Source organism: Micromonospora reichwaldensis (assembly GCF_031845925.1).
GTDB classification, from domain to species: Bacteria; Actinomycetota; Actinomycetes; order Mycobacteriales; family Micromonosporaceae; genus Micromonospora; species Micromonospora reichwaldensis.
Genome location: NZ_JAVRFL010000010.1, coordinates 57,672 through 113,990, shown reverse-complemented (window position 1 = coordinate 113,990; position 56,319 = coordinate 57,672). Strand labels below are relative to the sequence as shown.

Below are 56,319 nucleotides of genomic sequence, written 5' to 3'. Positions count from 1 at the left end.
GACACGGTGCGCCCGACCTGCCCGGCCCGGCGCAGCCGGATGCCGACCTTCTCGGCGAGGGCGAGCAGCGCCCGGCGGATCTCCAGCGGGTCGGTGACGTCCACGTCGAAGGTCACCTCGGCGCCGATCGACTTCTCCGCCTGCTCGGGGGTGACCCGGCGCGGGTCACGCCCCCAGGCCAGCTCGTGCAGGTGGGCGGCGGACGCCTCGCCGAGCGCCTTGCGCAGCATGCCGACCGGGGCCTCGGCGAGATCGCCGATCGTGGCCAGGCCCAGCCGCCGCAGCGTCTCGGTGGACCGCTCCCCCACTCCCCACAACGCCGACACCGGCAGCGGGTGCAGGAAGTCGAGCACCCGGGTGGCCGGGACGACGAGCAGGCCGTCGGGCTTGGCGCGGGTCGAGCCGAGCTTGGCCACGAACTTGCTCGGCGCGACGCCGACGGAACAGCTCAGCCCCTGTTCCCCCGCGACCCGCTCGCGGATGCGCCGGGCGATGGCGGCCGGCGGGCCGAAGAGCCGCCGGGCGCCGGCCACGTCGAGGAACGCCTCGTCCAGGGAGAGCGGCTCGACCAGCGGGGTGACGTCCCGGAAGATCTGCATCACCGCGGCGGAGGCCGCCGAGTACTGCGTGAAGTCCGGCGGCAGGTAGACCGCGTGCGGGCAGAGCGCCCGGGCCCGGGCGGTGGGCATGGCGCTGCGTACGCCGTAGCGCCGGGCCTCGTAGCTGGCGGAGCTCACCACCCCGCGCGGACCGGTGCCGCCGACCACGACGGGCCGACCGCGCAGCTCCGGCCGGCGGCGGACCTCGACCGAGGCGAAGAAGGCGTCCATGTCGACGTGCAGGATCGGGCAGCCGGAATCGTCGGCGTCCGGCCCGAACCGGGGATCGCCACCCCGGGGCAACGACTGGCTGCGGCCCATCCCCGCAGGCTAGCCCGGGCCTGCGACATCCCCGGCCGGCGGGCCGGGCGCGTCAGCCGCGTACGACCAGCAGCGGGATCGCCATCTCGGCCGCCGTGTCCGCCCCGTGGTACGCCACCAGCCGGGAGACCGCCGGCGGCTCGGAGCGGGAGGCGGTCACCGCGTACGTGCCGTTGCAGATCACCACCACGTCGCCGATGCGCGCCAGGTGTTCCTCCGCCACCGGACCGAACCAGCCGGCGGCCACCACCTCGTCGCGGGTACGCACCCGGGCCGCGTCGCCGAGCACCGCCGACCAGGCGGCCACCACGTCGTCCACGGCGCCGGGGGCGACGTGCAGGTAGCGGACCCGGGGCTCCCCGGCGACCACCTCCAGCCCGGCGCGCAGCCGGGGGTCGGTGTCCAGGTCGAAGCGGTCTTCGGCCGGCACGTCGAGCTGGCCGTGGTCGGCCGTGACCAGCAGCGCCGCGTCGGGCGGCAGCCCGTCGACGAGCCGGGCCAGCAGCCGGTCCACCTCGGCCGCGGCGATCCGCCACGGCGCCGAGTCGACGCCCGTGAGGTGGCCGTGCCGGTCCAGGTCGGGGTGGTAGCCGGAGACCAGCGTGGGTCCCGCTCCGGCGGCGAGGGCGGCGAGCATCCGTTCGGCGAGCGCGTCGACGCCGGCCGCGCCGCGGTAGTCGCCGCCGCGGTTGGCGGCCAGCGTCAGCCCGCTGCCACCGAACTCCGGCCGGCTCACCACGGTCACCGCCACCCCGGCGGCGCGGGCCCGTTCCAGCTGGGTACGCACCGGCTGCCAGCGCAGCGGCGCCGGATCGGCCGCCCACTCGATGTGGTTGAGCACCCGGTCGGTCGCCGGCACCCGCACCGTGAACCCGAGCACGCCGTGCGCGCCGGGGGCGGCGCCGGTGCCCAGCGTCACCAGGCTGGTCGGCGTGGTCGACGGGAAGCCGGAGGTCAGCTGCCGCCCGACGGCGGCGGCGAGCCCCACCAGGGTCGGCGCGTACGGGGCGGCGGTCGGGATCTGGTGCCAGCCGAGGCCGTCGACGAGCAGCACCGCGATCCGGCGTACCCCGGGCAGCGCGGCCCGCAGCCCGAGCGGGTCGGTGGCGCCGGGCACGTCGAGCACGGCGAGCGCGGACGGCAGGACGTCGGCGAGGCTGGCGTCGCCGTAGCGCGGCCCGACGATCTCCAGCGTGGGCCCGGGCGGGTGCGGCGGGTCGGTCACGGGCGGCGGGCGAACAGGTGCAGCTGGGCGGCGAGGTCCCGCCAGGGCGCCCGCGCGGCGAGCGCCCGCTCCAACTCGACCAGGGCGGCGGGCTGGCCGTCGGCGACGGCGGCGGGGAGCAGGTCGGCGAGCACGCGTACGCCGTGGATCTGCTCGACCACGAGCCCGGCGGCGGTGAGCAGCGCGGCGGCGCCGTCGGCGTCGTAGCGCCGGCGCAGGGTGTCCCGGGTGCCGGCGGTGCCGGCCGGATCGGCGGCCAGCGCGGCGGCGACGTCCAGGTGCCCGTTCATGGCCCGGCCGAGCACGGCGGCGGCCCGGTTGGCGACGAGCACGCTCGCGGCGCCGCCCGGCCGCAGCGCGGCGGCCAACGCCGCCACCACGGCCGCCGGGTCGTCCACGACCTCCAGCACGGCGTGGCAGAGCACCAGGTCGGCGCTGCCCGGCTCGACCAGGCCGGCGAGCGCGTCGCCGTCACCCTGCACGGCGCGGACCCGCTCGGCCACGCCGGCCTCCGCGGCCCGGCGGGTCAGCGCGGCGAGCGCGTCGGGACTGGCGTCGACCACGGTGACCCGGTGCCCGGCCTGGGCCAGCGGCACGGCGAAGCCGCCCGTGCCGCCGCCGACGTCGAGCACGGTCAGCGCGGTGCCGGCGCGGCGCTCCAGCTCGGCGCGCAGCACCGACCAGATCACGGCGGTACGGGGGGTCAGCGGCGGCCCGGCGAGCCGGCCTGGGGTCTGCTCCACCCGGTCGAGCCTAGTCACCCGGTCCAGCCGCACCGAGCCGCACCTGTGGCGGCCCGGCCGGCTCCGGGTGGGAGGTCAGGACTCGCCGGCAGCGGCGTCGTCCTCGGCCCGCGACCGCAGGGCGTTGGCCACCGGGCCCTCGACGATCTCGTACTCGCGCGGCTCCGTGTGGTGGCTCGGGGTCCAACCGGCGCCGAGCCGGGTCCGCCGGGAGTTCGCCACCCCACCGTTACCGTCGTTGTTTCCCATGATCGTTCGTCCCCCTCGTGCTCGCGCGGGCCACTCTGCCCGCGCGAGCTGGAGTGTCCCTCCATCCAGCCCGGAAAACCGTAATGTGGATCACTGCCGTCAGCGGAAGTCGCGCGAGGGCGGACTGACCGGGGGCTCGATGGCGTCCAGCCGGTCGGCGGTGAGGTTGATCACTCCCTCGTGCCGTTGCAGCCGCCCCCGCACCACCAGCGCGGCGCTCGTGCGGGCCACCCGCCGGTAGCGCTGCCACAGGCCCGGGGAGCAGGTGACGTTGAGCATCCCCGTCTCGTCCTCCAGGTTGAGGAAGGTGACCCCGCCGGCGGTCGCGGGCCGCTGCCGGTGGGTGACGATCCCGCCGACCCGGATGCGTCGCCCCGGCTCCACCCCGCCGAGCCGGGCGATCGGCACCGCGCCGAGCGCGTCGAGCCGGGGGCGGATGAAGCTCGCCGGATGGCTCTCCGGCGACAACCCGGTCGCCCAGACGTCGGCGACCAGCCGCTCCATCGCCTCCATCCCGGGCAGGGTCGGCGCGGTCGCGCCGGTCACCGTGCCCGGCAGCCGGCCCGGCCGGTCCTGGGCGGCCGCGCCGGCGGCCCAGAGGGCCTGCCGCCGGGACAGCCCGAAACAGGCGAAGGCGTCCGCGGTGGCCAGCGCCTCCAGCTGCGCGGCGGTGAGACCCACGCGCCGGGCCAGGTCCGGCATGTCGCGGTACGGTCCGCGCGCCGCCCGCTCCGCCTCGATCCGCTCGGCCACCCCGTCGCCGAGGGTACGCACGCCGGAGAGCCCGAGCCGGACGGCGGGCCCGTTCAGCCCCCAGGTGTGCGGCGGCTCCCCCGGCGCGCTGCCCCACCGGGTCTGCGGGGTGGACTCCAGCACCGCCAGGGCGCCGCTGGCGTTGATGTCCGGCCGGCGCACCTCCACCCCGTGCCGGCGGGCGTCGTCGACAAGCGTCTGCGGCGAGTAGAAGCCCATCGGCTGGGCGTTGAGCAGCGCGGCCAGGAACGGCCCCGGGTGGTAGCGCTTGAGCCAGGAGCTGGCGTAGACCAGGTAGGCGAAGCTCATCGCGTGGCTCTCCGGGAAGCCGTAACTGGCGAACGCGGAGAGCTTGTGGAAGACGTCGTCGGCCAGCTCGCCGGTGATGCCCCGCCCGGCCATGCCCGCGTAGAGCCGGTCGGCGATGCGGGCCATCCGCTCCGCGGAACGCTTCGCGCCCATCGCCCGGCGCAGCTGGTCGGCGCCGGCGGCGTCGAAGCCCGCCAGGTCGATCGCGAGCTGCATGAGCTGCTCCTGGAACAGCGGCACGCCGAGGGTCTTCTCCAGCGCGTTGCGCATCAGCGGGTGCGGGTAGGTCACCGGCTCCTGGCCGTTCTTGCGCCGGATGTACGGGTGCACCGAGCCGCCCTGGATCGGGCCGGGCCGGATCAGCGCCACCTCGACCACCAGGTCGTAGAACTCGCGGGGCTTCAGCCGGGGCAGGGTGGCCATCTGGGCGCGGCTCTCCACCTGGAACACCCCGACCGAGTCGGCCCGGCAGAGCATGTCGTAGACCTCGGGATCGTCCAGCGTCATGTCCCCGAGGTCCAGGCTCATGCCGATCATGTCGTAGCCGTAGTGCAGCGCGGAGAGCATGCCGAGCCCGAGCAGGTCGAACTTGACCAGGCCGACGGCGGCGCAGTCGTCCTTGTCCCACTGGAGCACGCTGCGGCCCGGCATCCGCCCCCACTCCACCGGGCACACCTCGATCACCGGCCGGTCGCAGATCACCATGCCGCCCGAGTGGATGCCCAGGTGCCGGGGGAACGTCTGCAACTCGTTGGCGTACGCGACCACCTGCTCGGGGATGTCCGCCACGTCGACCGGGGCCACGGAGCCCCAGCGGTCGATCTGCTTGCTCCAGGCGTCCTGCTGGCCGGGCGAGAACCCGAACGCCTTGGCCACGTCCCGCACCGCCGAGCGGGGCCGGTAGGAGATGACGTTGGCGACCTGCGCGGTGTGCTCCCGGCCGTAGCGGGCGTAGACGTGCTGGATCACCTCCTCCCGGCGGTCGGACTCGATGTCGACGTCGATGTCGGGCGGGCCGTCGCGCTCCGGGGCGAGGAAGCGCTCGAAGAGCAGCCGGTGCCGGACGGCGTCCACGTTGGTGATCCGCAGCGCGTAGCAGACCGCCGAGTTGGCCGCCGAACCCCGCCCCTGGCAGTAGATGTCCTGCTCGCGGCAGAACGTGACGATGTCGTAGACCACCAGGAAGTAGCCGGGGAAGCCCAGCGCCTCGATCATGTTCAGCTCGTGGTCGAGCTGCGCGTACGCCCTCGGGTGCGCCTCGGGCGGGCCGTAGCGCTCGCGGGCGCCGGCGTGGGTCAGGTGGCGCAGCCAGCTCATCTCGGTGTGCCCCGACGGCACCGGGTACGCCGGCAGCCGCGGCGCGACGAGCTGGAGGTCGAAGGCGAGCTCGGCGCCGAACTCGGCGGCCCGGGCCACCGCGCCGGGGTAGGCGGTGAACCGGGCCGCCATCTCGGCGCCGCCGCGCAGGTGGGCGGTGCCGGCTGCGGGCAGCCAGCCGTCGATCTCGTCCAGGCTGCGCCGGGCCCGGACGGCCGCGACGGTGGTGGCCAGCCGCCGCCGGCCCGGGGTGGCGTAGTGCACGTTGTTGGTGGCCACCGTGGGCAGGCCGGCCGCCGCCGCCAGCTCGGCGAGCGCGTCGTTGCGGTCGGCGTCCACCGGGTGCCCGTGGTCGGTCAGCTCCACCGCCACCGTCTCCGCGCCGAACAGGGCGGTCAGCCGGTCCAGCTCGCGGGCCGCCGCGTCCACCCCCTCGGTGAGCAGCGCCGACGGCACGTGCCCCTTGCGGCAGCCGGTGAGCACCAGCACGTGGTCGCGCAGCTCGGCGGCGATCTCCTCCAGCTCGCCGTAGACCGGGCGGCCCTTCTCCCCACCGCGCAGCTGGGCGCGGGCGATGGTCGAGGCGAGCCGGGCGTATCCCTCATGGCCGTGGGCGAGCAGCAGCAGGTGCCGCCCGAGCGGATCGGGCTCGCCGTTCTGCGGGCCGAGCAGTTCCAGGGAGAGTTCGGCGCCGAAGATCGTCGGCAGATGCAGCGCGCGGGCCGCCTCGGCGAAGCGCACCACCCCGTAGAAGCCGTCGTGGTCGGTGACGGCGAGCGCGGTAAGGCCCAGCCGGGCCGCCTCCTCGGCCAGTTCCTCCGGGTGGCTGGCGCCGTCGAGGAAGCTGAAGTTGGTGTGCGCGTGCAACTCGGCGTACGGCACCGCGTCGTCGGGGCGGGCCACCTCGGGCGGCTGGTAGTGCTCCCGCCTGCGGCTCCAGGCGGGAGAGTCGCCGCCGTCGGCGTCCACGGCCAACGGGTCGACCACGTGCAGGTGCCGCTCGTCGCGTACCCGGCTGCCCTCCCCGGCCCGCCCCTCCCCCAACCTGCCCGCACCCGCTCGGCCCACACCCGCACCAAGTCGCTCCTCGCCCGACGCCCCCGCCTCCACGCCCGGCCGACCCACGCCCGTCCCGCCGCCCGCACCCGGCCGCCCCGCGCCCGATCCGCCGGTGCCGGAGTCCCGACCGGAGAGCACCCGCTCCAACTCCGACCAGGGCAGCTTCGGGTTGTGGAAGCTCATCAGAGCCCCTCCGGGCGGGCAGCCGGAGAGATCTTGGTGAGTTTGAGCCCCTGGAGGGGCCGAAACTCACCAAGATCCGAGAGCCTGCGTCCGACGGTCCCGTCAACGGGGCAACTCGACAGCGTCGGCGGGCCGGCTGGCGAAGCCTCACGCCAGCCGAGCCGACCCGCCGGCAGGGCGTCGGGCCGAGCGGGGCAGCGGGGGCGGGGCGGGGGCCGGTCCAGGACCGGGCGCTCAGTCATAGATCGCCTCCACCAGCCACCGCCCGGCCTCGACGGCGAGCAGCAGGGCCGTACCGTCGGCCAGGCAGACCTGGAACCGGGCCCGGCGGCGGGCCTCGGACGGCGCCCACCAGCGCTCGTCGACCGGCCAGGGGCCGGCCCAGCCGACGATCTCGACCGGCCGGGCGGCGCCCACGGTCAGCCGGGCCGGCTCGGCGCTGACCTGGAGCCGCGCGCTGACCTCGACCGGCGTGCCGGCGGCGTCGTGCACGACCGCGGCGAGCGGGTCGGGCAGCACCACGGCCGGCGCTGGTGGCGGCAGGCGTCCCGGCCACGGCGGCGGGACGGGCCGGGCCGGAAGGCGTTCGTCGCCCCACGGCACCAGGCGCACCTGGTCGGCCGGCGAGCGCCCGCCGCCGAGCACCGCGGTCACCACCGCCTCGGGGCCGAGGATGCCCTGCACCCGGCTCAACGCCCGGTGCGCCCGCTCCCGCTCCTCGCCGGTCTCCCCCCACAGGCCGGGTTGCAGGCCGGCCTGCGCGACCACCCCGTCCGGGACCAGCCGCAGCCGGATGATGCCCGCCGTCGGGCGGGTCGGGCGGGTGCCGGCCCGGCCGGTGCTGCCGGATAGCCAGCCGTCGAGCTGCCAGCGCACCCGGTCGGCGATGGCCGCGGCGGTGAGCAGCCCGTCGTGCCGCCAGACCCGGTGCAGTTCCTGGCCGTGCGCGGTGACCGCCTCGATGCCGAGACGGGTGCAGGCCAGCCCGTGCGCGGCGAGCCGGTCGTGCAGCCGTTCGGCCAGTGCCCGGGCGGCGAAGGCCGCCGCGTCGACCCGGTCGAGCGGCTCGTCGTGGTCGGCGGTGACCGCGAGGTCGGCCGGGGGTTGCCGGACCGCGAGCGGACGGTGGTCCCGCCCGGCCGCCAGCCGGTGGGCCAGCGCACCGTCGAAGCCGAACCGGGCCAGCACGTCGCCGGCGGGCAGCGCCGCGAAGTCGCCCAGGGTGCGTACGCCGAGCCGGCGCAGCAGGTCCGCCAGGGCCGGGCGGCCGAGCGCCTCGACCGGCAGGTCGGCGAGGAACCGTGGTGTCCCGCCGGGCGGAACGACCCGTCCGTCGCGGGCCGCCAGCCCGGCGGCGAAGACCCCGTCGGCGATGCCGACCTGGCTCTCCACCGCGCAGGCCTGGGCGACGTGCTCGACGATCCGCTCGGCGGCCGCCTCCTCACCCCCGAGGTAGCGGCTCGGCCCCCGGGCCGCCACCGCGCACGCGCCGGGGCGTACCACCTCGACGCCGGCGACCAGTTCCTCGACGGCGGCGACCACCGGTTCGAACGCCCGGGCGTCCCGTCCGGGGTCGTACTCGACGGCGGTGAGCTGTGGGCATCGGCCCTGGGCCTCACGTTTGCGCAGCCCTCGGCGCACCCCTTCGGCGCGGGCCCGCTCGGAGCAGGCGACCACCCGGTTGGCGTGCAGCACGGCGACCGCGTCGGTGGCCGGCACTCCGTCGACGATCTCCGCGGCGAGCACCGGCCAGTCCGGGCACCAGAGCAGCAGGGTCCGCACGGGCGCGGCGGTCACGTCGGGCCGACCAGGGTGAGCACGGCGGTCACGTCGGACCGACCAGGGTGAGCGCGGCGCGACGGGACGGGGCGGTGGGCGCGGAGGCGACGGCCGGGCCGACCTGGCGGAGCCGGCCGGCGGTCGACCGGCCGGTGGCGGAGACGGCGGCGGCGGGAGCGGAGCGGGGAATGACCCGGGTGAGCCCGTCCCCGGGCAGCCAGACCTTGATCTCCTTGGGACGGGCGGCGGCTCCGCGGCCCCGCGCGGAGACGGTGACCTCGCGGCGACGCAGCCGGCCCCGCCCCTGCCCGAGCCCCTCCCAGGCGCCCCGGACCACCTGGAGGGTCACGTCCGCGCCGTCCCACCGCCCGTACGGGACGAGGACGCTGCCGCGCTGCCGGGCCCGGGCGGCCAGCCGGTTGGCGACCGAGGCGGAGACCGTCGTCGGTACGGCGGCGACCACGACGTCCACCCCGTCGATCAGCGCGGCGATGACGGTGGCCCACTCCGGGCCCGGGTGGGGCACCAGGGCGAGCCGGTCCAGGGCGATGCCCAACTCGGCGGCGGCGCCCGCCCCGAACGTCGGGACCCCGACCACGGCGCACCACGAGCCGGCCCGGGACGCCTCGGCGAGCAACGCCAGGACCAGCGAGGTGCCGCCGCTGCGCCGGGGCTGGCCGGTGGCGACCGCGATCGTGCTGCCCCGTCGCAATCCCCGGTTGGGCAGCAGCCCGGTCAACTCGGGGGCCACCGGCAACAGCCGGTGACCGGTCGCCGGGTCCGGCGCGCTCGCCGGGCGCACCAGACCGGCCAGTGCGGCGGAACCGACCACCATCCGGCCCGCCATCGGACCTACCCCCCGTCGTGCTGTCGGATCAGACGTGCGCGTGCCGCGCCGGGGCCACCGGTCGCCGCCGGCTGGCCGGGTGCCCGGGTCAGGCCGCGAGGCCGTCGAGTGCCGGTTGGTGGGCCACGCCGAGCGCGGCCTCCACGACCGTGACGAACTGCTCGGCGGAGCGCAGCAGGTCGTCGGCCTCCCGGGCGGTCACGACCCGTGGGATGCCGGCCTCGGCGGCGGCCCGCTTGCTGGCGCCGAGGGCGAAGAACCGGGCCCACTCGTCAAGCTCGGGGGCGACACCGGAGAGCAGGATCCAGACGCTGGTCACCCGGTGGCGTCGGGTGGGGGCAGGACGCGCCCGGGCGGCGAGCACGGCCGCGGCCGCCCGGAGCGCGGCCAGGTGGGCGGCGGCGTAGCGGAGGCCGTCGGGACGGGTCTGGGCGGCCTCGGCCAGCCCGCGCCGGGCCACCGCGAGAAGCTGGGCGGGGGTGCGGTGCGGCAGCACGTGTGCCGGCACCGTCGGTGCCTGAGCCGGGTTGGTCGGCATGGGACTGTCTCCTCCACGTGGCCGAGGCGACGCCCCGGAGACGGCCCTGGGCCGCCGGCGGGACGCCGGGTCGAGTGGTGCGGAGGAAGACGCACCGGTGGGGTGGCCGGCCGGGTGTGGACGCTTCCCCACACCACACCCGGCCGGCGTTACCGGCGGGTTCGTCGCCCGCCGCCCGGGGGTCGTGGGCGGCGGGCGACGCTCCTGCCTGACGGGCCCGGACTCGCGACTGCCCGGGACCCAGGTGCGGCCCGCGGAGCCGCACCGCCCGGAGCCGCGCCGCGAAACACCGCCCCGGATGGTTGGAACGGGCGTTCGAGGCAATCGAACACTCGTTCTAACTGCTGCTGACAGTACACCCTCCCTCCGACGAAAATGCAACGTGTGGCGCGCGGACCTCGGACGATGTCCGCAGGTGCCGGCCCCGGGCGTACGCCACCGCGGTCGGCGGCGGAGAGGGTCGCGGCGGTAGCCTCCGCCCGTGACCACCCCTCGCCCCGTCCTCGGGGTCGCCATGGTGCTCGCCTCGGCCGGGCTCTTCGCCGTCAACGGCACCGTCTCCAAGCTGGTGCTCCGCGCCGGCCTGGACGCCCCGCAGCTCACCCTGCTGCGCGCCACCGGCGCCGTCATCGGGCTGCTGGTGCTGAGCGTGCTGCTGCGTCCGGGGGCCCGCCGGCTGCGGGCCACCCCCGGCCAGCTGCCACTGCTGATCGGGTACGGGCTGGCCGGGTTCTTCGCCGTACCGATGCTCTACTTCGTCGCCATCTCCCGCCTGCCGGTCGGGATCGGGCTGCTGTTCGAGTACACCGCCCCGCTGCTGGTCGCCCTCTGGGCACGGTTCGGTCAGCGCCACCGGGTACGCCCGCGGCTCTGGGCCGGCCTGGCGTTGAGCCTGGTCGGCCTCGGCTGCGTGGCCGAGGTGTGGGGCGAGCTGAAGCTGGACGGCCTCGGCGTGCTCGCCGGTCTCGGCGCCGCGGTCTTCCTCGCCGCCTACTACGTGCTCGGCGCACACGGAACGGCGCGCCGGGACACGTTGTCGCTGTGCACCTGGGCGTTCGGCGCCTCCGCCGTGGCGGGCCTGCTCACCCGCGCGGTCACCGTGGGCACCGGCGGCTGGGAGCCGCTGGCCGCCGACACCGAGGGGGGCGTGCCCGTGGCGCTGCTCTGCGCGTACACGGTGGTGCTCGGCTCGATCGCGCCGTACCTGCTGGTGGCCGGGGCGATGCGGCACCTTCCCGCGACCAGCGTCGGGATCATCGGCATGGCCGAGCCGGTGCTCGCCTCGGCGGTCGCCTGGGTCGTGATCGGCCCCGGTGAGGCGCTCAACACCGCCCAGCTCACCGGCGGGCTCCTGGTGCTGGTGGGCGTCGCGCTGGCCGAGACGGCCCGGGTCGCCCCGGCCCGGACCGCCGCGCCGCCCACCCAGGGCACCGCGCCGCCCGGCCAGGGCACCGCGCCGCCCGGCCAGGGCACCGCGCCGCCCGCCCCGGACGCCGCCACCGTCCCGCCCGGGGCCGACCGGGCGGCGTCCCGCCCCGCCCGGCCGGGGCCCGGCACGGCCGGCTGAGCCGCCGACCGGCGTACCGGGAAGAATGGCCGACATGCAGCCACACCCGAACGTGCGGGCGGTGCAGGACGTGCTCGACGCCGCGGGCGCCCGGGACGGGTCCGGCGCGCCGAGCCTCGTCCGCCTGCTGCCCGACGCGGTCCACACCGCCGCTGCCGCCGCCGAGTCGCTCGGCGTCGCGGTCGGGCAGATCGCCAACTCGCTCGTCTTCGAGGCGGACGGCGCGCCGCTGTTGGTGCTCACCTCCGGCGCGCACCGGGTGGACACCGCCGGCCTGGCCGCGTCCATCGGGGTCGGCCGGCTGCGCCGGGCCACCCCGGAGTTCGTCCGCGCGCACACCGGGCAGGTGATCGGCGGGGTCGCCCCGGTCGGCCACCCGCGCCCGCTGCGCACCCTGGTCGACACCGCCCTGGAGTCGTACGACGAGATCTGGGCGGCCGGCGGCGTGCCGCAGGCGGTCTTCCCCACCACGTACCCGGAGCTGCTGCGGGTCACCGGCGGCGTCCCGACCGGGGTGGCGTGAGCGAGCGGAGCGAGCGAACCATGGGGCTCAGCAGCGTGGCGCCTCGCGCCGCCGTGGAGCGGAGCGAGGCGGTGGCGTGAGCGAGCGGAGCGAGCGAACCATGGGGCTCAGCAGCGTGGCGCCTCGCGCCGCCGTGGAGCGGAGCGAGGCGGTGGCGTGAGCGAGCGAACGGTGAGGGCCGGCGTCCCGGAGCTGGTCACCCTGCACGTGTGGCGCACCTCCCCCGCCGCGCTGCCCCGGGCGTTGACCCGGATGGCGGTCGACCCCCGCCGGCTGCGGGCCGTGCCCGGCGTGCGGTTCGGCAAGCTGCTCGGCACCGGGACCGGCACCGGCTTCGGGCCGGGCGACGCCGACCTCACCCGGTGGGCGGCGCTGACCGTGTGGGACTCCCCCGCCGCCGCGGCGGGCTTCGACGACTCGCCGGTGGGGCGCGCCTGGGCGCGGATCGCCCGCGCGTCCGTCCGGGTCGACCTGCGCCCGCTGAGCAGCCGGGGCGAATGGTCGGGGCGCCGGCCGTTCGGGGAGCCGCCCGGCGGCCGGGTCACCGGCCCGGTGCTGGCGCTGACCCGGGCCCGGCTGCGGCCCCGTCGGGCGGCCACCTTCTGGCGGGCGATCCCACCGGTGGCCGCCGCGCTGCACGCCGCGCCCGGCCTGCTGGCCCGCTTCGGCGTCGGCGAGGCCCCGCTGGGCTGGCAGGGCACGGTGAGCGTGTGGCGCGACCCGGCGGACCTCGTGGCGTTCGCGTACCGTCACCCGGAGCACCGGGCGGCGATCATGCGGACCCCCACCGAGAGGTGGTACGCGGAGGAACTCTTCGCGCGGTTCGAGGTGCGCGACGTGGTGGGTGACCGGGCGGTGCTGGGGTGGGTCGCGGACGGCGACCCGGGAGCGGCGGAGGGTGTACGGGCATGAGGTTGGTGCGGTGGACGCCGGACGATCTCGTCCGACGGCTGGACGACGTGGTGGCCGTCTACGGCGAGGCGATGGGGTACCGCCCGGAGCTGCTGGAGTCCCGACGCGGCTACATCGCCACCCACGTACGCCGGCCCGGCTTCCGCGCCGTCGCCAGCCTGACCAGCGAGGGCCACCTGGCCGGCTTCGGCTACGGCTACCTGGGCGGCTCCGGGCAGTGGTGGCACGACCAGGTCTGGCGGGCACTGGACGCCCCGACCCGGCAGCGCTGGCTGACCCACTGCTTCGAGGTGGTGGAGTTGCACGTCCGCCCGCCCGCGCAGGGGCACGGCCTGGGCGCGCGGCAGCTGCGGGCCCTGCTCAGCCTGGCGGAGGGGACGACCACGCTGCTCTCCACCCCCGAGGCCGACGAACAACGGTCCCGGGCCTGGCGGCTGTACCGCCGGTTCGGCTTCGCCGACGTCCTGCGCGACTTCCACTTCCCCGGCGACGAGCGCCCCTTCGGCGTGCTCGGCCGGGACCTGCCGCTGGAGCCCCCGACACCCACCCCGCCCGGCCGGCCCGTGCCATGACCCGACGGCTGTCCTGGGCGCTGCTGGCCGTGCTGGTGCTGGCGCAGATCTGCTACCCGCTGACCACCGGGGAGACCCGGGCCCGGCTGACCGTCGCCACCGTCGTGCTCGGCTACCTGCTCTCGGTCGGCCACGCGCTGCTCAGCCGGGGTCCGCGTACGGCGGCGGCGCTGGTCGCGGTGGCCACGGTCGGCGGCTTCGCCATCGAGGCGCTCGGTGTGGCCACCGGCTTCCCGTTCGGCAGCTACGACTACTCCGGCGAGCTGGGGCCGAAGCTGGCCGGGGTGCCGCTGATCATCCCGCTGGCCTGGACCTGGATGGCCTGGCCGGCCTGGCTGGCCGCCACCCGGCTGACCGGCGGCGCCACCCCCGGCAGCGGGGCCGGGACCGGCAGTGGACCGGGCATCGGCGGCGACGCCGGTGGTCGGCCGGGAGGGCGGTTCCCCGTCCGGCGGATCGCGCTGGCCGCCGTCGGGCTGGCCGCCTGGGACCTCTTCCTCGACCCGCAGATGGTGGCCGAGGGCTACTGGGTCTGGCGGGACGCCACCCCCGCGCTGCCCGGCCTGCCCGGCATCCCGGTGAGCAACTACCTGGGCTGGCTGCTCTTCGCCGTGCTGATGATGAGCGCGCTACGCCCGCTGGCCGGGCCCGCCGTGGTCACCACCGACGGGCGGGACGACCCGATGTTCGCGCTCTGGCTGTGGACGTACTTCTCCAGCGTGCTGGCCCACGCGGTCTTCCTCGACCTGCCCGCCTCGGCGCTCTGGGGCGCGGCCGGCATGTCGGTGGCCGCCGTGCCGCTGGCGGTCACGCTGGTCCGCTCCCGCCGCGACGACCGGCACGGGCCCCGTCAGCCGCAGCGCCCCGGCGTCGACGCGACGGCATGACCGCCGTCCTCGCGCTGCTGCTCGGCGTGGCCGCGCTGACCGCGCACACCCTGGTCAACGCCGGCCGCTGGCTGCGCCGCCCGGCCGAACGGCCGGCGCCGGTCACCGAGCCGGTGGCGGTGCTGCTGCCGCTGCGCGACGAGGCCACGCGGGTCACCCCGTGCCTGCGCGCGCTGCTCGCCCAGCGGGGCGTGCCGCGGCTGCGCGTGGTGGTGCTCGACGACGGGTCGACCGACGGCACCGCGGACGTGGTCCGCGCGGTGGCGGGCGACGACCCCCGGGTCACCCTGCTCGACGGGGTCGCCCCGCCGCCGGGCTGGCTGGGCAAGCCGCACGCCTGTTGGCAGTTGGCCACCCGGGCCGACCCCGCGGCGACCGCGCTGGTCTTCGTCGACGCCGACGTGGTGCTCGCCCCGGACGCGGTCGCGGCGGCCGTCACCGAGCTGCGCGCCGCGCGGGTGACGCTGCTGTCGCCGTACCCCCGGATCCTGGTGGCGACGGTGGCCGACCGGCTGGTCCAGCCGCTGTTGCAGTGGCTGTGGCTCACCTTCCTGCCGCTGCGGGCGATGGAGCGCTCGCGGCGGCCGTCGCTGGCCGCCGCCGGCGGACAGTTCCTGGTGGTCGACCGGGCCGGCTACGAGGCCGCCGGCGGGCACGCCGTGGTGGCCGGGCAGATCCTGGAGGACGTCGAACTGGCCCGCGCGGTCAAGCGGGCCGGCGGCCGGATCGCCCTCGCCGACGGCTCGCGGCTGGCCGCCTGCCGGATGTACGAGGACTGGCCGCAGCTGCGCGACGGCTACTCGAAGTCGCTCTGGGCGACCTTCGGCAACCCGGGGGCGGCGGCCGCCGTGGTGGCCCTGCTGCTCCTGCTCTACACCGCTCCCCCGCTGCTGGCGGTCGTCGCCCTGGCCGCCGGCGCGCCGACGGTGGCCGCCGTGGCGCTCGCCGCCTACCTGCTCGGGGTCACCGGGCGGGCGGTCAGCGCCCGGGCGACCGGGGGCCGGTGGTGGCCCGACGCGCTGGCACACCCCGTGTCGGTCGTGGTCCTCGGTTGGCTGACCCTGCGGTCGTACCATCTGCGGAAGCGGCGTCGCCTGTCCTGGCGCGGCCGCCCCGTCACCTAGGGAGGCGCGGCATGGCGCGGATCGTGGTCGTCGGCGCCGGGGTGGGAGGGCTGGCCACCGCCGCCCGGCTGGCCGCCACCGGGCACCAGGTCACCGTGCTCGAACGCGCGGGCACCGTCGGTGGCAAGCTCGGCCGGTACGTCCGCGACACGCCGGCGGGCGCGTTCCACTTCGACACCGGGCCGAGCCTGCTCACCCTGCCCGACGTCTTCCACGACCTGTTCGAGGCGACCGGCGCGAAGCTCGACGAGTACCTGGACCTGGCGCCGGTGGACCCGATCGTGCGGCACGTCTTCCCCGGCGGCGGCCCGGCCCTCGACTCGTGCGCCGACCCGGCCGAGTTCGCCGCCCGGATCGGCGCGGCCTTCGGCGACCGGGCCGCCGCGGACTGGCAGCGGCTGTGGCGCCGGGCCGCGCGGGTGTGGCAGGCCTCGCACCGGGACATCCTGCGCCGCCCGATCGACTCCCCGCTGGACCTGGCCGCGCTGGCCTGGCGGCTGGGCGACCTGGCCGCCATCGGGCCGGGCCGGACGCTGCGCGGGCTGGGCCGCCGGCACCTTTCCGACCCCCGGCTGCGGATGCTGCTGGACCGGTACGCCACCTACACCGGCGCCGACCCGCGCCGGGCGCCGGCCGCGCTGGTCGCCGTGCCCTACGCCGAGCTGACCTTCGGCGGCTGGTACCTGCGCGGCGGGCTGGGCACGCTCGCCGACGCGCTGCTGACCCGCTGCCTGGACCTGGGCGTGGTCGTGCGGACCGACGCCACGGTCACCCGGATCGACGCCGCGGGCGGGCGGGTGCACGGCGTACGCCTGCGCGGTGTCACCGCCCCGATCCCCGCCGACGTGGTGGTGGCCAACGTCGACGCGCTCACCCTCTACCGGGACCTGCTGCCCAGCCCGCGCCGGCTGACCGGGCTGACCGACCGCAGCCTGGCCGGTTTCGTGCTGCTGCTCGGCCTGACCGGGGACTCCGGGCTGGCCCACCACAACGTGTTCTTCCCCGGCGACTACGACGCCGAGTTCGACGCGGTCTTCGGCCACCCGGGGCGCGGCGTGCGGGCCCGACCGGCGGCCGATCCCACCGTCTTCGTCACCGTGGCCGACGACCCGGTGGTCCGGCCGGCCGGCCACGAGGCGTGGTTCGTGCTGGTCAACGCACCCCGGCACGGCACCGCCACCGGTGCCGTCGACTGGCGCCGGCCCGGCCTCGCCGAGGCGTACGCCGACCGGGTCCTCGACGTGCTGGCCGAGCGCGGCGTCGACGTGCGGGACCGGCTGGTGTTCCGGGAGGTCCGCACCCCGGCCGACCTGGACGACGCCACCGGCGCGCCCGGCGGATCGATCTACGGCACCGCCGGCGGCCTGCTGCGCCCGGCCAACCGGGGCCCGGCGCACGGGCTGTGGCTGGTCGGCGGCTCCAGCCACCCCGGCGGTGGCCTGCCGATGGTGACCCTCTCCGCCCAGATCGTCGCCGACGACATCGGCCCCGCCTGGTAGCACCTTCGGGTGTAAGGAAGGGCACCTTGTTAACGCCTGAGGTAGAGGAAGGGCCCCTTCCTCACACCACGGCACCCCCGGTCAGAGACCGTCCGGACGGGCCGGCGCGCGGTCAGCCGGCGTCGATCAGGGCGCGGCGGACGGCGGAGAGCAGTTGGCCGAGGCCGAACCCGGCCAACAGCACCCAGACGGCGGTCGCCATGGTGATCGTGCCCGCTGCCAGGTCCGGCTCGATCAGCCCGGCCAGCCCGGCCAGCAGCAACCCCACCAGGGCCACCGAGACCCGGGTGGGGCGCTCCCCCACGGTCACCGCGCCGAGTTCCCGCATGCCGGCGGAGACCGCCCGGGCGCGGACGTACTCGTGCAGCCAGGAGAGCGCGCCGGCGGTCACGACGAGCGCCCCCGGCGCGCCGACCAGCCAGAACGCGGCCAGCCAGGCGACCTCACCGAGCCGGTCGGCCAGCGAGTCGTACACGTAGCCGAGCCGGGTGGTCCGGTTCGTGGCCACCGCCACCGCGCCGTCGACGCTGTCCGCCACCGCGGCGAGCAGCACGAACAGCGCCGCGAGGAAGGGACCGTCCTGCGGCCGTACGGCGAACAGCGGCACGCAGGCGCAGAGCAGCACGCCGACCACGGTGACCGGGGTCGGGCCGACCCGCAGCCGGCCCAGCACGAACCCGACGTGGTAGGCGAACCGCAGCCAGGCGCGGACGACGGGGGCCGCCGCCCGGGGGTCGAAGCCCCCGTGCAGCCGTGCCCAGGCCGTGGCGTACTCGTCCCAGTTCAGCTGTGTGCCCACCACGGAACAACCGTCGCACCGCCGCTCAGGTGTCGCGGCACCGGGGTCACACCCGCGCGTCGACCTGGAGGTTCTGCCACACCTCGCGGGTGGCGGTGGAGCGGTTGAGGGTGATGAAGTGGATCCCCGGCACGCCCTCGTCGAGCAGCCGCCGGCACATCTCGCTGGCCTGCTCGACGCCGAGCCGGCGCACCGCCTCCGGGTCGTCGGCGACCTTCGCGAACCGCTCGGCCAGGGCCGGCGGGAAGGGCGCCCCCGAGAGCTGCGTGGAGCGCTCGATGGTGCCGATCTGGGTCACCGGCATCACGCCGGCCAGGATCGGGGTGTCACAGCCGGTGGCGGCGACCCGGTCGCGTAGCCGCAGGTAGTCGTCGGCGTCGAAGAACATCTGGGTGATCGCGAAGTCGGCGCCGGCCCGGCACTTGCGCACGAAGTGCTCGGTGTCGCTGTCGATGTCGGGTGACCGCGGGTGCTTGTAGGGGAAGGCCGCCACCCCGACGCTGAAGTCGCCGGCGTCGCGCACCAGGCGGACCAGGTCCTCGGCGTAGAGCACTCCCTCGGGGTGGCGCACCCAGTCGCCGCCCGGGTCGCCCGGCGGGTCGCCCCGCACGGCGAGCACGTTGCGCACCCCGACCCCGGCGAGCCGGCCGATGACGTGGCGCAGCTCGGCCACGGAGTGGTTGACCGCGGTCAGGTGGGCCATCGGCAGCAGGGTGGTCTCGGTGGCGATCCGCTCGGTGACCGCGACGGTGGTGTCGCGGGTCGACCCGCCCGCGCCGTAGGTGATCGAGACGAACGACGGGCGCAGCGACTCCAGCTCGCGGATCGCCTGCCACAGCAGCCGCTCGCCCTGCGGGGTCTTGGGCGGGAAGAACTCGAAGGAGAAGGTCGGCTGGCGGTCACGGATGAGCTCCCCGATCGCCGGCTGCGGATTGGGGAGGACCGATGGAAGACCGAGCGCCACGCCCCGACTCTAGCGGGCCGGGCCCTCCGGGCCGAGACCTTCCCACACTGGTGGACACGGACCGCACGGCCGCCGGACCGGCCGGGGCCGGAAAGCGTCGTACCCCCGGAGTAATCATGGGGTCGCGCGGGGTGGGTCCGGCCGGAGGCCGACCTGCCGGGGGCACGCGCGGGGGTCAGCATCCACCGGTGGCACACCGGTCCCGTTCCGGGGTCCGCGCCGCCGCCACGCCGACACCGTCCCGGAGGACCGATGACGCCGCCCCCGCCGCCCGGCCCGCAACTGCTCGGGCCGCTGCTCGCCCAGCTCCGGCTGGCCCGGGGCTGGAGCCAGCTACGGGTCGCGGCCGAGCTCTGCGCCGCGTCCGGCGTGCCGACCCTCAGCCGGCACGAGGTCTCCCGGTGGGAGCGGCAACTGCGCGTCCCCGGCGAGTTCTGGCTGGGCTGGCTCGCCGTGGTCCTCGCGGTGCCGGCCGACCTGCTGACCACCGCCGCGGCCCGCACCCGCAGCCTCGGTCCGCCGCCGGCCTTCGGCGGGTCCCGGCCCCGGGCGGCGCTGCTCGCCCTGGCCCAGCGCTGGCTCGCCGACCCGCGCGCCGTGCTGCTGCCCGGCACACCCACCCGGCCCGCCGTCCGGGGCGACGGCGCGGGGCCGGTACGGCTGGCGGAGCTGCGCCGGCTCGACGACCTCGTCGGCGGGGCCGACCTGGCCGGGCTCGGGGCGTACCGGCTGGGGCGGGCGGTGCGGGCGCTGTCCGGGTGCGCCCCCTCCGCACGCCCCGGGCTGCTGCCCGAGCTGGCCGAGTCCGCCCAGCTCGCCGGCTGGCTCGCGGCGGACGCGGGGGACGCCGCCGGCGCCCTGGACGCGTACCGGCTGGCCCTGCGCGCCGCCGCGACGGCCGGCGACCCGTCGCTCGCCGGGCACGTGCTCGGCTCGGCCAGCCATCTGCTCGCTGGCGTCGGCGACCCGGAGGGCGCGCTGGTGCTGGCCCGCACCGCGTACGCGGGGGCGCGGCGGTCGGCCAGCCCCGGCCTGCGTGCCCTGCTGCTGCACCGGGTGGCCCTGGCCGCCGCGCTCGGCGGCCGGGCGGAGGCGGCCCGGCAGGCGCTCGACGCGGCCCGCCGGGTGGCCGACGCGCCGGAGCCGGGCCGGGAGCCGCCGTGGCTCTACTGGCTCGACGGGCCCGAGTTGGCGGCGATGACCGGGCGCGCGCTGGTCGCTCTGGGCCGGCCGCTGCCGGCCGAGGCACCCCTGCACGCCGTCCGGCGGCGTGGCCCCCGCACCTCCGCGATCTACGGCGGCTGGCTGGCCCGGGGCTACCTGCAACTCGGCGAGGTGGAGCGGGCCTGCGCGGTGGCCGGCGAGGCGCTGCTCGACGCGGTCCGCGCCGGGTCGCCCCGCGCACTCGGCCAACTGGCCGAGGTACGCCGGCGGCTGGCCGGGCACGGCGACGAGCCGGCCGTCCGGCGGTACCGGGCGCTCGCCGTCGCGGCGGCTCCGTACCTGCCCCGCCCGGGGCCGCCACCTGGGCCGGCCGGCCGACGGGCTCCCACGTGGCGTGCGGCGCGTCGGCCCCCCGGTGCCGCGACGGGGTCGACCCCGACCGGCTAGCGTCGTGGCGTGACCCACGCTGCTCCTGTTTCCCCCGTCGACCGCGCCGGGCTGCGCCAACGGATCGACAAGGCCCTGACCGAGTTCCTGGCGAGCCAGCGCACCTGGATGGCCGGGGTCGACGACGCCCTGGCTCCGCTCGCCGAGGCGATCGAGGCGTTCGTCCTCGGCGGCGGCAAGCGACTGCGCCCGGCGTTCGCCTACTGGGGGTTCCGGGGAGCCGGCGGGGTGGACACCGACCAGGTGGTCACCGCCCTGGCCGCGTTGGAGTTCGTGCAGGCCAGCGCGCTCATCCACGACGACCTGATGGACCGTTCCGACACCCGGCGCGGCGAGCCGGCGGTGCACCGGCGGTTCGCGGCGCGGCACCGGGCGTCCGGCTGGGGCGGCGACGCGGACGGCTTCGGTGACGCGGCGGCGATCCTGCTGGGCGACCTGTCCCTGGTGTGGTCCGACGCCCTGCTGCACTCCGCCGGGCTGGACCCGCGCACGGTGGCCCGGGCCCGGCCGGTCTTCGACGCCATGCGCACCGAGGTCACCGTCGGCCAGTACCTCGACGTGCTGACCCAGGTCACCGGGGACACCTCGGTGGAGCGGGCCGGCAAGGTCGCCCGTTACAAGTCGGCGAAGTACACGGTCGAACGGCCGCTGCTGCTCGGCGCCGCGCTGGCCGACGCGCCGGCGGAGGTCCGGGCGGCGTACTCCGCGTACGGGCTGCCGCTGGGCGAGGCGTTCCAGCTCCGCGACGACGTGCTGGGGGTCTTCGGCGATCCCGCCCAGACCGGCAAGCCGGCCGGCGACGACCTACGTGAGGGCAAGCGGACCTACCTGGTGGCGGCGGCCCTCGAGACGACCGACGGGGCGGGCCGGGAACTGCTGCTCGGCGGGCTGGGCGACCCCGGGCTGGACGAGGCCGGGGTCACCCGGCTGCGCGAGCTGATCGACGGCAGCGGGGCGCTGGCGCGTACGGAGCAGCGGATCGGTGTGCTGACCGACACCGCGCTGGCGGCGCTGGCCGCCGTCGACCTGGACACCGAGGCCCGGCAGGCCCTGGTCGACCTGGCCATCGCCGCCACCCGCCGCGCCGACTGACCCGCTGACCGGCCCACCCGCGCCGCCCCGACTGACCGCTGCCCCGGTCGGCCCGGACCGGCGTCGGCAGGAGGGACGGAGCCGGGGAGCCGGAGAGCCCGCGCCCACCCGCGCGGGGGCGGGGTCAGAAGCCCAGGGCCTGGGCCCGGCGCTTCACCTCGCGGGCCTGGTCGCCGGCGAGCGCCTTCGCGGGGGCGCCGCCCGGCAGGGTGTCGTCCGGCTCGTAGAGCCAGCGCAGCGCACCCTCGTCGTCGTAGCCCCCGTCGGCCAGCAGGTTGAGCACGCCGGGCAGGTGCTTCAGCACCGTCTGGTTGGCCACCAGGTCGGCCGGTATCCGGCGGACGCCGTCGCGGCGTACCGCGATCAGCTCCCGGTCCCGGATCATCTGGTGGACCTTGCTGATCGACACGTCGAGGCGCTCGGCCACGTCCGGCAGGGTCAGCCAGTCGGCGGCGTCGGCGGGGCCGGCGGATTCGGGGCCGGGCACGGCCCGGTCGGCGGGTGCTGAGTCGGTCACCGGACCACCCTGCCATGCCCCGCCCGATCGGGGTCAACGGCACCCCCACGAGCCGGCTGAGCAGGGCCGGCGGGGGAAGCGAGCGCGGCGGGGCAGTCCTGGTCGCACCCCATCTGTAGCATCCTGTTCAACCTTCACCCCCTGGACACATAGACTCCCTGCCGATGGACACACAGGTCGCCGACACGTTGCTGGGCTCGCTGATCGACGGGCGCTACCGCATCCGCGGTCGCGTGGCCCGTGGCGGCATGGCGACCGTGTACACCGCCACCGACGAACGCCTCGAGCGCACCGTCGCACTCAAGATCATTCACCCGTCCCAGGCCCCGGAACCAGGGGCGCGGACGGCGGGCTTCGTGGAGCGGTTCACCGACGAGGCGAAGACCATCGCCCGGCTGACCCACCCCAACGTCGTCGCCGTCTACGACCAGGGCAAACACTCGGGCCTGCCCTACCTCGTGATGGAGTACGTCCGCGGTCGCACCCTGCGCGACGTGCTCGCCGAGCGGCGTCGGCTCAACCCCGACGAGGCGCTGGCCATCGCCGAGCAGATGCTCGCCGCGATCGCCGCCGCCCACCGGGCGGGGCTGGTGCACCGCGACGTGAAGCCGGAGAACGTGCTGGTCGCCGAGGCCCCCACCGGCGGCGCGGCCAACCTGGTCGACAGCGTCGTCAAGGTCGCCGACTTCGGGCTGGCCCAGGCGGTCGAGGCGAGCGCCGACGACGAGAACGGCAACCAGTTGATGGCCACGGTCGCGTACGTGGCCCCGGAGCTGGTCACCGACGGGCACGCCGACCCCCGCACCGACGTCTACTCCGCCGGCATCGTGCTGTTCGAGATGCTCACCGGTCGGGTGCCCTACGACGGGGACCGTCCGGTCGACGTCGCCTGGCAGCACGTCGACAACAACGTCCCCACGCCGTCGACCCTGGTGCCCGGCCTGCCCAAGGCGCTCGACGAACTGGTCGCCCGGGCCACCCGGCGTGATCCGGGCGCCCGGCCGACCGACGCCGGCGCGTTGCTGGCCGAGGTGCAGGCGGTCCGGGACGACCTGGGCGACGCGAACACGCGTACCGCCGTGTTGCGCCGGGTGTCCGACGAGCCGATGGCCGGGCCGACCATGATGGTCGCGGCGGTCCAGCCGGCCCAGCGGCCCGCCTGGGCCCGGCTGCCCGAGGGTGCCGCCCCCCGGGCGGGCCGTCGCCGGGCCGAGCCCGACGATGGCGAGGGCCTGTGGTCGCGGCTGTCCGCGCTGCGCGCCCGGGCGATGAGCGACCCGCGCGGCCGCAGGGCGGTCGTCGCCGCCGCGGTGGTGCTGGTCCTGCTGGTCGCCGGCGGCGGCTGGTGGCTGGCGGCCGGACGCTACACGGAGGCTCCGCAGCTGGTGGCGATGACCAAGGCCGAGGCGGAGGCGCAGGCCGCCCGCGTCGGGGTCGTCCTCAGCTACGCCGATCCGCGCTACGACGAGAAGGTCCCGAAGGACGCCGTCCTGGCGCAGGACCCGGCCTCGGCCACCCGGATCGTCAAGGGCGGCACGATCACGCTGACCCTCTCGCTGGGGCCGGAGCGTTTCCCGGTGCCCGACGTGGTGGGCAAGGAGTTCGAACTCGCCGAGGCGGACCTGCTCGACGCGAAGCTGGTGGTGGCGAAGGGCACGGCCCGCTACGACGACAACCTGCCCGCGGGCGTCGTGTTGGAGACCAACCCGAAGGTCGGCACCGAGGTGAAGCCGGGCGACAAGGTCACGGTCGTCCTCAGCAAGGGCAAGGCCCCGATCTCCGTGCCCAACCTGGTCGGCAAGAGCCTGGGTGAGGCCAAGACGATCCTCGCCCAGCTGGGCCTGGAGCTGGTGGAGCCCACCTACAAGGACTCCGACAAGCCCAAGGACGAGATCCTCGGGCAGAGCCCGGCCGACGGCACCGGGGTGGAGCGCGGAGCGAAGGTCAAGCTGGAACTCAGCAAGGGCCCGCCGCTGGTCGCCGTGCCCCGGGTCATCGACCTGCCCTGCCAGCAGGCCAAGCAGCTCCTGGAGAGCCAGGGCTTCCCGGTGGCGATCCAGTTCAACCCGAACGGCATCACCCGGTTCCAGAACCCGCCGGAGAACACGCAGGTGCCGCCGGCCACCCCGGTCACCCTCGGATGCATGTAACGATGCCGGCACCACAGCGGCTGGTCGGCTCGCACACGCCCACCTCCGGTGGCCTGGCGAGAGCCGCCCTGCCGTACGCCGACGCGGCCGGCTCGCGGGTCGTGCAGGTCTACGTGTCCAACTCGCGGGGCTGGGCGCTGCCGCCCGGCGACCCGGCCCAGGACACGTTGTTCCGCGACGGCTGCGGCGAACGGGGCGTGCCCGTCTTCATCCACGCGTCCCTGCTGGTCAACCTCGGCTCCCCCACCGCGAACACGGTCGAGCGTTCGGCGGAGACGCTCGCCCACGCGCTGCGCCGGGGCCGGGCGATCGGCGCCGAGGGCGTGGTCTTCCACGCCGGCAGCGCGGTCGACGAGGGGTACGCCGAGGCCGCCATGCGGCAGGTACGCGAGACGCTGTTGCCGCTGCTCGACGAGGCGGCGGCAGCGGACGGCCCGCGGCTGCTGGTCGAGCCGAGCGCGGGCGGCGGTCGCTCGCTCGCCTCACGCGTGGAGCAACTCGGGCCCTACCTCGACGCGGTGGAACGGCACCCCTGGCTCGGGGTCTGCTTCGACACGTGCCACGCCTGGGCCGCGGGGCACGACCTGGCTGTCGAGGGCGGCATGACCGCGACGCTGGACACACTCGTGGCGACGGTCGGGGCCGACCGGCTACGGCTGGTGCACGCGAACGACTCGAAGGACCTCTGCGGCTCCACCCGGGACCGGCACGAGAACATCGGCAAGGGCACCATCGGCGAGCCGGCGTTCGCCGAGCTGATGGCGCATCCGGCCACCGCCGGCGTCCCGGTCGTGGTGGAGACGCCGACGGAGAAGCACGTCGGCCACGCCGCCGACATCGCCACCCTCAGGCGCCTGCACCCCTGACGCGGGGCCGGCGAGGCGGTCAGCCCCGCAGGACGCGGGTGAGGACCTCGACGGCGCGGTCGATGCCGGCGTCGTCGACGTCCAGGTGGGTGACCAGGCGGGCGGTGCGGGGGCCGAGCACCGAGACCAGGACGCCCTCGGCGCGGGCGGCGGCGGCCAGGGCGTGCGCGTCCAGCGGGGCCTTGGTCAGGTCCAGCGGCACCAGGTTGGTCCGGACGGTCGTGGCCAGCACCCCGAACGGGGCGATCGCCTCGGCGAGCCGGGCCGCCTTCGCGTGGTCGGCGGCGAGCCGGTCGACGTGGTGGGCCAGCGCGTACCGGCCGGCGGCGGCCAGGATGCCCGCCTGCCGCATCCCGCCGCCCATCCGCTTTCGGATCACCCGGGCCCGCGCGATCTTGTCGGCGCTGCCGACGACCAGCGAGCCGACCGGCGCGCCGAGCCCCTTGGAGAGGCAGACCGACAGGGTGTCGAAGAGGGCGCCGTACCCGGCCAGCGGCACGCCGTCGGCGACGTGCGCGTGCCAGATCCGGGCCCCGTCGCAGTGCAGGGCCACGCCCGCGTCGTCGGCGATCCGGCGCAGCTCGCGCAGGGTGGCCAGCGGGATCACCCCGCCGCCGCCCCGGTTGTGGGTCTGCTCGACGGCGATCGCCCGGGTGGGAACCGCGTGGTAGCCCTCGGGACGGACCATCGCGGCGACGACGTCCGGGTCGATGTCCGCGCCCACCGGTGACCAGGTCCGCGAGGAGATGCCGCCGTACGCCGCAGCGGCCCCGATCTCGTACGTCACCACGTGCGCGTCGGCGTCGCAGAGCAGCTCGTCGCCCGGCGGCACCACCAGTTGCAGGGCGATCTGGTTGGCCATCGACCCGCTCGGGGCGAACAGCGCCGCCTCGTGCCCGAACAGCGCGGCGACCTCGGCCTCCAGCGCGTTGACGGTCGGGTCCTCGCCGTAGACGTCGTCGCCGACGTCGGCGGTGGCCATCGCCTCCCGCATCCCCCGCGTCGGCCGGGTCACGGTGTCCGAACGAAGATCGACGAATACGTCAGCCACTGTCATCCTTCCGGCTGCCGACTGCGGGGCTCGCAAGCTCACTCCTCGCGTCAGCCACAGCAATCCCTTCGGCCAACGACTGCGGGGCTCGCAAGCTCACTCCTCGCGTCAGCCACGGAGCATCTCCGCCACGAGGAAGGCCAGCTCCAGCGACTGCTGGGTGTTCAGTCGCGGGTCGCAGGCGGTCTCGTAGCGGCCGGGCAGGTCGAGGTCCTCGATGCCCTGGGCGCCGCCCAGGCACTCGGTGACGTCCTCACCGGTCAGCTCCACGTGCAGCCCGCCCGGGTGGGTCTCCAGGCCCCGGTGCACCTCGAAGTAGCCGAGCACCTCGTCGACGATGCGGTCGAAGTGCCGGGTCTTGTAGCCGTTGGACGACTCGTGCGTGTTGCCGTGCATCGGGTCGCACTGCCAGACCACCTTGGCGCCGGCGGCGGTCACCTTCGCCACGATCGGCGGCAGGGCGTCGCGGACCCGGTGGTTGCCCATCCGGCTGATCAGGGTGAGCCGGCCGGGGACGTTCTCCGGGTTGAGCTTCTCGCAGAGCTCGATGGCCTCGTCCGGGGTCGTCGTCGGGCCGAGCTTCACGCCGATCGGGTTGGCGATGCGGGAGATGAAGTCGATGTGCGCCCCGTCGATCTGCCGGGTGCGCTCGCCGATCCACAGGAAGTGCCCGGACAGCCCGTACGCCCGGCGGTCGGAGACCCGGGTCAGCGCCCGGTCGTACTCGAGGGCGAGGGCCTCGTGCGAGCAGTAGAGGGTGACGGTGCGCAGCGCCTCGTCGTCGGTCATCCCGCAGGCCCGGATGAAGGCCAGCGCCCGGTCGATCTCGCGGGCGATCGCCTCGTAACGCTCGCCGGCCGGGGAGTTCTTGACGAAGCCCTTGTTCCAGTCGTGCACGGCGTGCAGGTCGGCCAGCCCGCCGGCCAGGTACGCGCGGAGCATGTTCATCGCGGCGGCCGAGTTCGCGTACGCCCGGATCATGCGCTGCGGGTCCGCGGCCCGCGCCTCCGGCGTCGCCTCCAGCGAGTTGATCATGTCGCCGCGGTAGGCGGGCAGCCCGCGCGCGTCGGTCGGCAGCGACCGTGGCTTGGTGTACTGCCCGGCGACCCGGGCCACCTTGACCACCGGCAGCGAGGCGCCGTAGGTGAGCACGATCGCCATCTGGAGCAGGGTGCGGGCGTTGGCCAGCAGGTGGCTCTCGGTGTTGTCGGCGAAGGTCTCCGCGCAGTCGCCGCCCTGGAGCAGGAACGCCTTGCCCTCGCACACCAGCGCCAGCCGCTGGCGGAGCTGGTCGACCTCGTAGGGCGCCACCACCGAGGGCACCGTGTCGAGCACCTTGCAGACCTCGGCGACCTCCGCCGGATCCGGCCACGGCGGGATCTGTGTGCGCGGCAGCTCCCGCCAGCGGTCGAGGCCGAGGGCCGCGTCCTCGGCGGAGTCGACGGTCGGACGGCTGGTCTGCAGCCCAGGGCTGCCCACCGCGGGATGGCTCAGCTGATGCCACTCATGGCGCATGACAGAAAGCGTACGGCGAGCGGCCCGGCGACCGACCGGCGAGGGGGATGGTTCCGGCAGGTGAGAGCGGGCTCACCGGGAGGCAGGTCAGGGGGTGGCGGCGGGGGCCGGGGTGTTGCCACCCGGCGCCTCGGCCGCGATGCACCAGTCGGCGCCGTCGCGGGTGACCGTGAACAGCAGCGGCCGGGTGAGCGTGCGGGAGCCGGCGGCGACCGAGATCGACGTGCTCACCTCCTGGCCCCGGGGACCGGAGCGGATGTCGGTGATCTCGGCCTGCGGCACCGTGAAGTGGTCGGCGAAGTCGCCGTTGGGGCCCGTCGCGGCGGCGTCAAAGCTCTCCTGGAGGGCGGCGCAGAGCTGGCTGCGCCCGGCCGCGACGTCCTTGGCGGTCATCGCGTCGAGGTAGGCCTGCACCCGCTCCCGCGACTTCGTGCTGGCCTCCTCGGCCGGGGCCCGCCCGGGCTTGGTCGCCGGATCCTCCTCCTCGCCGATGCCGCAGCCGAGCAGGACGAGGGGAAGGGTCCCGAGCAGCACGGCGCCCGCCGCGAGCCTCCCGCGCGTCGCGCGCATCGCCACCTCCGTCGCCGTGGACATCGAGCCCGTTGAGCGGCGAGTCTGTCACATCGACGCACGTGCCCGGACGCCGCCGCGCCCGGACCGCCCGGTCACCGGCACGCCACGGGCCCGTGACCGGACGCCCGGCCGGGCCGACGCGGGACACTCCCCGCGTCGACCCGGGCACAGCGGGCGGGGAGGGACCGGTGCGTGGTCCCTCCCCGCCGTGTGGGTGGTGCGTCGGCCCTCGGCTCAGCCGAGACCGCCCTTGATGGCGCCGATCAGCTCGCCGTTGCCGGTGTCACCGGAGAGCTCCCAGAAGAACGCGCCACCGAGGCCCTGGTTCTTCGCGTACGTCATCTTGCCGTTGATCGTGGAGGGGGTGTCGTAGCTCCACCAGTTGCTGCCGCACTTGGCGTACGCCGTGCCGGCGACGGTGCCGTTGGCCGGGCAGGTGTTCTTGAGGACCTTGTAGTCCTCGATGCCCTGCTCGTAGGTGCCCGGGGCGGGGCCGGTGGCGGTGCCACCCGGGGCGGCCTGGGTCACCCCGGTCCAGCCCCGGCCGTAGAAGCCGATGCCGAGCAGCAGCTTGTCCGACGGGATGCCCTTGCTCTTGAGCTTCTGGATCGCCGCGTCCGACCAGAAGCCCTGCTGCGGGATGCCGGCGTACGAGGTGAGCGGGGAGTGCGGGGCGGTGGGGCCCTGCGCGTTGAAGGCGCCGAAGTAGTCGTACGTCATCGGCATGATCCAGTTGAGGTGCGTCGCGGCGCCGGCGTAGTCGGTGGCGTCGATCTTGCCGCCGTTGCTGCCGTCCGCCGTGATCGCGGCGGTGACCAGCGCGGACGAGCCGAACTTCGACCGCAGCGCGCTGACCACGTTCTTGAAGGCGTTCGGGCCGCTGCTGTCGCAGGTGAGCCCGCAGGCGTTCGGGTACTCCCAGTCGACGTCGATGCCGTCGAAGACGTCCGCCCAGCGCGGGTCCTCGACCAGGTTGTGGCAGCTCTCGGCGAACGCGGCCGGGTTCTGCGCGGCCTGGGTGAAGCCGCCCGACCAGGTCCAACCGCCGAAGGACCAGATCACCTTCAGGTTCGGGTACATCTTCTTGAGCTTGCGCAGCTGGTTGAAGCTGCCGCGCAGCGGCTGGTCCCAGGTGTCGGCGACGCCGTCGACGCTGTCCGCCGCCGTGTACGCCTTCTCGTAGTCGGCGTAGCTGTCACCGATGGTGCAGCGGCCACCGGTGGTGTTGCCGAAGGCGTACAGGATGTGGGTCAGCTTGGCGGCCGAGCCGCTCGTGTGGATGTTCTTCACGTGGTAGTTGCGGGCGTAGACGCCCCACTGCGCGAAGTAGCCCACGACCTTCTTGCCGCCCGGGCCGGGCGGCGGGGTGGTCGGCGGGGGCGTGGTCGGCGGCGGGGTGGTCGGCGGCGCCGTGGTGGGCGGGGTGGTGGTCGGCGGCGCGGTGGTGGGGGGCGGGGTGCCGCCGCCACACGGCGCGCCGTTGATCGTGCAGTTCAGCGGCGCCTTGTACGCGCCGGTGCCGTTGTAGCCCCAGCTGAACGAGGCACCCGCCGCGATCGGACCGGCCCAGCTCTTCTTGACGGCGACGTAGTGGTCGCCGGTGCGCGTGACGTCGGCGTCCCAGGAACTGCTGATGCTGGTGCCCGACGGCAGGTCGAACTCGATGCGCCAGGTGCTCACCGGGGCGCTCGTCCCGTTGGTGACGGTCACCCGCGTCTCGTGACCGGTCCCCCAGTCCTGCGCCTTGGCGAAGCCGGCGGTCACGCTGCCGGCGCCGAACGCACTGGCCATCGGGACCGTGGCGGCGGTCACCGCCATCACGGCGCCGACCCAGAGGGCCCGGCGGAGCGATCTCTTCATGCGGCGTCTCCCTAAACAGTTAGGAAACTTTCCAGATTGTTGGTGAGACGCTACTCACGCCGTCATCCATTCGTCAAGATGTCGATGTATCGATTTCCCTTGGGAGCGCGACCAGCCCTCCGGCCGCTCCCCCGGGCGACGGCCCGGCGACGGCGCGTAGCCTCGTCCCATGACCGTCTTCGACACCCGGATCGACGCCCTGGCCGGAGGTCCGGCCGACCTCGCGCGGTACCGCGGACGCGCGCTGCTGGTGGTCAACGTCGCCTCGCGCTGCGGCCTCACCCCGCAGTACGCCGGCCTCCAGGCGCTGCACGACGAGTACGCCGACCGCGGCCTGGTGGTGCTCGGCGTGCCCTGCAACCAGTTCGCCGGCCAGGAGCCGGGCACCGCCGCCGAGATCAGCGACTTCTGCCAGGTCAACTACGGGGTGACCTTCCCGCTGACCGAGAAGGTCGACGTGAACGGCCCCGGCCGCCACCCGCTCTACGCGGCGCTGGTCGACACGGCCGACGCGGAGGGCCACGCCGGCGACGTGCGGTGGAACTTCGAGAAGTTCCTCGTCGCCCCGGACGGCACGGTCGCGGCCCGGTTCGCGCCCACCGTCGAGCCCGGCGCGGCCGACCTGCGCGCCGCGATCGAGAAGGTGCTGCCCCCGACGCTCTGAGGGCACCCGCCTCCGCCGTGCCGCTGTGTGCCGAAGGGACTACGATCGGCGACACCTGGTCCGAGTGGAGGGGGCGGGATGTTCTTCGCGGTGCAGCCGGCACTCACACCGGGCCAGGTCCCGCCCGAGCACCACGTCAGCATCCAGCGTCCGCTCGACGCCGGCCGGGTGGTGCTCGACGCCGCCGTGCCCGACGACGTGCTGCGCGACCACGGCCGCCTGCGGCACCTCCCGCCGGCTCCCGCGCACCTCGACGGCGCGGGGCGGCACCGCTTCACGCTGGAGCACCTGCGCGGTCGGTTCGAGGACGCGACGTCCTACATCCGGATGTCGCCCCAGGACCTGCCGCCGTCCGCCCGGGAGCTCCTCGCGGCGGCCGGGCCGGTGGTGCTCGTCTGGACCGACCCGACGACCGGCGAACGCGTCGAGCGGGTGGTGGCGGCGGTCCGTCGCGACGGCGATCCGGGCGGCCGGAGCGGGCGCACCCCGCCCGGGCCCCGCCGGCCGTGACCCCCGCGCCTCAACCCCCGACGACGACGGCCCCGGTCGGATTGGCCAGCGCGGCCCGGATCGGGGCGAGCGCGGCGGCGAACTCGTCGAGCTCCCCGGCCTCCTCCCAGAGCTCGGCCAGCTCGGACCCGTCGGCGAGCACCCGGTCCAGCGCCCGCAGGGCCAGCGCCGGCAGCTCCGCGGTGAGCGTCAGACGCCCGCCGGCGGTGAGGAAGTCCGGCGCGTACGCCGAGTCGACCGGCGGGCCGCCGGGGAGGTGCGCGGCGACCACCGCCGACGCCGCGACCGCCTTGGCGCCGGGCGACGAATCCAGGAAGTCGCCCTCCCGCACCGCCTCGCGCAGCGCCAGCTCCACCAGCAGGGGCCGCCGCTCCGGCGACGCCTCGTCGAGGTCGGCGCACCAGTCCGCCGCCGCGTCGTTGTCGAACGGTCCCGCCGCCCACGTGCCCATCGCACTCCCCGTTCCGTTGTCGCGAGTGGAGGCAGGCTAGCCGCCGGGGCCGACATCGTTCCCGCCGCGACGGCGATGCGGGCCGCCCGGTGGGCGTTGTCCCGAAGCCGGCCCCCAGCCCCCGGGCCGGCAGTACGTTGGGCGGGCGGCGCACCAGACACCAGACGGAATTGTCGACCATGCCGGTGGGGAATACCGTCGCCGCGAACGAGGTTGGAGACCGACATGACAACTGTGGGACTGATCGGCAGTGGACACATCGGCGGCACGGTGGCGCGGCTGGCGGTGGCCGCCGGCTACGACGTGGTGCTGAGCAACTCGCGCGGCCCGGAGACCCTGAAGGATCTCGTCGAGGAGCTGGGCCCGCGCGCCCGGGCGGCCACGGCCAGCGAGGCCGCGGAGGCCGGCGACCTGGTGGTCGTCACCGTCCCGCTGAAGGCGTACCGGGACGTGCCGGTCGAGCCGCTGGCCGGCAAGCTCGTGCTGGACACCAACAACTACTACCCGGAGCGGGACGGCCGGTTCCCCGAGCTCGACTCGGGCTCCACCACCAGCAGCGAACTGCTCCAGCGGCACCTGCCGCAGTCGCGGGTGGTCAAGGTGTTCAACAACATCTTCTTCAAGCACCTGCACGCGCTGGCCCGGCCGACCGGCGCCGACGACCGCAGCGCGCTGCCCATCGCCGGCGACGACGCGGGCGCGAAGGCGGAGGCCACCGCCTTCCTCGACCGGATCGGCTACGACGCCGTGGACGCCGGCACCCTCGCCGAGAGTTGGCGCTACCAGCCGGACACCCCCGCCTACGGGACCATCTACTCGGCCGACCCGGCGGCCTGGGAGCGCGAGGCGCCGGCCGACGCCGCCAGGGTGCGCGCCGCCCTGACCGAGGCCACCCGCTGAGCGTTCGCCCCTCCGGCCGGCACCGCCGCACCCACCGCCCACCGTGGCTCGACGGTACTGCCGTAGGCACCACGCCCGGTCGCACCACGGGCAGTGCGGCGGTGCCGGCCGGGCGGTGCGGCCGGCCGGGCCGGGCTAGGCTGCGACGGTGCAGCTCACCACCGTGGACGACATCGTCACGGCCGAGCAGCGCATCGCGGGGCGGGTCGCCCGCACGCCGCTGCTGCCCTGCCCCCGCCTCGGCGACCCTCTCCGGCTCGACCTCGCGGTCAAGGCGGAGAACCTTCAGCACACCGGCAGCTTCAAGGTGCGGGGCGCGCTGAACGCGCTGCTCGCCCGCGTCGAACGGGAGGGGACGCCCGCCGGGCTGACCGCCTTCTCCGCCGGCAACCACGCGATGGCCGTGGCCTTCGCCGGTCGCACCTTCGGCCTGCCGACCGTCGTCTGCATGCCACCGCAGGCGGTGCCGACCAAGATCGAGGCGGTCCGGCGGTACGGCGGCGAGGTCGTCCTCACCGACGATCTGCCGGGCACCTGCCAGGCCCTCGCGGCGGAACGCGGCTACCACCTCCTGCACCCGTTCGACGAGCCGGACGTCATCGCCGGCCAGGCCACCGTCGGCAGGGAGATCCTGGCCGACGGCCCGCCGCCGGAGCTGGTCCTCGTGCCGGTGGGTGGCGGCGGGCTGATCAGCGGGGTGGCGTCGGCCGTCCGGGCGGCCGTTCCCACCGCCCGCGTCGTCGGGGTCGAGCCGGCCACCGCCAACGCGGTCGGCCACGCGCTGCGCACCGACGGCGACGCCCTCACGGTACGGCCGACGTCGATCGCCGACGGGCTGGCGGCGCCGTTCGCGGGGCGGCACACCCTGGCGCACGTCCGCGCCCTCGTGGACGAGGTGGTCGAGGTCTCCGAGGGGGACATCAGGGCCGCCTGGTGGGAGTTGCTGGACGCGACGAAGCTCCTGGTCGAGCCGTCCGCCGCCGTCACCCTCGCCGCGCTGCGGGCGGGCCTGGTCGACGCCGGACCGGGCACCCGTACCGTGCTGGTCCTCAGCGGCGGGAACGTCTCCCCGGCCATGCTCGCGTCCCTGGCCTGACGCACGCGGGGGGGTCGACGAGGCCGTCGAACTGCGGGCCGATGCACCACCGGCGCGGCCGACGGGCCGACCGGTCCCCCGCCGGGCCGGGGTCAGAGCGGGCGGCGGCCGGCGAAGCCGCACTCCACCCGGTGGTACCAGCGCACGTCGGTGTCCCCCTCCAGCCAGCACCAGAGCACCGGCCGGCCGTCGCGCTCGCCGGGAAAGTCGAGCAGGACCGGCGCGATCCCCTTGACCTGGATGTCGTGGGAGTGCAACTCCTCGACGAGGGCGTGCAGCCGCGCCTCCAGCCCCTTGACCTCGGCGAGCCCGCCGAGCGGGCTGGCGCCCCGGTCGGCCAGGTCGACGCGCAGCTCGGCCAGGTCGGCCCGCAGCCGGATCAGCTCGTCGACGCGCGGGCGCAGGGTGGCGATCAGGTGGCGGGCCTGGGCGAGGGTGAACACCGGGCCAGTATGGAGCACCGCCCGACCGGTGGGCCCGCACCACGCGCCGCCCGGGCGGCGGGTCCGTCAGCGCCGCCGGCCGGACCCGTTCACCCCCGCTTTGTAGCTAACCTTCCTTGACGGGGCATCAACGTGTAGCTAAGTTTCGACCAAACCGACGGGAGGGTCGACATGGAGCGAAGGAAGTTCCTGGCCGGAGCGGGTGCGGTGACCGCGGGCGCGGTCGCGGCGACGGCACCCGGCGCGGCCGGTCACGCCGCGCCCGGCATCCGCCACGTGGAGACCGGGCTCGACGTGCTCGTCCGGTCCGATTTCGCCGAACTCGCCGGCCAGCGGGTCGGGGTGATCTCGAACCCCACCGGCGTGGACTCGGCCTACCGGCACCTGGTCGACCTGATGCACGCCGCCGGCACGGTGCGGCTGGCCGCCGCCTTCGGCCCCGAGCACGGCTTCCGCGGCTCGGCGCAGGCCGGCGGCAGCGAGGGCACCGGCATCGACGCCCGCACCGGGATCACCGTCTACGACGCGTACGGCGCCTCGCTGGCCAAGTGGGAGACCATGTTCACCCAGGCCGGCGTCGACACCGTCGTCTTCGACATCCAGGACGTCGGCGCCCGCTTCTACACGTACATCTGGACCATGTACACCTCGATGATGGCCGCGGCCCGCGTCGGCAAGCGGTACGTGGTGCTGGACCGGCCGAACCCCGTCGGCGGCCGGGCCTACGGGCCGATGATGACCGCCGGCTTCACCTCCGGGGTGGGCCTGAAGGAGATCGTCCAGCAGCACGGCATGACCGTCGGCGAGCTGGCCCGGTTCTTCAACGCCGAGTTCCTGCCCGCCGAGGCCGGCCGCCAGGTCGACCTGCACGTCGTGAAGTGCCGGCACTGGAAGCGCGACAAGCTGGCCGCCGACACCGACCTGCCCTGGGTGCTGCCCAGCCCGAACATGCCCACCACGGACACCGCGCTGGTCTACCCCGGCACCGGCCTGTTCGAGGGCGTCGCCTCGCTCACCGAGGGCCGGGGCACCTGCAAGCCGTTCGAGCTGATCGGCGGGCTGGCCGAGGACTTCGACTACCACTGGTCCGACCGGCTCAACGCCCGCGAGCTGCCCGGCGTCGAGTTCCGCGAGGCGTACTTCACGCCGACGTCCGCCGGGCAGAAGCCCGCGCTGCTCAACAAGCTCTGCGCCGGCGTCGAGGTCAAGGTCGTCGACCGCGCGACGTACGACCCGATCCGCACGGCGGTCGCGATGCTGGTGGAGGCGCACAAGTACGAGGCGTTCGCGTGGCGGCGCGACTCGTGGGACGCGGTGCGGCCGTACTGGATCGACAAGCTGACCGGGTCGCCGCGGCTGCGCACGATGATCGACGCGGGCGCCGACGTGGACGACGTGGTCGGCGCCTGGGCCGACGAGCTGGCGGACTTCGACCGCCGCCGCAAGCCCCACCTGCTCTACCGGTGACTCAGGCGAAGACCCAGCTGACGGCGGCCAGGACGAGGTAGGCGACGGGGACCGAGCAGGACGGCACGAGAGCGGCCAGTCGTCGACGCCTCTCGCCCACCCGCGGTGCTCCCGGCACGGGGGCGAAGGGGGAGGTGACGAGGTCGCCGTCCCCGTCGCGTGCCAACTCCCGGTGCTCGACGAACGCCAGGACTCCGACCACCACGAACAGCCCGAGGGAGAGCGCCGGGGCGGGCAGGGTCAGTACGGCCGGCAGGCCGAGCCGGCCGGCGGCCGCTGCCCCCACGGCGACGAGGGGCACCAGGGCGGCCAGGGGAAGACCGACCGCCAAGGGGTGACGCATCAGGGGCGACAGCAGCTTGGGCAGGCTCAGGAGCACGAGCAGGAACACCCCGAGGCAGGCGAGCTGGACCGCGTTGTAGCTCAGCCGCTCGCCGCGCGCCCAGGGGGCGACCGCCGCGGTGCCGACGAGCATTGCCAGCACCTGTGCGGCCGAGAGGACCGTGATCTTCCAGACCCCCGACACGGGCGCCGGTGAGCCGCTCTCGTGGAGCCGCCTGGCGTAGTCGGTCGGATCCCCGAACGCCTCCGAGGGTGTCTCGCCGGTCTCGGCGCAGTGGGCTTCGACCTCGCCCAGGTGCTCTCCGATCACGGGACCGGGCACGTCCCGGAGCCGTAGCTCGATCACGAAGTCGTCGCACCACTTCTGATGGGCCTGCACGAACGGGCGCTGCCAGACCTCTCGGGACCTGGCCGGGGTTCGGGGGGTGGTGTTCACGGCGTCCTCTTCTCGGAGCTCCGGGGGTGGGGCAGTGACAGGTCGTCGCCGATGTCGCCGGTCGAGAGGTGGTTGCCGACCCTGGTCGAGAACGCCTGCCACTGGGCGAGGCCCTGCGCCAGCTCCGCACGGCCGGTCTCGGTGAGCGTGAAGTACTTGCGGCCCGGGCCGCCGTCACCGGCTCTCCATTCCGCGGTGACGAGGGCGTTCTTCTCGAGGCGGGCCAGCAGCGGATACAGGGTTCCGCCCTTGATCTCTCCGAAGCCCGCTTCGACCAGCTCGGCGGCGATCGCGTACCCGTAGGTCGGACCGGCGGCCATGATCCGTAGGACACACAACCCCAGGACTCCGCGGAGCCACTCGCTGGGCTGGGTGATGGCGTTCATGCCTAGATAGTGCCTCTACTCAGACAGCCTGTCTAGCCGGACATCCGCGTCACCACCTTGGGGGCAGCCCGGCGCGTGTCGGCCGCCGAGAGCGCCGGTGGGGCGTATGGAGGCCCCGGAACACCACCATGCCGCCGTACGTCGACTCGATGGCCACGCAGGGCGATCAATGAGCGCGGGTTCTCGCCCCGTGCTGATCTTCGATCCGGTAGATCGTCTTGCGTGACGCGTGCGCAGCTGACCGATGTGGAGTGGGAGCTCATCGAGCCGTAACTGCCGGTCGGCGAGCATGGCCCGCACCCTGCTCAGGTGAGGGCGGCGACCAGCAGGGCGAAGGCGGCGATGATGACGGCGACGCGGACGTGGTGGAGGCGGTCCCAGCGGTTCATCTGCTGCTTCCAGTCGGCGGGCCGGTTGTCAGGGGTCCACGTCTTGCCCCGGTTGTTGATCGGGACGAGCAGCAGGATCGACATGATCACGCTGAGGATCAGCAGCGCGCCGGCGGTGACGACGAGGCCGTTGCCGTAGGAGCGCCATCCGGCGATGGCACAGACCGCGACGAGGACGAGCGAGGTGATGTACCAGACCGGCATCACGGCGCCGAGCATCCGGCCCCCGTGGGAGCGGCCGAGTTGGCCGCTGTCACCGGGGAGTGCGTTGAGGATCGGGTTGATGACGAAGGCGACGGAGAACTCCACCCCCACCATCAGGCCGACGACCACGATGGTGAAGACCTCGAGTGCGTTGAGCATGATGACCCTTCTGAAATCTAGTGCTGCTAGCCGATGAGGCAACGCTAGCACTGCTTCCGCTTGATTATCTAGCGATGCTAGGATCGAATCATGTCGGTACAGGAACGCAAGGAGCGCGAACGGGCGGCGCGCGAGCGCCTCATCGTGGCGACTGCCCGCGAACTCGCCGAGCAGCAGGGCTGGGACGCGGTCACGACCCGCCGGCTCGCCGAGCGCATCGAATACAGCCAGCCCGTCCTCTACAGCCACTTCCGCGGCAAACGCGAGATCATCGGCGCCGTCGCCCTCGACGGCGCCGCCGAGATGGCTGCGGCGCTGCGGGCCTCGACCTCCGCCGCGGACGGCCCGCGCGCCCGGGTCACCGCCCTCGCCCGCGCCTACCTCGACTTCGCCGCACGCAACCCGGCGGTCTACGACGCCATGTTCGAGCTCGACGGCGGCCTGGCCTTCGCGAGCGAGGACACCCCACAACCTCTTAAGGACGCCTTCGCCGCCCTGCTGGAAAGCCTCGGCGAGGTCGCCGGGGACGGCGTCCACCCGGCACTGTTCACAGAGGTGTTCTGGGCGGCCCTGCACGGGCTGGCCACCCTGACCCGAGCGGGACGGCTGCCGCCGGAGGACACCGAGCCGAGGGTGGAGCTGCTGGTGGACCGGCTCGCCGTGGTCTGACACACCATCCCGGCGGGCATGCAGCCGGGGCCCTCGGGCCCCCGCCGCCGCCTGCCTACGGCATCGCTTCCGGTCACTCGCGCCCACACGGCGCAGCCGCAGATCGCCGGGCCCACACCTAGACGGGCACCCGCCCCGGAAGCTGCGATGCGCATTGATGACGACCCGATACGCGCCCTAACCGGGCGGGTCCGCTCCGCACAGAATCGGCACCACGGGCCGGCTGCGCCACGGGCTCCAGAGAGCCCCCGGAGGCGGCCGACGCCGAAGAAGTCAGTCGGCCTGGGCGGCCAGTTCGCGGGCGCGGTCGCGGGCCGCCTCCAGCGCGGCGAGCAGCGCCGCGCGTACGCCGTGCTTCTCCAGCTCGCGCACGGCGGAGATGGTGGTGCCGGCCGGCGACGTGACCGCCTCGCGCAGCTTCACCGGGTGCTCGCCGGAGTCGCGCAGCATCACGGCCGAGCCGATGGCGGTCTGCACGATCAGCTCGTGCGCGACCTGCCGGGGCAGGCCGAGCAGGATGCCGGCGTCGATCATCGCCTCGACCAGCAGGTAGAAGTACGCCGGCCCGGAGCCGGAGAGCGCGGTCACCGCGTCCTGCTGGGACTCGGGCACCCGGACGGTCGAACCCAGCGGCTTGAACATCTCCTCGGCCAACGCCAGGTGCGTGCCGGTGGCGTGGGCGCCGGCGGAGATCGCCGTCATCGCCTGGTCGACCAGGGCCGGGGTGTTGGTCATCACCCGCACCACGGGCGTGCCCTCGGGCAGCCGGCGGTTGAAGAAGCTGGTCGGCAGGCCGGCACAGAGGGAGATGACCAGCTTGTCGGCGGGCACCTTCGGCCCGATCTCGTCCAGCAGCGTCGCCGCGTCCTGCGGCTTGACGGAAACGGCGAGCACCTCCGCCTCGGCCACGGCGGTGAGGTTGTCGACCACCCGGATCCCGTAGCGGGCGGTCAGCTCCTCGGCGCGGGAGGACCGGCGGGCGGTGGCGAGCAGCCGGTCGACCGGCCAGCCCGACCGCAGCAGCCCGGAGAGCATCAGCTCGCCGATCTTGCCGGCCCCGATGACCGCGACCGTGTGCACCGAACCCGCCATCGCCGTCGTACCCCCTCGAAGTGGACCGGCGTCGCGACGGGCCGGACGGCCCGCCGCGACGCCGGGGATGGATCAGCTGCCGAAGAAGACCTCGGCCTCGGCGTACCGCTCCAGCGGCACGGTCTTCAGCTCGCGGGTGGCCTCGGCCAGCGGAACGCGGACGATGTCCGTGCTCTGCATGGCGACCATCTTGCCCCAGTCGCCCTCGTGGACCGCGTCGATCGCCTGGAGGCCGAGGCGGGTGGCGAGCACCCGGTCGAAGGCGCTCGGGGTGCCGCCGCGCTGGATGTGCCCGAGCACGACGGTGCGGGCCTCCTTGCCGGTCTTGGCCTCCAGCTGCTCGGCGAGCCACTGGCCGATGCCGCCGAGGCGGACGTGGCCGAACGCGTCGAGTTCCTGGTTGTGCAGGACCATCTGGCCGTCGAGCGGCTGGGCGCCCTCGGCGACCACGACGATCGGGGCGTACTGGTGCTGGAAGCGCTTCTCGACGTAGCCGGCGACCTGCTCGACGTCGAACTGCCGCTCCGGCAGCAGGATCACGTTCGCGCCACCGGCCAGGCCGGCGTGCAGGGCGATCCAGCCCGCGTGCCGGCCCATCACCTCGACCACCAGGGTGCGGTGGTGGCTCTCGGCGGTGGTGTGCAGCCGGTCGATCGCCTCCATCGCGATGTTGACGGCGGTGTCGAAGCCGAAGGTGTAGTCGGTGGCGCCGAGGTCGTTGTCGATCGTCTTCGGCACGCCGATCACGTGGACCCCGAGCTCGTGCAGCTTGGTGGCCACGCCGAGGGTGTCCTCGCCGCCGATCGCGATGAGCGCGTCCACGCCCTGCGCGGCAAGGTTCTCCTTGATCCGCTCGACGCCGTTCTCGATCTTGAAGGGGTTCGTCCGGGACGAGCCGAGGATGGTGCCGCCGCGCGGCAGGATGCCGCGGACCTCCGCGATGCCCAGGGGGCGGGACAGGCCCTCCAACGGGCCCTTCCAGCCGTCCCGGAAACCCACGAACTCGTGGCCGTAGCTGGCGACGCCCTTGCGGACCACCGCCCGGATGACCGCGTTGAGACCTGGGCAGTCGCCGCCGCCGGTGAGCACGCCGATACGCATGATCGCTCATCCTCCTGGGAGCATCAGGTGAAGCCCGATTTGCCCCAGGATATGTGTCGAATCAAGACCATCGGCGCCGTTGCCGGCCCGGGGCGGGCCGTCAGTGCGCACTGTAGTCGCCGCGGGCGTACGCCGACACCGCGCCCCGGGCCGGTCCCACCGGCGGGCGGCCTACCGGTCAGTAGCTGACCTCGTGGTTCTCCCCCACCTCCGGCGGCTTGCCGGTCACCGCCGCCTTCGCGTAGCCGAACAGGTTCACCACCGTGCTCGACGGAGAGTCCCAGTACTCCGCGGACCCGGCGTGCACCTTGAGCAGGGTGAGTCCGGGGGTCTCCAGCCCGTCCGGGAACCAGGCCTTGAGCACCGGGTTCCACAGCTCTTCGGCCTTCGCCCGGTCGTACTCCTCCCGGGCCGTGCCCGCGACCGACACCCAGGAGTTGCGCCGGGAGTCGGAGAAGGAGACGTTGACCTCGGGGTTCACGCGGATCTGCCGGACCTTGGCGGAGTCGGCGTACGCGAAGAACCACAGGTCGCCGTCGAACTCCGCCTCCTGCAACCCCATCGGACGGCTCACCATCCGGCCGTCCACGGCGATCGTGGTCAGCATGCAGATGCGGGCCTCGCGGACCAGCTCGGTCACCCGGCGCCGGGCCTCGGCGGCGTTGGTCGGTTCGTTGCTCATTGGGACTCTCCCTCACATCGGCTCGACGTCGCACCGGTGCCCGGGACAGAACCGACCAAACCTACGAACCGGTCATCGCCCGCCACCGGGCCAGGTTGTGCCGGGCATCGACCAGCGCGTCGTGCCGCGCCGCGTCGGCGTCCGGCAGCGGCGGCCGCCCCCGGTCGTCCCAGAGTTGGCGCAGGTCCTTGGTGAACCGGGGGATCTCCCGGGGCAGCGCCGGCATGGCGCCCCACAGCTGGGCCAGGGCGACATGGTCGTACGCGGCGTACCAGGCCCACAGCTCCAGCTGCTCGCCGGGGCGGTCGCGGACCGGCTCGACGAGGAAGTCGTACAGCTCGTCGCGGATGCGCTCGCGGGAACGCCAGGCGCGGTTCGCCGGGGAGGGCAGCTTGTCGAGCACGTTGCGGCGCACCCAGGGCACGGCCCGCGAGTCGTCGAACTCGGTCGAGACGGCGTAGAACTCGCGGCCGTACTCGTCGACGACGCCGATCGACACGAGGTCGACGAGCCGGCCGTCCTCGATGAACTCGCAGTCGTAGAAATAGCGGTAGACCATCGCCCGTCATCCTCGCCCACGCCCTCGGCGTCGCGACGACCGGGGCGGCCGGATCGCCCCCCACCACGCCGGTCGTCGCAGCTCGGGAGTGTCACGGAAGTGATTTGAGGGGTGTACAGCAAGCGACCGGACCGTCATGATCTGATGTGTACCGCTACCGGACGCCGAACCGGTGTCAGTTCACCTCGTCGAGGGCCTTCAGGTTCACCCGGTGAGCGAGTTGTGGTCCTTGACCGGGGAGGGGTTGGACCGTGGAGATGCGCCTGCCGGAGCCTGGTGACGCGCTCACGGGTGTGGAGATGTTCGCCGGGCTGGAGCCGGAGGTCCGGCAGCGGGTGATCGCCGCGGCGGTCCCCCGCACGTACCGCAAGGGCCAACTACTCTTCGTCGAGAACGATCCCGGCGAGTCCCTCATCGTCCTGCGTCGGGGCGCGGTCGCGGTCTTCCGCACCGCGCCGACCGGCGAACGCGCCGTGCTGTCGGTCATCCGTCCGCCGGACGTGCTGGGCGAGGTCTCCCTGCTCGACGCCTCCACCCGCTCGGCCTCGGCCGAGGCGATCGAGGACTGCGCCGCGCTCGCGCTGTCCCGGGGCGCGTTCATGGAGCTGGTGCATTCCAACCCACGCATCCTCGACGCGGTGATGCGCTCGCTCGGCGGGCTGATCCGACGGCTGACCGAGCAGAACGCCGACCACGTCTTCCTGGACCTGCCCGGCCGGGTGGCCAAGACCCTGGTGCGGCTGGCCGGCGAGAGCCAGGCCCCGATGATCACCATCGAGCTCAACCAGAGCCAGCTCGCGGAGATGGCCGGCGGCTCGCGGCAGAGCGTCAACCAGGCGATCGGATCGTTCGCCAACCGGGGTTGGCTGCGCACCGAGGGCCGGCGCATCGTGGTCACCGACGTCGCGGCGCTGCGCCGCCGCGCCGGCATGAGCGAGCGCTGAGGCGTACGCGAAAAAGGGCCGGAGCAGCCGCTCCGGCCCTTTCGTGCGGGGTGTCAGGGAGTGTTGCTGCCCGGCCCGACCCAGTTGGTGCTGCCCGGCCCGACCCACTCCGTGCCGTCCTTGCCGCCACCGGACTGCTCGCTGACGATCCCCTGCGCCTGGAGCGCGGCCAGCGTGGCGGCGTCCACGTCGACGGAGTCGCCCGCGAGGTGGCTGACCCCGCTGCCGTCGGTCCAGTCGCTCTGCAACATCACGTACACCATCGGGAATCCCCCTGTGGTCAATGGTCGACATTCAGCCGCCTGACTGTAACCGCAGGACCGGCCGGTGGACTGTCCACAAGCCAACAGCCCGGTACCCGACAGCTGGACGGACGGCGATACTGACACCGGAACGGTGCCGATCCCGGCGCCGGCGGGATCGCGAGTGGAGGGCGTCATCGCCACGCAGTGTGACCGCTGTGGACGCACGGCTGCCGCGGGCGACCGCTTCTGCGGCGGCTGCGGCAACGAGCTGGGCGCGGTCTGTCCGCACTGCCTGCGCCCGCTCGCCCAGGACGTGGCGTTCTGCACCTCCTGCGGCGCCGCCCGGCCGGGCAGCGAGCGGCAGCCGGCCCCGCAGGAGGACCGCCGCCGGGTCAGCGTGCTCTTCGTCGATCTGATCGACTTCACCCCGTACGTCGAGCGGGCCGACCCGGAGCTGGTCCGCGGCATGCAGACCGGGTTCTTCTCGGCCGCCCGCCGGGTGGTGGGGCAGTACGGCGGGGTGGTCGAGAAGTACATCGGCGACGCGGTGATGGCCCTGTTCGGCGCGCCCGTGGCGACCGAGACCGACGCGCTGCGCTGCGTGCGGGCCGGGCTGGAGCTGCAACGGGTGCTGACCCGCTTCGCCCCCGCCGGCGCCGACGCGCTGCGCTTCCGGGTCGGGGTGGCCACCGGCGAGGCGCTGGTCGACGTCGCCGCCGCCCGCGACGGCGGCCAGGCGATCGTGGCCGGCGACGTGGTCAACACGGCCTCCCGGATGCAGTCGGTCGCGCCGCCGGGCGGGGTGCTGGTCTGCGGCGTGACGCACGCCCTCACCCGGGACGCGATCCGCTACTCGGAGCAGCCGCCGGTCACCCTGCGCGGGCGGTCGACGACGACCGAGGTGTGGCTGGCCCTGTCCCCGGTCCGCCGGCAGCAGACGGACCGGCAGCCCGACGTCACGCCGCTGATCGACCGCGAACACGAGCTGGGCATGCTGGTCAACGCCCTGCACCGGTCGCTGCGCGACCGGCGTCCGCAGGTGGTGACCGTCTTCGGCCGGGCCGGGCTGGGCAAGAGCCGGCTGGTCCGGGAGCTGTACCGGCACGTGGACCAGCTGGTCGACGAGCCGCTGACCTGGCGGATCGGGCGGTGCCCGCCGTTCGGCGAGAACGTGACGTTCGCGGCGCTGGCCGACATCGTCAAGTCCGAGGCCGGCATCCTGGACACCGACCCGGCGTCGAGCGCGGCGCAGCGGCTCGCCTCGGCCGTCGGTGAGCTGGTCGGCCCGGGCGAGCGGCAGCGCCTCGTCGACGCCCTGCGGCCCCTCGTCGGGCTGCCGGGGACCGCGCTGCCGGCCGAGGAGACCGGGTCGGCGTGGCGGCGGTTCCTGCTCGCCCTGGCCGCGCGCCGGCCGACCGTGCTGGTCTTCGAGGACCTGCACTGGGCCGACGACGCGATGCTGCGCTTCGTGGAGCTGCTCGGCACCGCCGCCCGGGACGTGCCGCTGCTGCTGCTCTGCACCGCCCGGCCGGAACTCGTCGACCGGGACCCGAGCTGGGCGGGGACGATCACCGGCTCGGTGACCATCACCCTGCCCCCGCTGCGGGACACGGGCATCGCCGCGCTCTACGCCCACATGTTCGGCCGGGCGGCCTTCTCCGCCGACATGCTCACCCCGCTGATCGAGGTGGCCGGCGGCAACCCGCTCTACGCCCACGAGTACGTCCGGATGCTGATCGAGCAGGGCGCGCTGCGCCAGTCCGTGCGGGGCTGGTCGCTGGAGAAGCACCTCGACCTGCCGATGCCGGAGAGCGTGCACGCCGTCATCGCCAACCGCATCGACCTGCTCGACGCCAAGGAGCGCACGGTGCTGCTGGCCGCCGCCGTGGTCGGCGTGCAGTTCTGGCCGGGGGCCGTGGCCGCCGCGCTCGGGCAGCCCGTCGAGTCGGTGGAGCGCGCGCTGCGCCGGCTGGAGCAGCGCGACTTCGTGCACGAGCAGGCCGCCTCCACGATGGCCGGGCAGCCCGAGTACCGGTTCCGGCACGTGCTGGTGCGCGACGTCTGCTACCAGCGGCTGCCCCGTACCGAGCGGGTGGCGCGGCACGAGCGGACGGCGCAGTGGCTGGACATGCTCTCGCAGAGCCGGGACACCGACCTGGCGGAGGTGCTGGCCCACCACCGGTGGGCGGCCCACGAGATCGCCCGGTCGCTGGGCATGGAGATCGCCCGGTTCGCCGGCCCCGCCCGGGCCGCGCTGCACCGGGCGGCCCGCCGGGCGTACGCGCTGCACAGTCTCGACGTCGCGGCGAGCCACGCGGGCCGGGCGCTCGGGCTGGCCGACGACTCCGACCCGGTCGGCCGGCTCCAGCTGGAGCTGCTCAGCACGGAGATCTCCTTCTACCGGGACGGCAACGGCTTCCTCTCCGGGGGCGGCCCCGAGCAGGTGCAGGCGCTCGCCGACCGGCTGCTGGCGCACGGCGACGACGCCTGCGCGGCGCGCGCCTGGACGCTGCTCGGCCAGGCCGCGTGGCTGCGCGCCGACCGGGCCGCCGCCCTGGCCTGCCTGGACCGGGCCGTGCAGCTCTTCGCCCCGCTGCCGGACAGCCCGCAGAAGGCGGACGCCTACGCCGAGCTGGGCCGGCTGCACATGCTCAACTACGAGCGGGATCCGGCGGTCGCCGCGGCCGAACGGGCGGCGGAGATCGGCGAGCGGCTGGGGCTGACCGAGACCCGGACCAACGCCCAGATCACCTCGGCCATCGCCCGCTACCAGGCGGGCGACCGCTCCGGCCTGGACGAGCTGCACGCGATCGTCGAGCTCAGCCGCGCCAACCAGCTGATCGCCCTGCCCCGGGCCATCCAGAACCTCGTCTACGCCGTCTGCGAGGAGGGCGACTGGCTGCGCTCCGACGCCCTGCTCTCGTCGTTGCCGAGGCGCAAGGCCAGCGGGCAGACGCTGACCACGAGCTACTCCGCGGAGGCGATGCGCGCCTGGTTCGAGGGCGACTTCGACCGGCTGCTGGCCGCCGCCGAGGCCTTCGTGGACACGCCGACGGGCAGCTGGGACATGCAGGTCCGTGGCCTGCGCTCCTGCCTGCTGGTGCTGCGGGGCGGGCGGGTGCCGCCGGCCCGCGCCCAGGACGGCGCCACCGCGTTCCGCGACGACGTGGCGGCCGCGCTCGACGCCGCACGGCGCAGCGGCTTCCACCGGTTGCACTGGACGATGCTGGGGATGGGCGCGCTCTGCCGGGCGTTGCAGGGTCACCGGGAGGAGGCGGCGACGCTCATCGACGAGCTGGCCGACTCCTGGTCGGCGGTGCCGGCGCTGGCCAGCGGCGAGTGGATCGCGGCGGCCGGATACGCGGCCAGCCTCGCCGGGCGGGACTCGGCGGCCCGGGTGCGCGCGATGCTGGACCGGGTGGGTCACCGCACGCCCTGGTCGGAGGCGGCGCGGCGGACGGTGACCGGCGCGCTGGCCGCCGCGGACGGCGACCACCGGCGGGCCGCGGAGCTGCACCTGGCCGGCGCCGAGATCTACGCCGGTATCCCGGACGTGACCGACCGGATGCTGGCATTGACCTTCGCGACGGTGGAGCTGGAGCGGGCCGGCGAGTCGACGGCGGGCCGCCCGGAGCTGGCCGAGCTGCGCGCGTTCGCGCTGCGCAACGACGCCCCCGTCCTGCTGGACCTGGCCCGCCCCCCGACGACCGCCGCCGACACCGCCCTGGCCTGCTGACCGGGCGACACGGGCGGGCGGCCCGTCAGGCGGGGACCGGCTCGCGGGGGACCGGGCCGGCGGGCGGGTTCTTGGCCTTCTGGGCGTACATGTCGACGTACTCGCGGCCGGAGAGCTCCATCAGCTCGTACATGATCTCGTCGGTCACCGCGCGCTCGACGTACCGGTCACCGGCCATCCCCGCGTAGCGCGAGAAGTCCAGCGGCGCACCGAACCGGATCCGCACCCGGGCGATCTTGGGGATCAGCTTGCCGGGCGGCTGGATCTCGTCGGCGTTGAGCATCGCCGTCGGGATGACCAGGGCGCCGCTCTCCAGGGCCAGCCGGGCCACGCCGGTCTTGCCCCGGTAGAGCCGACCGTCCGGCGAGCGGGTGCCCTCGGGATAGATGCCGGCGACGCCACCGGCGCGCAGCACCCGCAGCTGGGTGTCCAGGGCCGCCCTGGCCGCCCGGCCGCCCGAGCGGTCGACCGGGATGGTGCCGGAGCCGACGAAGAACATCTTCGTCAGCCAGCCCTTGACGCCCTTGCCGGTGAAGTACTCGGCCTTGGCGATGAACGTCACCCGTCGGTTCACGACCAGCGGCGTGAAGATCGAGTCGGAGAACGACAGGTGGTTGCTGGCGAGGATCACCGGCCCGGTGTCGGGCACGTGGTGCAGCCCCTCGACCTGCGGGCGGAAGACCAGCCTCAGCAGCGGGCCGAGGAGCACGTACTTCATCAGCCAGTACAGCACCGGCGTCCTTTCCAGAGGTGGTCGCGAGGCCGCCGCGTCGCCACGGGTCGTCGTGGGCATGAGCCTACGAACCCGATGCCGGCCGCCACAACGTGATCCGGCCCGCGTGGCGCGCGGCGTCCATCCCGGACAGCGGCGGGGCCGGCGGGCGGGCGGTGTCGCCTGTCGACGTACCCCCGCCCGTCGCGGATACGGCGGGCGGCGACGGTCGGTCGGGACACCCGTCGGCTCCGCGCGAAGGCCGGCGGCACCTACGCTCGTGCTGTGCGGGTGGCCGGGGTGCGGCGGGGAGCGGGCAGGCTGGTCCGGCTGCCCCGGGCCGCCGTGCTGGACCTGCTCATCGGCGTCGCCGTCGCGGCCGTCGTGGCGGCGGCGATCACCGCGAACCTGGGCGGCGACCGGGGCCGCGACGTCCCCGCCTACCTGTTCGCCGTCGGGCTCGGCGCGCTCGTGCTCCTGCGCCGCCGCGCGCCGACCACCGTGCTGGTGGTCAGCGCCGCCGGCCTGGTCGCCTACTACGTGGCCGGCTACCCGCCGGTCGGGCTGGCCCTCCCCCTCGCCGCGGCGCTCTACTCGGCGGCCGAGGCCGGGCAGCTGCGCTGGGCGGTGCTCGTGGGGCTCGGCCTGCTCGTCGTCTCCACCGCGTTCCGCACGGCGGACGGCGCGAGCGTCGCGTACCTCATCGGCTTCGAGCTGGCCTCCAGCGTCGCCATCATGGCCGCCGCGGTCGCCCTCGGCGACGGGGTCCGGTCCCGGCGGCTGCGGCGCCGGGAGCAACGGTGGCGGCTGCGGCAACTGGAACGCGACCACGCCCGGGAGGCGGCGCGCCGCGTCGAGGAGGAGCGGCTCCGGATCGCCCGGGATCTGCACGACGTCATCGCCCACCACATCTCCGTCATCTCGCTGCACGCCGGCGTGGCCGACGAGGCCCTCGACGACGACCCGGCGGCCGCCCGTGCGGCCCTGGGGCACGTCCGCTCGGCCACCACCCAGGTCGCCCGGGAGCTGCGCACCACCCTCGGTCTCCTGCGCGACCCGGCCGTGGCCGAGCCCCGGCAACCGGTGGCGGGGCTGGCCGGGCTGGACGCCCTGGCCGCCGGCGCGCGGGCCACCGGGCTGCGGATCGCCGTCCACCGGCAGGGCGAGCTGACCGGCCTGCCCGCCGCGGTCGACTCGACCGCCCACCGGCTGATCCAGGAGGCGCTGACCAACACCCTGCGCCACGCGGGCGCGCGCACCGTCGAGATCGACGTCGTCCGTGGCCCCGGCACCCTCGCCGTCGCCGTCCGCGACGACGGCCGTGGGCAGTGCGAGGACACCCCGCGCGGGTACGGGCTCGGCGGCATGCGGGAGCGCACCGCCCTGCTCGGGGGCACCGTCACCGCCGGCAACCGACCCGGCGGCGGCTTCGAGGTACGCGCCGAACTACCCCTGGGAGGGACCACGTGATCCGGGTGGGACTCGTCGACGACCAGCACCTGGTCCGCGCGGGGCTGCGTGCGCTGCTGAACCGGGCGCCGGACATCGAGGTCGTCGGCGAGGCGGGCGACGGCGACGCGGCATACCGGCTGGCGGTCACCGAGCGGCCGGACGTCCTGCTGATGGACGTCCGGATGCCGGGCACGGACGGCATCGAGGCCACCCGCCGGATCGTCGCCGACGAGCGGCTGACCGGCGTACGGGTCGTCGTGCTCACCACGTTCGACACCGACGAGTACGTCTTCGAGGCGATCCGGGCCGGCGCGTCCGGCTTCCTGCTCAAGGACACCGGCCCCGACGAGCTGCGGGGAGCGGTGCGCATCGTCCGGGCCGGGGAGGCCCTGCTCTCCCCCGCGGTGACGCGGCGGGTCATGACGGCGGTACGCGCCGGGGGGCGGGAGCCGGACCCGGCCCGGCTGGCGTCGCTGACCGCCCGGGAGCGGGAGGTGCTGGCCGAGGTGGCCGCCGGCCGGTCGAACGACGAGATCGGCGCGGTCCTGCACATCAGCCCGGCGACCGCCCGCACGTACGTGAGCCGGCTGCTGGCCAAGCTGCACGCCCGGGACCGGTCGCAGCTCGTCGTGGCGGCGTACGAGAGCGGTCTGGTGCGGCCGGGATCACCGCCAGGCCCGGGCTGACCGGCGGTCGGCGCGCTCGCCGGCACCCGGCGGTCCCTCGGGCGGCGCCGCAGGCGGGCTCCATTGAAAAACATTCAGCAAGAACGGACATAAATCCCCGGTCGCGACCTGCGACAGGGGCTCTGACTTCGTACGCCGCGCCACAAGGCACTCCCGGAACCGGGTCCGGACGTGTCACGATTCAAGGCACGGCGTGCGGGTCGGCGCCGACGGGGCTCAGGCGGCCGCGCCGCGGGCGCGTGATGAGGAGGATGTCCGGGTGTCAGCGGGTGGGGCCCGCCGGGGACGGCGGGACAACGGGCTCGACGCGAGCGAGTACGCCATCGCCGGTGACGTGGATCCGCGCGTCGGTGAGCACCTGCTCGACGTCCTGGCCGCCGGTGGGATCGCCGCCTACCTCCAGCCCTCGGCCGACCTGAACCCGGTCACCCGCACCACCACCGTCCCGCCCCGCCCCGTCGACCGGCTCTACGTCGACCGGTCGCACCTGACGACCGCGCGGGACTACCTGACCCAGCTCGCGGACGAGACGGCCCCCGAGAAGCCCCGCGACGACGAGCCGGACATCGAGGCCGAGTGGGCCCGTATCGTCGCCGGCTTCCACACCACCGCCCCCCGCGGTGGCGACAACCCGTGGCCCGCCGCCGAGGACGTGGACGACCCGCCCGGTCCCGCCAGCGGCCCGGTGACCTTCGGCACGCCCGACGAGCCCGCCGGGCCGACCGCGACCGACGTGCGACGGTTGCCGTACGCGGCCGACATCTCGGGCGTCTCCCTGTCACGGGGCCGGCAGGACGAGCCGTCGCTGCTCGACGGGCTGGACACCTTCGGCGCGGACCTGCCCGACGACGAGTCGGAGGACGAGCGCTACACCCCGCCGCCGCCCCCGCCCCTGCCGCGCTTCTCGAAGTACACGGTGGTCGGGGTGCTGGCCATCGTGGTCGGCTTCGCGCTCTTCCTGTTCCCGTCGCTCTTCCCGGTGGCCGACCCGTCGGTGGTCAACCTGTTCGGGTTCACCGGCATCCTCGCCGGCTTCGTCTCGCTGATCTGGCGGCTGCGCCCCGGTGGCGACGACGACGAGCGCGACCCGGACGACGGCGCGGTGGTCTGACCGGCGACCCGTCCGCCGGCACTCCTGCCCGCATCCCGGGACGACGGACGCCCCGAGCCCGGCGCGCAACACTGGTGTAACTTACTGTCAGTAGGAATACCGCTGTCCGTCACATCCCTCACTGACTGCCCGGTTGTTCCTCCGCTGCGGCGGTCACTCCCTGCTGATCGGAATGCCCGAGATGCGACAGAGTTCCCTCGTGGTGGTGGCCAACCGCCTGCCCATCGACGACAGTGTGGCGCCCGACGGTGCCTGCGAATGGCGCCGCAGTCCCGGCGGCCTGGTCAGCGCCCTCCTTCCCCTCCTGCGACACACCCCGGCGACGTGGGTGGGGTGGGCCGGCGGCACCGGCCCGGCGCCCGCGCTGCCCGACGTGGACGGCGTCCGCATGCACACCGTCCCGCTGACCGCCGACGACCTGCGCGACCATTACGAGGGCTTCGCCAACGCCACCCTCTGGCCGCTCTACCACGACTCGGTGGAGCAACCGGAGTACCACCGCAGCTGGTGGGAGGCGTACCAACGGGTCAACCAGCGGTTCGCCGAGGCCACGGCCGACGTGGCCGAGCCCGGCGCGGTCGTCTGGGTGCAGGACTACCACCTGCAACTGGTGCCCGGCCTGCTCCGGGAGCTGCGGCCGGACCTGCGGATCGGCTTCTTCCTGCACGTGCCGTTCCCGCCGCCCGAGCTGTTCATGCAGCTCCCGCGCCGGGCCGAGTTGCTGCGCGGGATGCTCGGCGCCGACCTGATCGGCTTCCAGCGCTCCCAGGCCGCGCACAACTTCGCCCAACTGGTGGCGAAGGTGCTGGACGTCCCCGCCACCGACCGGCGGATCGCCGTCGACGACCGGGTGGTCCGGATCGGCGCCTTCCCCGTCTCCATCGACACCGCCGAGATGGCCGCGCTGGCCGCCCGGCCCGACGTGGCCGACCGGGCCGCCCGGCTACGCCATGACCTCGGCAGTCCCGAGCAGGTGATCCTCAGCGTCGACCGGATGGACTACACCAAGGGCATCGAGCAGCGGCTCAAGGCGTACAGCGAGCTGATCGCCCACGGGCACGTCAAGGTGCGCGACACCGTGCTCGTGCAGGTGGCGGTGCCCAGCCGGGAACGGGTCGGGCAGTACCAGATCCTCCGCGAACGGGTGGAACGCGAGGTCGGGCGGATCAACGGGGAGTTCGGCCGGGTCGGCGAGCCGGCGATCCACTACCTGACCCAGCCGTTCGACCGCGCCGAGCTGGCCGCGCTCTACCGCGTCGCCGACGTGATGGCGGTGACCCCGCTGCGCGACGGGATGAACCTCGTCGCCAAGGAGTACGTGGCCGCCCGGGTCGACGACACGGGCGCGCTGCTGCTCAGCGAGTTCGCCGGCGCCGCCGCCGAGCTGCCGCAGGCGTACCTGGTCAACCCGCACGACCTGGAGGGGCTCAAGCAGGGGCTGCTCGCGGCGCTGCGGGCGGGCCCGGACGACCTCGGCGCGCGGATGCGGGCGATGCGGGCGCACCTGCACCGGCACGACATCCGCGCGTGGGCCCGCTCCTACCTCTCCGCCCTCGACGACAGCGGCTCGCTGCTGACCCGGCTGGGCGCCGCCGGCTGAGGCGACCGGCCCGGCCCGGGTCGGTCAGGGCCGGCCGGTCGGCGCGGGATCCTTCTCCAGCCAGTCCAGGATCGCGTCGACCGGCTCCCGCCACCGGGCGTCGAGCATCATGTCGTGCCCCATGCCGGGGAAGAGCAGCGGGGCGGAGCCGTACCGCCGGGCCGCCCGGGTCAGCGCCGTCGACGGCACGACCCGGTCGTCGGGGCTGCCCAGCACCAGCACCGGCGGGTCGCCCACCGCCGGCTCGGCGGCCCGCCCGGTCAACAGCTGCCACTGGGCGCGCCGGCCGGCCCGCCCCAGCCGGCCCGCGTAGCCCCGGGCCTCCGCCTCGGGCAGCTCCGGGCTGAACAGCTGCCGGCGGTGCAGCCGCAGCGGCCCGCCGAACACCGCCGGCAGCGTGCCGACCGGGTTGCGGCGCAGCGCCGCCCCGAACGTCGCCCAGCCGCCGAACACCGGCGCGACCAGCACCGCGGCCCGGGCCGGGTAGCGGGCCAGCGCGTGGGCCACCACGAGCGCCCCGGCGCCGTGCCCCACCAGCACCGCCTGGCGCGGCAGGCCCGCCGCCACCTGGGTCACGTCGTGGGCGTACGCCCGCAGCGTCGCCTCCGGCGCCGGCCCGCTGTCGCCGTGCCCGCGCAGGCTCAGCGCGTACGCCGGGAAGCCCCGGGACGCGGCGTGACCGAGCCAGTGCTCGGCGAACGCCCAGGCGCCGTGCCCGAAGCCCGGTACGAAGAGCAGCGGCGGACGTCCCTGTTCCACCTCGGGGGTCGCGCCGAGCACCTCACGCCGGACCGGGCGGACCGGGCGGGCCCACTCCCGCCCGCGCATGATCCGCACCTGACTCACTGTTCCGGCCTTTCGTTCGCGACTGCGGGGCTCCGCTGCGCTGCACTCCTCGCGCTCACCGAGCCCACCCTTTCGTTCGCGACTGCGGGGCTCCGCTGCGCTGCACTCCTCGCGCTCACCGGGAAGCCTCCAGGTCGAGCAGCGCGCGTTGGACCGCGCGCAGGTAGTCGGCGTGGCCCACCTCGAACCAGTGCCGGCTGCTGTCCTTGACCGGCCCGGCGTAGCGCTCCCCCGCCTTCGCCGACACCCGGGCGGCGAAGGCCGCCGCCCGGTCGGGACGGGTCACGCGCAGCCGCAGCAGCCGGGCGAAGAGCACCGACTGCCAGTGCGACAGGGGGAAGATGCCCGAGTCCGGCTGCACCAGCCCGGCCACGGCCAGCGTGGGGCGACCGGGGACGAAGGCGTTCAGCCAGAGCTTCGGGCGGCCCTCCCCCGCGTCGTCGCCGAGCACCTTCGGGTCGAGGAACTCGAAGCGCGGCAGGTACCCGGTGGCGAAGACGACCAGGTCCGGGTCGATCTCCCGGCCGTCGGAGAGCTCGACGGCGTACGGGTGGAAGCGGGCGACGTCCGGCACCGGCGCGATCCCGCCGTGGCCCACGTAGTAGACGAGCTGGCTGTTGGCGATCGGGTGCGTCTCGTAGACCCGGTGGTCGGGCTTCGGCAGGCCGAACCGGGTCAGGTCGCCGACGGTCAGCCGCAGCGTCCAGTGGTAGAGCCACTGCCGCACCCGCAACGGCACGCGCAGCGCCAGCAGCGCGTCGTTGACCTGGTCGGCGGGGCGGCCGAGGACGTACTTCGGGGCGTACCAGTAGCCCCGGCGGGTCGAGTGCCAGCAGCGCGACGCCTGCTGGGCGGCCTCGACGGCGATGTCGCAGCCGGTGTTGCCGGCGCCCACCACCAGCACCCGCTTGCCGCGCAGTTGCGCCGGGTCCTTGTAGGACGAGGCGTGCATGATCTCGCCCCGGAACTCCTCCAGCCCCTCGTAGCGGGGCAGCTTCGGCGACCAGTTGTGGCCGTTGGCGATCACCACGGCCGCGTAGCGGGAGGTGCGTTCCGGGCCGTAGCCGCCGGTGCTGCGGGTGGTCACGTCCCAGCGGTCACCGGCCACGGGCTCGACACGGACGACCTCGGTGCCGAACCAGATGTGCCCGCGCAGGTCGAAGTGGTCGGCGTACCGCTCGAAGTACGACAGCAGCCGGCTGTGGTGCGGGTAGTCCGGCCAGTCGTCCGGCATCGGGAAGTCGGGGAACTGGGTGAACGGCCGCGACGAGATCAGGTGCGTGCTCGCGTACACCGGGCTGCGGTCGTGCCGCCAGTTCCAGGCGCCGCCGACGCCGGTCTCCCGCTCGTAGCAGTCGACGCCGAAGCCGTGTTCCTTCAGGTTCTTGATCGCCGTCAGACCGCTGGCCCCCGCGCCGACGACGCAGACGGTGTCGCCCCGGTCGGAGACCGGCCGGCCGTCGCGGGTCAGGGCGAGAGTGCTCGCCTCCGGGTCGGGCCGGCCGTGGTCGGTGGAGGTGGACACCGGGATCTCCTTTTGTGCGGCACGAGTGCCGGTCGCGCAGCATCCTCTCCACAACGGAGCGGGTTGTCCAGCCCCGGTCGCGATTGATGGTCAGTCGGCGGCCGGCAGCAGCAGGTCGACCAGGACCGGGAAGTGGTCGCTGGCGCGGCGGGTCTGCGGGGTGTCCACCACGTCGTAGTCGACCACCGTGATCCGCGGATCGACGAAGAGGGCGTCGATGCGCCGCCGGGGGTCCGCGCAGGAGTAGGTGAGCCGGTCGGCCCGGTCCATCGCCACGGCGGCGTCGGTCAGCCCGCGCGCCACGGTGGCCCAGGCCGGCCCGTCCGGCCCCTCGTTCAGGTCGGCCGCGGCGACCACCGGGGTGGTGGCGGCGTCCAGCTCGCGCTTGAACAGCGCGGCCTGCGCGGGCCGCTCGGTCGGGTCGGTGGACAGGTGCGACCCGGCCAGGGTGAACCGGGCCGCGCCGGCGACCACGCACTCGGCGTACGCGGCGCCGCGCAGGTGCCGGCCGGGGGTGAGCGGGAAGCGCTGGCAGCGGTCGGCCACCACCCGCACCCGCAGGCTGGTCAGCAGCAGGTTGCCGAGGGCGGGCAGGCCGCCGGCGGCCACCACCAGGCCGAAGGACTCCGCCAGCGCCGCCGACTTCTGCCGCCACCGGAACCGGCGCGGCCCCTCCTGCACGATCACCACGTCCGGCCTGGCGTCGCGGACGACCGCCGCCAGCGCGGCCGTGTCGTCGCGCTGGCTGTGGATGTTGTACGACACGACGCGCAGCGGCACGCCCGAACTCTGCGTCACGGTCACCGCCTCAGATCCGGCGGGCCAGGTCGGCGGCGCCGATGACGCCGGCGGTGTTGCCCAGCTCGGCCGGGCGGATCTCGGCGACGGGGAGGCGGCTGCGCTGGGCGAGCGCGTTGGCGAACGACCGGCGGGTCGGGCCGAGCAGCAGGTCCCCGGCCTCGATCACCCCGCCGCCGACGACGAGCACCTGCGGGTCGAGGATCTGCGCCATGTCGGCGAGGCTGGTGCCGAGCCACCGGCCGACCTGCGCGAACGCCTCGGTGGAGACCGGGTCGCCGGCCTGCGCGGCGGCGGTGACCATGGGCCCGGTGACCGCCTCGGCCTCGCCGCCGGCCAGTTCCAGCAGGCCGGTGGCGCGGTGCGGCTCCTGCCGGGCGGCGGCGCGGGCGAACCGCACCAGGGCGCTGCCGCTGGCGTACTGCTCGATGCAGCCGAGCCGGCCGCAGCCGCACTGGTGGCCGTCCGGCACCGTCAGCATGTGGCCCAGCTCGGCGGCGATGCCGTTGGCGCCCCGCAGCAGTTCCCCGCTGAGCACGATGCCGCCGCCGACGCCGGTGCCGATGGTGAACATGACCATCGAGTCGTCGGCCTCGCGGGCCGCGCCGTAGCGGAACTCCGCCCAGGCCGCCACGTTGCCGTCGTTCTCCACGATCACCGGCAGGCCGGTGGCGGCGCTGACGTAGTCGCGCAGCGGCTCGTCCCGCCACGCCAGGTTCGGGGCGAACAGCACGGTCGAGCGGCTGGCGTCGATCCAGCCGGCCGCGCCGATGCCGACCGCCTCGATCGCGTGCCCGGAGGCCAGCTCGCGGACCAGTTCGATGATGACGTCGCGGGTCTTGGCGACGTCGTCGGCGGGGGTGTCCCGTCGGGCCTGCACGAGGACCGTGCCGGTGGCGTCCACGACACCACCGGCCACCTTCGTGCCACCGACGTCGACTCCGATGGTCAGCGTCACCGCCGCCACTCCCCTCTGCTGTGCTGCCCGCACCGGCGCCGGCGGACGACCGGCGCGTGGTCGGGATGTGCGTTGGTCAGGCCCCGTCGCCCGGGGGTTGCCCGCCCTCGTCCCCCGGTGCCCGCGACGTGGGGACCACGGGCCCGTCGGTG

54 protein-coding genes (2 of these 54 running past the window's edge) are annotated in these 56,319 nt (G+C 74.9%); 23 read left to right on the top strand and 31 right to left on the bottom strand.

Going from position 1 to position 56,319, the window contains the following annotated elements:
* The 8 genes from RM555_RS10760 to RM555_RS10725 all read right to left on the bottom strand — a co-directional run.
* Nucleotides 1-920 carry the 5' portion of a DNA polymerase IV gene (locus RM555_RS10760; RefSeq protein WP_311411608.1) on the bottom strand. Its footprint begins 340 nt before the window's first position, so only the first 920 of its 1,260 coding nucleotides appear in the window; the start codon lies at nt 918-920; the stop codon falls past the left edge of the window.
* 52 nt (nt 921-972) lie between these two features.
* Complete coding sequence (locus RM555_RS10755; RefSeq protein WP_311411607.1) at nt 973-2,145, bottom strand: alkaline phosphatase family protein; 1,173 nt, start codon at nt 2,143-2,145, stop codon at nt 973-975.
* Nucleotides 2,142-2,906, bottom strand: a complete 765-nt coding sequence (locus tag RM555_RS10750) for a methyltransferase domain-containing protein (protein ID WP_311411663.1) — start codon at nt 2,904-2,906, stop codon at nt 2,142-2,144. The genes RM555_RS10755 and RM555_RS10750 overlap by 4 nt, the downstream gene beginning before the upstream one ends.
* 57 nt (nt 2,907-2,963) lie before the next feature.
* On the bottom strand, nt 2,964-3,137 hold the full coding sequence (locus RM555_RS10745; protein WP_311411606.1) for a hypothetical protein: 174 nt from the start codon (nt 3,135-3,137) through the stop codon (nt 2,964-2,966).
* Between the two features lie 99 nt (nt 3,138-3,236).
* A complete protein-coding gene (locus RM555_RS10740; RefSeq protein ID WP_311411605.1) occupies nt 3,237-6,758 on the bottom strand; it encodes an error-prone DNA polymerase in 3,522 nt (1,173 codons plus the stop codon).
* Nucleotides 6,759-6,992: 234 nt separating this feature from the next.
* The gene (locus tag RM555_RS10735) at nt 6,993-8,555 is read right to left on the bottom strand and encodes a DNA polymerase Y family protein (RefSeq protein ID WP_311411604.1); all 1,563 of its coding nucleotides are present in this window, start codon (nt 8,553-8,555) and stop codon (nt 6,993-6,995) included.
* A gap of 28 nt (nt 8,556-8,583) precedes the next feature.
* Nucleotides 8,584-9,384, bottom strand: coding sequence for a hypothetical protein (locus RM555_RS10730; RefSeq protein ID WP_311411603.1), 801 nt, complete (start codon nt 9,382-9,384; stop codon nt 8,584-8,586).
* A gap of 88 nt (nt 9,385-9,472) precedes the next feature.
* Nucleotides 9,473-9,922, bottom strand: a complete 450-nt coding sequence (locus RM555_RS10725; RefSeq protein WP_311411602.1) for an SAV_6107 family HEPN domain-containing protein — start codon at nt 9,920-9,922, stop codon at nt 9,473-9,475.
* A 481-nt stretch (nt 9,923-10,403) separates the two neighbouring features.
* Here RM555_RS10725 and RM555_RS10720 point away from each other — a divergent pair, with 481 nt between their 5' ends.
* The 7 genes from RM555_RS10720 (at nt 10,404) to RM555_RS10690 (ending at nt 17,006) form a co-directional block, all read left to right on the top strand.
* Nucleotides 10,404-11,489: an EamA family transporter gene (locus RM555_RS10720; protein WP_311411601.1), complete on the top strand. Its 1,086-nt coding sequence runs from the start codon at nt 10,404-10,406 to the stop codon at nt 11,487-11,489.
* A gap of 34 nt (nt 11,490-11,523) precedes the next feature.
* A complete protein-coding gene (locus tag RM555_RS10715) occupies nt 11,524-12,012 on the top strand; it encodes a YbaK/EbsC family protein (protein WP_311411600.1) in 489 nt (162 codons plus the stop codon).
* A 156-nt stretch (nt 12,013-12,168) separates the two neighbouring features.
* Nucleotides 12,169-12,924, top strand: coding sequence for a monooxygenase (locus tag RM555_RS10710; RefSeq protein WP_311411599.1), 756 nt, complete (start codon nt 12,169-12,171; stop codon nt 12,922-12,924).
* Entirely contained in the window at nt 12,921-13,496 is a 576-nt protein-coding gene (locus tag RM555_RS10705) for a GNAT family N-acetyltransferase (RefSeq protein WP_132236245.1), read from the top strand. The genes RM555_RS10710 and RM555_RS10705 overlap by 4 nt, the downstream gene beginning before the upstream one ends.
* Entirely contained in the window at nt 13,493-14,383 is an 891-nt protein-coding gene (locus tag RM555_RS10700; RefSeq protein WP_311411598.1) for a carotenoid biosynthesis protein, read from the top strand. Before RM555_RS10705 ends, RM555_RS10700 begins: the two co-directional genes overlap by 4 nt.
* Nucleotides 14,380-15,507 (top strand): glycosyltransferase, encoded by a 1,128-nt coding sequence (locus RM555_RS10695; RefSeq protein ID WP_311411597.1) that lies wholly within the window; start codon nt 14,380-14,382, stop codon nt 15,505-15,507. Before RM555_RS10700 ends, RM555_RS10695 begins: the two co-directional genes overlap by 4 nt.
* An 11-nt stretch (nt 15,508-15,518) precedes the next feature.
* Nucleotides 15,519-17,006, top strand: a complete 1,488-nt coding sequence (locus RM555_RS10690) for a phytoene desaturase family protein (protein ID WP_311411596.1) — start codon at nt 15,519-15,521, stop codon at nt 17,004-17,006.
* A gap of 112 nt (nt 17,007-17,118) precedes the next feature.
* Here the strand turns inward: RM555_RS10690 and RM555_RS10685 are convergent, their stop codons facing one another.
* Nucleotides 17,119-17,808, bottom strand: coding sequence for a CDP-alcohol phosphatidyltransferase family protein (locus RM555_RS10685; protein WP_311411595.1), 690 nt, complete (start codon nt 17,806-17,808; stop codon nt 17,119-17,121).
* 43 nt (nt 17,809-17,851) lie between these two features.
* Nucleotides 17,852-18,769: a methylenetetrahydrofolate reductase [NAD(P)H] gene (gene metF / locus RM555_RS10680; RefSeq protein WP_311411594.1), complete on the bottom strand. Its 918-nt coding sequence runs from the start codon at nt 18,767-18,769 to the stop codon at nt 17,852-17,854.
* Between the two features lie 252 nt (nt 18,770-19,021).
* On the opposite strand from metF, the gene RM555_RS10675 reads away from it, so the two are divergent.
* Together RM555_RS10675 and RM555_RS10670 are read left to right on the top strand one after the other, a co-directional pair.
* Entirely contained in the window at nt 19,022-20,380 is a 1,359-nt protein-coding gene (locus RM555_RS10675; RefSeq protein WP_311411593.1) for a transcriptional regulator, read from the top strand.
* Nucleotides 20,381-20,389: 9 nt separating this feature from the next.
* The gene (locus RM555_RS10670) at nt 20,390-21,472 is read left to right on the top strand and encodes a polyprenyl synthetase family protein (protein ID WP_311411592.1); all 1,083 of its coding nucleotides are present in this window, start codon (nt 20,390-20,392) and stop codon (nt 21,470-21,472) included.
* A 124-nt stretch (nt 21,473-21,596) separates the two neighbouring features.
* Here RM555_RS10670 and RM555_RS10665 read toward each other — a convergent pair whose 3' ends face one another.
* Nucleotides 21,597-21,989: an Rv2175c family DNA-binding protein gene (locus tag RM555_RS10665; protein ID WP_396888728.1), complete on the bottom strand. Its 393-nt coding sequence runs from the start codon at nt 21,987-21,989 to the stop codon at nt 21,597-21,599.
* Nucleotides 21,990-22,153: 164 nt separating this feature from the next.
* Between RM555_RS10665 and pknB the strand changes: the two genes are divergently transcribed.
* Both pknB and RM555_RS10655 read left to right on the top strand, forming a co-directional pair.
* Nucleotides 22,154-24,139: a Stk1 family PASTA domain-containing Ser/Thr kinase gene (pknB, locus tag RM555_RS10660; RefSeq protein ID WP_311411591.1), complete on the top strand. Its 1,986-nt coding sequence runs from the start codon at nt 22,154-22,156 to the stop codon at nt 24,137-24,139.
* A gap of 2 nt (nt 24,140-24,141) precedes the next feature.
* On the top strand, nt 24,142-25,005 hold the full coding sequence (locus RM555_RS10655; protein ID WP_311411590.1) for a deoxyribonuclease IV: 864 nt from the start codon (nt 24,142-24,144) through the stop codon (nt 25,003-25,005).
* A gap of 19 nt (nt 25,006-25,024) precedes the next feature.
* On the opposite strand, the gene RM555_RS10650 is transcribed toward RM555_RS10655, so the two are convergent.
* From RM555_RS10650 to RM555_RS10635, 4 genes are all read right to left on the bottom strand, one after another.
* Nucleotides 25,025-26,062 (bottom strand): threonine aldolase family protein, encoded by a 1,038-nt coding sequence (locus RM555_RS10650; protein WP_311411589.1) that lies wholly within the window; start codon nt 26,060-26,062, stop codon nt 25,025-25,027.
* A gap of 102 nt (nt 26,063-26,164) precedes the next feature.
* Entirely contained in the window at nt 26,165-27,571 is a 1,407-nt protein-coding gene (locus RM555_RS10645) for a class II 3-deoxy-7-phosphoheptulonate synthase (protein WP_311411588.1), read from the bottom strand.
* 87 nt (nt 27,572-27,658) lie between these two features.
* Complete coding sequence (locus tag RM555_RS10640) at nt 27,659-28,141, bottom strand: hypothetical protein (RefSeq protein ID WP_311411587.1); 483 nt, start codon at nt 28,139-28,141, stop codon at nt 27,659-27,661.
* A 237-nt stretch (nt 28,142-28,378) separates the two neighbouring features.
* Nucleotides 28,379-30,004, bottom strand: coding sequence for a glycosyl hydrolase family 18 protein (locus RM555_RS10635; protein ID WP_311411586.1), 1,626 nt, complete (start codon nt 30,002-30,004; stop codon nt 28,379-28,381).
* 169 nt (nt 30,005-30,173) lie between these two features.
* Between RM555_RS10635 and RM555_RS10630 the strand changes: the two genes are divergently transcribed.
* Nucleotides 30,174-30,668, top strand: a complete 495-nt coding sequence (locus tag RM555_RS10630) for a glutathione peroxidase (protein ID WP_311411585.1) — start codon at nt 30,174-30,176, stop codon at nt 30,666-30,668.
* Between the two features lie 78 nt (nt 30,669-30,746).
* Nucleotides 30,747-31,178, top strand: coding sequence for a hypothetical protein (locus RM555_RS10625; protein ID WP_311411584.1), 432 nt, complete (start codon nt 30,747-30,749; stop codon nt 31,176-31,178).
* Between the two features lie 10 nt (nt 31,179-31,188).
* Here RM555_RS10625 and RM555_RS10620 read toward each other — a convergent pair whose 3' ends face one another.
* Entirely contained in the window at nt 31,189-31,629 is a 441-nt protein-coding gene (locus RM555_RS10620; protein WP_311411583.1) for a DUF4259 domain-containing protein, read from the bottom strand.
* Between the two features lie 75 nt (nt 31,630-31,704).
* On the opposite strand from RM555_RS10620, the gene RM555_RS10615 reads away from it, so the two are divergent.
* On the top strand, nt 31,705-32,529 hold the full coding sequence (locus tag RM555_RS10615; RefSeq protein ID WP_311411582.1) for an NADPH-dependent F420 reductase: 825 nt from the start codon (nt 31,705-31,707) through the stop codon (nt 32,527-32,529).
* A 148-nt stretch (nt 32,530-32,677) separates the two neighbouring features.
* Nucleotides 32,678-33,625 carry a threonine ammonia-lyase gene (locus RM555_RS10610; RefSeq protein WP_311411581.1) on the top strand — a complete coding sequence of 316 codons (948 nt, stop codon included), beginning with the start codon at nt 32,678-32,680 and terminating at the stop codon, nt 33,623-33,625.
* A gap of 92 nt (nt 33,626-33,717) precedes the next feature.
* Here the strand turns inward: RM555_RS10610 and RM555_RS10605 are convergent, their stop codons facing one another.
* Nucleotides 33,718-34,068, bottom strand: a complete 351-nt coding sequence (locus tag RM555_RS10605; RefSeq protein ID WP_311411580.1) for a DUF2203 domain-containing protein — start codon at nt 34,066-34,068, stop codon at nt 33,718-33,720.
* A 171-nt stretch (nt 34,069-34,239) separates the two neighbouring features.
* On the opposite strand from RM555_RS10605, the gene RM555_RS10600 reads away from it, so the two are divergent.
* Nucleotides 34,240-35,535 carry an exo-beta-N-acetylmuramidase NamZ family protein gene (locus RM555_RS10600; protein WP_311411579.1) on the top strand — a complete coding sequence of 432 codons (1,296 nt, stop codon included), beginning with the start codon at nt 34,240-34,242 and terminating at the stop codon, nt 35,533-35,535.
* Between the two features lies 1 nt (nt 35,536).
* Here RM555_RS10600 and RM555_RS10595 read toward each other — a convergent pair whose 3' ends face one another.
* The 3 genes from RM555_RS10595 to RM555_RS10585 form a co-directional block, all read right to left on the bottom strand.
* On the bottom strand, nt 35,537-36,313 hold the full coding sequence (locus RM555_RS10595; RefSeq protein ID WP_311411578.1) for a hypothetical protein: 777 nt from the start codon (nt 36,311-36,313) through the stop codon (nt 35,537-35,539).
* A complete protein-coding gene (locus tag RM555_RS10590; protein WP_311411577.1) occupies nt 36,310-36,699 on the bottom strand; it encodes a PadR family transcriptional regulator in 390 nt (129 codons plus the stop codon). Before RM555_RS10590 ends, RM555_RS10595 begins: the two co-directional genes overlap by 4 nt.
* Nucleotides 36,700-37,004: 305 nt before the next feature.
* Nucleotides 37,005-37,451: a DUF1772 domain-containing protein gene (locus tag RM555_RS10585; RefSeq protein WP_311411576.1), complete on the bottom strand. Its 447-nt coding sequence runs from the start codon at nt 37,449-37,451 to the stop codon at nt 37,005-37,007.
* Nucleotides 37,452-37,541: 90 nt separating this feature from the next.
* Here RM555_RS10585 and RM555_RS10580 point away from each other — a divergent pair, with 90 nt between their 5' ends.
* Nucleotides 37,542-38,120 carry a TetR/AcrR family transcriptional regulator gene (locus tag RM555_RS10580; protein ID WP_311411575.1) on the top strand — a complete coding sequence of 193 codons (579 nt, stop codon included), beginning with the start codon at nt 37,542-37,544 and terminating at the stop codon, nt 38,118-38,120.
* Between the two features lie 273 nt (nt 38,121-38,393).
* On the opposite strand, the gene proC is transcribed toward RM555_RS10580, so the two are convergent.
* The 4 genes from proC to RM555_RS10560 all read right to left on the bottom strand — a co-directional run bounded on the left by proC (nt 38,394) and on the right by RM555_RS10560 (nt 41,554).
* On the bottom strand, nt 38,394-39,212 hold the full coding sequence (proC, locus tag RM555_RS10575) for a pyrroline-5-carboxylate reductase (protein ID WP_311411574.1): 819 nt from the start codon (nt 39,210-39,212) through the stop codon (nt 38,394-38,396).
* 72 nt (nt 39,213-39,284) lie between these two features.
* Nucleotides 39,285-40,313, bottom strand: coding sequence for a 6-phosphofructokinase (locus RM555_RS10570; protein ID WP_132236203.1), 1,029 nt, complete (start codon nt 40,311-40,313; stop codon nt 39,285-39,287).
* Nucleotides 40,314-40,491: 178 nt separating this feature from the next.
* Nucleotides 40,492-40,995: a pyridoxamine 5'-phosphate oxidase family protein gene (locus RM555_RS10565; protein ID WP_311411573.1), complete on the bottom strand. Its 504-nt coding sequence runs from the start codon at nt 40,993-40,995 to the stop codon at nt 40,492-40,494.
* 61 nt (nt 40,996-41,056) lie between these two features.
* Nucleotides 41,057-41,554, bottom strand: coding sequence for a polyadenylate-specific 3'-exoribonuclease AS (locus RM555_RS10560; RefSeq protein WP_089003323.1), 498 nt, complete (start codon nt 41,552-41,554; stop codon nt 41,057-41,059).
* Between the two features lie 251 nt (nt 41,555-41,805).
* Between RM555_RS10560 and RM555_RS10555 the strand changes: the two genes are divergently transcribed.
* Nucleotides 41,806-42,498, top strand: coding sequence for a Crp/Fnr family transcriptional regulator (locus RM555_RS10555; RefSeq protein WP_121400498.1), 693 nt, complete (start codon nt 41,806-41,808; stop codon nt 42,496-42,498).
* A 53-nt stretch (nt 42,499-42,551) separates the two neighbouring features.
* Here the strand turns inward: RM555_RS10555 and RM555_RS10550 are convergent, their stop codons facing one another.
* Nucleotides 42,552-42,761: a hypothetical protein gene (locus tag RM555_RS10550; RefSeq protein WP_091629607.1), complete on the bottom strand. Its 210-nt coding sequence runs from the start codon at nt 42,759-42,761 to the stop codon at nt 42,552-42,554.
* A gap of 163 nt (nt 42,762-42,924) precedes the next feature.
* Here RM555_RS10550 and RM555_RS10545 point away from each other — a divergent pair, with 163 nt between their 5' ends.
* On the top strand, nt 42,925-46,479 hold the full coding sequence (locus tag RM555_RS10545; RefSeq protein WP_311411572.1) for an ATP-binding protein: 3,555 nt from the start codon (nt 42,925-42,927) through the stop codon (nt 46,477-46,479).
* A 25-nt stretch (nt 46,480-46,504) separates the two neighbouring features.
* On the opposite strand, the gene RM555_RS10540 is transcribed toward RM555_RS10545, so the two are convergent.
* The gene (locus tag RM555_RS10540) at nt 46,505-47,212 is read right to left on the bottom strand and encodes a lysophospholipid acyltransferase family protein (protein ID WP_311411571.1); all 708 of its coding nucleotides are present in this window, start codon (nt 47,210-47,212) and stop codon (nt 46,505-46,507) included.
* Between the two features lie 264 nt (nt 47,213-47,476).
* On the opposite strand from RM555_RS10540, the gene RM555_RS10535 reads away from it, so the two are divergent.
* The 4 genes from RM555_RS10535 (at nt 47,477) to RM555_RS10520 (ending at nt 52,040) form a co-directional block, all read left to right on the top strand.
* Nucleotides 47,477-48,661 (top strand): sensor histidine kinase, encoded by a 1,185-nt coding sequence (locus RM555_RS10535; protein WP_311411570.1) that lies wholly within the window; start codon nt 47,477-47,479, stop codon nt 48,659-48,661.
* Nucleotides 48,658-49,329 carry a response regulator transcription factor gene (locus RM555_RS10530; RefSeq protein WP_311411569.1) on the top strand — a complete coding sequence of 224 codons (672 nt, stop codon included), beginning with the start codon at nt 48,658-48,660 and terminating at the stop codon, nt 49,327-49,329. The genes RM555_RS10535 and RM555_RS10530 overlap by 4 nt, the downstream gene beginning before the upstream one ends.
* Nucleotides 49,330-49,588: 259 nt before the next feature.
* Nucleotides 49,589-50,440 (top strand): DUF308 domain-containing protein, encoded by an 852-nt coding sequence (locus RM555_RS10525; RefSeq protein ID WP_311411568.1) that lies wholly within the window; start codon nt 49,589-49,591, stop codon nt 50,438-50,440.
* Between the two features lie 181 nt (nt 50,441-50,621).
* Entirely contained in the window at nt 50,622-52,040 is a 1,419-nt protein-coding gene (locus RM555_RS10520; protein ID WP_311411567.1) for an alpha,alpha-trehalose-phosphate synthase (UDP-forming), read from the top strand.
* Nucleotides 52,041-52,064: 24 nt separating this feature from the next.
* Here the strand turns inward: RM555_RS10520 and RM555_RS10515 are convergent, their stop codons facing one another.
* The 5 genes from RM555_RS10515 to RM555_RS10495 all read right to left on the bottom strand — a co-directional run.
* Nucleotides 52,065-52,868 carry an alpha/beta hydrolase gene (locus RM555_RS10515; RefSeq protein ID WP_311411661.1) on the bottom strand — a complete coding sequence of 268 codons (804 nt, stop codon included), beginning with the start codon at nt 52,866-52,868 and terminating at the stop codon, nt 52,065-52,067.
* A gap of 133 nt (nt 52,869-53,001) precedes the next feature.
* Nucleotides 53,002-54,411 (bottom strand): flavin-containing monooxygenase, encoded by a 1,410-nt coding sequence (locus RM555_RS10510; RefSeq protein ID WP_311411566.1) that lies wholly within the window; start codon nt 54,409-54,411, stop codon nt 53,002-53,004.
* A gap of 90 nt (nt 54,412-54,501) precedes the next feature.
* On the bottom strand, nt 54,502-55,209 hold the full coding sequence (locus RM555_RS10505; RefSeq protein ID WP_311411565.1) for an endonuclease/exonuclease/phosphatase family protein: 708 nt from the start codon (nt 55,207-55,209) through the stop codon (nt 54,502-54,504).
* 10 nt (nt 55,210-55,219) lie between these two features.
* Complete coding sequence (locus RM555_RS10500) at nt 55,220-56,167, bottom strand: ROK family glucokinase (RefSeq protein ID WP_311411564.1); 948 nt, start codon at nt 56,165-56,167, stop codon at nt 55,220-55,222.
* Nucleotides 56,168-56,243: 76 nt separating this feature from the next.
* Nucleotides 56,244-56,319, bottom strand: the 3' end of a protein-coding gene (locus tag RM555_RS10495) for a hypothetical protein (protein WP_311411563.1). It continues 569 nt past the right edge of the window; 76 of the gene's 645 nt are visible here — the last part of the coding sequence; the start codon falls outside the window, past its right edge; the stop codon is at nt 56,244-56,246.

What these genes read in the sequence shown, in the direction of transcription:
- RM555_RS10745 (WP_311411606.1), bottom strand. Translation starts at nt 3,137, where the DNA reads ATGGGAAACAACGACGGTAACGGTGGGGTGGCGAACTCCCGGCGGACC.
- RM555_RS10740 (WP_311411605.1), bottom strand. Translation starts at nt 6,758, where the DNA reads ATGAGCTTCCACAACCCGAAGCTGCCCTGGTCGGAGTTGGAGCGGGTG.
- RM555_RS10730 (WP_311411603.1), bottom strand. Translation starts at nt 9,384, where the DNA reads ATGGCGGGCCGGATGGTGGTCGGTTCCGCCGCACTGGCCGGTCTGGTG.
- RM555_RS10725 (WP_311411602.1), bottom strand. Translation starts at nt 9,922, where the DNA reads ATGCCGACCAACCCGGCTCAGGCACCGACGGTGCCGGCACACGTGCTG.
- RM555_RS10715 (WP_311411600.1), top strand. Translation starts at nt 11,524, where the DNA reads ATGCAGCCACACCCGAACGTGCGGGCGGTGCAGGACGTGCTCGACGCC.
- RM555_RS10705 (WP_132236245.1), top strand. Translation starts at nt 12,921, where the DNA reads ATGAGGTTGGTGCGGTGGACGCCGGACGATCTCGTCCGACGGCTGGAC.
- RM555_RS10700 (WP_311411598.1), top strand. Translation starts at nt 13,493, where the DNA reads ATGACCCGACGGCTGTCCTGGGCGCTGCTGGCCGTGCTGGTGCTGGCG.
- RM555_RS10695 (WP_311411597.1), top strand. Translation starts at nt 14,380, where the DNA reads ATGACCGCCGTCCTCGCGCTGCTGCTCGGCGTGGCCGCGCTGACCGCG.
- RM555_RS10690 (WP_311411596.1), top strand. Translation starts at nt 15,519, where the DNA reads ATGGCGCGGATCGTGGTCGTCGGCGCCGGGGTGGGAGGGCTGGCCACC.
- RM555_RS10675 (WP_311411593.1), top strand. Translation starts at nt 19,022, where the DNA reads ATGACGCCGCCCCCGCCGCCCGGCCCGCAACTGCTCGGGCCGCTGCTC.
- pknB (WP_311411591.1), top strand. Translation starts at nt 22,154, where the DNA reads ATGGACACACAGGTCGCCGACACGTTGCTGGGCTCGCTGATCGACGGG.
- RM555_RS10655 (WP_311411590.1), top strand. Translation starts at nt 24,142, where the DNA reads ATGCCGGCACCACAGCGGCTGGTCGGCTCGCACACGCCCACCTCCGGT.
- RM555_RS10650 (WP_311411589.1), bottom strand. Translation starts at nt 26,062, where the DNA reads ATGACAGTGGCTGACGTATTCGTCGATCTTCGTTCGGACACCGTGACC.
- RM555_RS10645 (WP_311411588.1), bottom strand. Translation starts at nt 27,571, where the DNA reads ATGCGCCATGAGTGGCATCAGCTGAGCCATCCCGCGGTGGGCAGCCCT.
- RM555_RS10640 (WP_311411587.1), bottom strand. Translation starts at nt 28,141, where the DNA reads ATGCGCGCGACGCGCGGGAGGCTCGCGGCGGGCGCCGTGCTGCTCGGG.
- RM555_RS10635 (WP_311411586.1), bottom strand. Translation starts at nt 30,004, where the DNA reads ATGAAGAGATCGCTCCGCCGGGCCCTCTGGGTCGGCGCCGTGATGGCG.
- RM555_RS10630 (WP_311411585.1), top strand. Translation starts at nt 30,174, where the DNA reads ATGACCGTCTTCGACACCCGGATCGACGCCCTGGCCGGAGGTCCGGCC.
- RM555_RS10625 (WP_311411584.1), top strand. Translation starts at nt 30,747, where the DNA reads ATGTTCTTCGCGGTGCAGCCGGCACTCACACCGGGCCAGGTCCCGCCC.
- RM555_RS10620 (WP_311411583.1), bottom strand. Translation starts at nt 31,629, where the DNA reads ATGGGCACGTGGGCGGCGGGACCGTTCGACAACGACGCGGCGGCGGAC.
- RM555_RS10615 (WP_311411582.1), top strand. Translation starts at nt 31,705, where the DNA reads ATGCGGGCCGCCCGGTGGGCGTTGTCCCGAAGCCGGCCCCCAGCCCCC.
- RM555_RS10600 (WP_311411579.1), top strand. Translation starts at nt 34,240, where the DNA reads ATGGAGCGAAGGAAGTTCCTGGCCGGAGCGGGTGCGGTGACCGCGGGC.
- RM555_RS10590 (WP_311411577.1), bottom strand. Translation starts at nt 36,699, where the DNA reads ATGAACGCCATCACCCAGCCCAGCGAGTGGCTCCGCGGAGTCCTGGGG.
- RM555_RS10585 (WP_311411576.1), bottom strand. Translation starts at nt 37,451, where the DNA reads ATGCTCAACGCACTCGAGGTCTTCACCATCGTGGTCGTCGGCCTGATG.
- RM555_RS10580 (WP_311411575.1), top strand. Translation starts at nt 37,542, where the DNA reads ATGTCGGTACAGGAACGCAAGGAGCGCGAACGGGCGGCGCGCGAGCGC.
- proC (WP_311411574.1), bottom strand. Translation starts at nt 39,212, where the DNA reads ATGGCGGGTTCGGTGCACACGGTCGCGGTCATCGGGGCCGGCAAGATC.
- RM555_RS10570 (WP_132236203.1), bottom strand. Translation starts at nt 40,313, where the DNA reads ATGCGTATCGGCGTGCTCACCGGCGGCGGCGACTGCCCAGGTCTCAAC.
- RM555_RS10565 (WP_311411573.1), bottom strand. Translation starts at nt 40,995, where the DNA reads ATGAGCAACGAACCGACCAACGCCGCCGAGGCCCGGCGCCGGGTGACC.
- RM555_RS10560 (WP_089003323.1), bottom strand. Translation starts at nt 41,554, where the DNA reads ATGGTCTACCGCTATTTCTACGACTGCGAGTTCATCGAGGACGGCCGG.
- RM555_RS10550 (WP_091629607.1), bottom strand. Translation starts at nt 42,761, where the DNA reads ATGGTGTACGTGATGTTGCAGAGCGACTGGACCGACGGCAGCGGGGTC.
- RM555_RS10520 (WP_311411567.1), top strand. Translation starts at nt 50,622, where the DNA reads ATGCGACAGAGTTCCCTCGTGGTGGTGGCCAACCGCCTGCCCATCGAC.
- RM555_RS10515 (WP_311411661.1), bottom strand. Translation starts at nt 52,868, where the DNA reads ATGCGCGGGCGGGAGTGGGCCCGCCCGGTCCGCCCGGTCCGGCGTGAG.